At 60.4% G+C, this 57,671-nt stretch carries 44 protein-coding genes (1 of these 44 running past the window's edge); 31 read left to right on the plus strand and 13 right to left on the minus strand.

The features are described from left to right. Nucleotides 1-306 precede the first annotated feature (306 nt). Genes recC through recD form a run of 3 tightly spaced genes read left to right on the plus strand, consistent with a single transcriptional unit; the run spans nt 307 to nt 9,535 of the window. Nucleotides 307-3,756, plus strand: a complete 3,450-nt coding sequence (recC, locus tag KW839_RS21805) for an exodeoxyribonuclease V subunit gamma (protein WP_218425457.1) — start codon at nt 307-309, stop codon at nt 3,754-3,756. Beyond that, a complete protein-coding gene (gene recB / locus KW839_RS21810; RefSeq protein ID WP_218425458.1) occupies nt 3,756-7,445 on the plus strand; it encodes an exodeoxyribonuclease V subunit beta in 3,690 nt (1,229 codons plus the stop codon). The genes recC and recB overlap by 1 nt, the downstream gene beginning before the upstream one ends. Next, a complete protein-coding gene (gene recD / locus KW839_RS21815; RefSeq protein ID WP_218425459.1) occupies nt 7,442-9,535 on the plus strand; it encodes an exodeoxyribonuclease V subunit alpha in 2,094 nt (697 codons plus the stop codon). Before recB ends, recD begins: the two co-directional genes overlap by 4 nt. A 107-nt stretch (nt 9,536-9,642) precedes the next feature. Here the strand turns inward: recD and KW839_RS21820 are convergent, their stop codons facing one another. Then, a complete protein-coding gene (locus KW839_RS21820; protein ID WP_218425460.1) occupies nt 9,643-12,291 on the minus strand; it encodes an EAL domain-containing protein in 2,649 nt (882 codons plus the stop codon). Nucleotides 12,292-12,473: 182 nt separating this feature from the next. Continuing rightward, a complete protein-coding gene (locus tag KW839_RS21825) occupies nt 12,474-13,421 on the minus strand; it encodes a LysR family transcriptional regulator (RefSeq protein ID WP_218425461.1) in 948 nt (315 codons plus the stop codon). Between the two features lie 150 nt (nt 13,422-13,571). On the opposite strand from KW839_RS21825, the gene KW839_RS21830 reads away from it, so the two are divergent. Both KW839_RS21830 and mmsB read left to right on the plus strand, forming a co-directional pair. Further along, nucleotides 13,572-15,098, plus strand: a complete 1,527-nt coding sequence (locus KW839_RS21830) for a CoA-acylating methylmalonate-semialdehyde dehydrogenase (RefSeq protein WP_218425462.1) — start codon at nt 13,572-13,574, stop codon at nt 15,096-15,098. 10 nt (nt 15,099-15,108) lie between these two features. Continuing rightward, a complete protein-coding gene (gene mmsB / locus KW839_RS21835; protein ID WP_218425463.1) occupies nt 15,109-15,996 on the plus strand; it encodes a 3-hydroxyisobutyrate dehydrogenase in 888 nt (295 codons plus the stop codon). Between the two features lie 170 nt (nt 15,997-16,166). On the opposite strand, the gene KW839_RS21840 is transcribed toward mmsB, so the two are convergent. After that, on the minus strand, nt 16,167-16,511 hold the full coding sequence (locus KW839_RS21840; RefSeq protein WP_060541953.1) for a cupin domain-containing protein: 345 nt from the start codon (nt 16,509-16,511) through the stop codon (nt 16,167-16,169). A 275-nt stretch (nt 16,512-16,786) separates the two neighbouring features. Here KW839_RS21840 and kynB point away from each other — a divergent pair, with 275 nt between their 5' ends. Both kynB and kynA read left to right on the plus strand, forming a co-directional pair. After that, on the plus strand, nt 16,787-17,452 hold the full coding sequence (gene kynB, locus KW839_RS21845) for an arylformamidase (protein WP_060541954.1): 666 nt from the start codon (nt 16,787-16,789) through the stop codon (nt 17,450-17,452). Beyond that, complete coding sequence (gene kynA, locus KW839_RS21850) at nt 17,449-18,303, plus strand: tryptophan 2,3-dioxygenase (RefSeq protein WP_218425464.1); 855 nt, start codon at nt 17,449-17,451, stop codon at nt 18,301-18,303. The genes kynB and kynA overlap by 4 nt, the downstream gene beginning before the upstream one ends. Before the next feature lie 219 nt (nt 18,304-18,522). Here the strand turns inward: kynA and KW839_RS21855 are convergent, their stop codons facing one another. From KW839_RS21855 to antA, 4 genes are read right to left on the minus strand one after another with little or no spacing between them, the layout of a single operon-like run. After that, a complete protein-coding gene (locus KW839_RS21855; protein WP_060541141.1) occupies nt 18,523-19,926 on the minus strand; it encodes an amino acid permease in 1,404 nt (467 codons plus the stop codon). Nucleotides 19,927-19,969: 43 nt separating this feature from the next. After that, the gene (gene antC, locus KW839_RS21860; RefSeq protein WP_218425465.1) at nt 19,970-20,989 is read right to left on the minus strand and encodes an anthranilate 1,2-dioxygenase electron transfer component AntC; all 1,020 of its coding nucleotides are present in this window, start codon (nt 20,987-20,989) and stop codon (nt 19,970-19,972) included. An 18-nt stretch (nt 20,990-21,007) separates the two neighbouring features. Continuing rightward, nucleotides 21,008-21,499 (minus strand): anthranilate 1,2-dioxygenase small subunit, encoded by a 492-nt coding sequence (gene antB / locus KW839_RS21865; RefSeq protein ID WP_060541143.1) that lies wholly within the window; start codon nt 21,497-21,499, stop codon nt 21,008-21,010. Beyond that, nucleotides 21,499-22,890 (minus strand): anthranilate 1,2-dioxygenase large subunit, encoded by a 1,392-nt coding sequence (antA, locus tag KW839_RS21870; protein ID WP_218425466.1) that lies wholly within the window; start codon nt 22,888-22,890, stop codon nt 21,499-21,501. Before antA ends, antB begins: the two co-directional genes overlap by 1 nt. Nucleotides 22,891-23,268: 378 nt before the next feature. Between antA and KW839_RS21875 the strand changes: the two genes are divergently transcribed. Continuing rightward, a complete protein-coding gene (locus KW839_RS21875) occupies nt 23,269-24,282 on the plus strand; it encodes a helix-turn-helix domain-containing protein (RefSeq protein ID WP_060541145.1) in 1,014 nt (337 codons plus the stop codon). A gap of 120 nt (nt 24,283-24,402) precedes the next feature. Here the strand turns inward: KW839_RS21875 and KW839_RS21880 are convergent, their stop codons facing one another. Beyond that, nucleotides 24,403-24,876: an Lrp/AsnC family transcriptional regulator gene (locus KW839_RS21880; protein WP_060541146.1), complete on the minus strand. Its 474-nt coding sequence runs from the start codon at nt 24,874-24,876 to the stop codon at nt 24,403-24,405. Between the two features lie 174 nt (nt 24,877-25,050). On the opposite strand from KW839_RS21880, the gene kynU reads away from it, so the two are divergent. The 3 genes from kynU (at nt 25,051) to KW839_RS21895 (ending at nt 29,244) form a co-directional block, all read left to right on the plus strand. Then, complete coding sequence (gene kynU, locus KW839_RS21885; protein ID WP_218425467.1) at nt 25,051-26,301, plus strand: kynureninase; 1,251 nt, start codon at nt 25,051-25,053, stop codon at nt 26,299-26,301. Nucleotides 26,302-26,405: 104 nt separating this feature from the next. Continuing rightward, a complete protein-coding gene (locus tag KW839_RS21890; RefSeq protein ID WP_218425468.1) occupies nt 26,406-27,719 on the plus strand; it encodes an OprD family porin in 1,314 nt (437 codons plus the stop codon). A gap of 85 nt (nt 27,720-27,804) precedes the next feature. Continuing rightward, a complete protein-coding gene (locus KW839_RS21895; protein WP_218425469.1) occupies nt 27,805-29,244 on the plus strand; it encodes an amino acid permease in 1,440 nt (479 codons plus the stop codon). Here the strand turns inward: KW839_RS21895 and KW839_RS21900 are convergent. Beyond that, on the minus strand, nt 29,185-30,069 hold the full coding sequence (locus tag KW839_RS21900; protein WP_218425470.1) for a LysR substrate-binding domain-containing protein: 885 nt from the start codon (nt 30,067-30,069) through the stop codon (nt 29,185-29,187). The genes KW839_RS21895 and KW839_RS21900 overlap by 60 nt on opposite strands. Before the next feature lie 217 nt (nt 30,070-30,286). Between KW839_RS21900 and KW839_RS21905 the strand changes: the two genes are divergently transcribed. Beyond that, nucleotides 30,287-31,051, plus strand: coding sequence for a sulfite exporter TauE/SafE family protein (locus KW839_RS21905; RefSeq protein ID WP_218425471.1), 765 nt, complete (start codon nt 30,287-30,289; stop codon nt 31,049-31,051). On the opposite strand, the gene KW839_RS21910 is transcribed toward KW839_RS21905, so the two are convergent. Beyond that, entirely contained in the window at nt 31,041-31,355 is a 315-nt protein-coding gene (locus KW839_RS21910; protein ID WP_218425472.1) for a putative quinol monooxygenase, read from the minus strand. The two genes, KW839_RS21905 and KW839_RS21910, sit on opposite strands and share 11 nt — an antisense overlap. 161 nt (nt 31,356-31,516) lie before the next feature. Here KW839_RS21910 and KW839_RS21915 point away from each other — a divergent pair, with 161 nt between their 5' ends. From KW839_RS21915 to KW839_RS21935, 5 genes are all read left to right on the plus strand, one after another. Next, nucleotides 31,517-32,107, plus strand: coding sequence for an NAD(P)H-dependent oxidoreductase (locus KW839_RS21915; protein WP_060541153.1), 591 nt, complete (start codon nt 31,517-31,519; stop codon nt 32,105-32,107). A gap of 220 nt (nt 32,108-32,327) precedes the next feature. Next, entirely contained in the window at nt 32,328-33,245 is a 918-nt protein-coding gene (locus tag KW839_RS21920) for a LysR family transcriptional regulator (protein ID WP_218425473.1), read from the plus strand. 207 nt (nt 33,246-33,452) lie between these two features. Further along, a complete protein-coding gene (locus KW839_RS21925) occupies nt 33,453-34,898 on the plus strand; it encodes a SulP family inorganic anion transporter (protein WP_218425474.1) in 1,446 nt (481 codons plus the stop codon). 44 nt (nt 34,899-34,942) lie between these two features. Continuing rightward, nucleotides 34,943-36,400: an amidohydrolase family protein gene (locus KW839_RS21930; protein ID WP_218425475.1), complete on the plus strand. Its 1,458-nt coding sequence runs from the start codon at nt 34,943-34,945 to the stop codon at nt 36,398-36,400. A 119-nt stretch (nt 36,401-36,519) separates the two neighbouring features. Then, nucleotides 36,520-36,888, plus strand: coding sequence for a glyoxalase superfamily protein (locus KW839_RS21935; RefSeq protein WP_218425476.1), 369 nt, complete (start codon nt 36,520-36,522; stop codon nt 36,886-36,888). A 430-nt stretch (nt 36,889-37,318) separates the two neighbouring features. On the opposite strand, the gene KW839_RS21940 is transcribed toward KW839_RS21935, so the two are convergent. Beyond that, the gene (locus KW839_RS21940; RefSeq protein ID WP_218425477.1) at nt 37,319-38,353 is read right to left on the minus strand and encodes an AraC family transcriptional regulator; all 1,035 of its coding nucleotides are present in this window, start codon (nt 38,351-38,353) and stop codon (nt 37,319-37,321) included. A gap of 212 nt (nt 38,354-38,565) precedes the next feature. Between KW839_RS21940 and KW839_RS21945 the strand changes: the two genes are divergently transcribed. The 8 genes from KW839_RS21945 to KW839_RS21980 all read left to right on the plus strand — a co-directional run bounded on the left by KW839_RS21945 (nt 38,566) and on the right by KW839_RS21980 (nt 50,454). After that, nucleotides 38,566-40,161 (plus strand): FAD-binding oxidoreductase, encoded by a 1,596-nt coding sequence (locus KW839_RS21945; protein ID WP_218425478.1) that lies wholly within the window; start codon nt 38,566-38,568, stop codon nt 40,159-40,161. A gap of 5 nt (nt 40,162-40,166) precedes the next feature. Beyond that, nucleotides 40,167-41,756: a glycerol-3-phosphate dehydrogenase/oxidase gene (locus tag KW839_RS21950; protein ID WP_218425479.1), complete on the plus strand. Its 1,590-nt coding sequence runs from the start codon at nt 40,167-40,169 to the stop codon at nt 41,754-41,756. A gap of 20 nt (nt 41,757-41,776) precedes the next feature. Beyond that, nucleotides 41,777-43,345, plus strand: coding sequence for an FGGY-family carbohydrate kinase (locus tag KW839_RS21955; RefSeq protein ID WP_218425480.1), 1,569 nt, complete (start codon nt 41,777-41,779; stop codon nt 43,343-43,345). Nucleotides 43,346-43,601: 256 nt separating this feature from the next. Beyond that, complete coding sequence (locus KW839_RS21960; RefSeq protein WP_218425481.1) at nt 43,602-44,891, plus strand: phospholipase; 1,290 nt, start codon at nt 43,602-43,604, stop codon at nt 44,889-44,891. 60 nt (nt 44,892-44,951) lie between these two features. Next, on the plus strand, nt 44,952-46,907 hold the full coding sequence (locus tag KW839_RS21965; protein WP_218425482.1) for a DUF1302 domain-containing protein: 1,956 nt from the start codon (nt 44,952-44,954) through the stop codon (nt 46,905-46,907). Between the two features lie 152 nt (nt 46,908-47,059). Beyond that, nucleotides 47,060-48,433, plus strand: a complete 1,374-nt coding sequence (locus KW839_RS21970) for a DUF1329 domain-containing protein (RefSeq protein ID WP_218425483.1) — start codon at nt 47,060-47,062, stop codon at nt 48,431-48,433. A 465-nt stretch (nt 48,434-48,898) separates the two neighbouring features. Further along, nucleotides 48,899-49,570, plus strand: a complete 672-nt coding sequence (locus tag KW839_RS21975) for a histidine phosphatase family protein (protein WP_218425484.1) — start codon at nt 48,899-48,901, stop codon at nt 49,568-49,570. 26 nt (nt 49,571-49,596) lie between these two features. Beyond that, entirely contained in the window at nt 49,597-50,454 is an 858-nt protein-coding gene (locus KW839_RS21980) for a phosphatase PAP2 family protein (RefSeq protein WP_218425485.1), read from the plus strand. Nucleotides 50,455-50,546: 92 nt separating this feature from the next. Here KW839_RS21980 and KW839_RS21985 read toward each other — a convergent pair whose 3' ends face one another. Continuing rightward, nucleotides 50,547-51,953 (minus strand): DUF2252 domain-containing protein, encoded by a 1,407-nt coding sequence (locus KW839_RS21985; protein WP_218425486.1) that lies wholly within the window; start codon nt 51,951-51,953, stop codon nt 50,547-50,549. Nucleotides 51,954-52,124: 171 nt separating this feature from the next. Here KW839_RS21985 and KW839_RS21990 point away from each other — a divergent pair, with 171 nt between their 5' ends. Continuing rightward, a complete protein-coding gene (locus tag KW839_RS21990; protein WP_060541167.1) occupies nt 52,125-52,412 on the plus strand; it encodes a hypothetical protein in 288 nt (95 codons plus the stop codon). Between the two features lie 108 nt (nt 52,413-52,520). On the opposite strand, the gene KW839_RS21995 is transcribed toward KW839_RS21990, so the two are convergent. Continuing rightward, a complete protein-coding gene (locus KW839_RS21995; RefSeq protein WP_218425487.1) occupies nt 52,521-53,528 on the minus strand; it encodes an AraC family transcriptional regulator in 1,008 nt (335 codons plus the stop codon). Nucleotides 53,529-53,672: 144 nt separating this feature from the next. Between KW839_RS21995 and KW839_RS22000 the strand changes: the two genes are divergently transcribed. From KW839_RS22000 to KW839_RS22020, 5 genes are all read left to right on the plus strand, one after another. After that, a complete protein-coding gene (locus tag KW839_RS22000; RefSeq protein ID WP_371318098.1) occupies nt 53,673-54,659 on the plus strand; it encodes a quinone oxidoreductase in 987 nt (328 codons plus the stop codon). A gap of 14 nt (nt 54,660-54,673) precedes the next feature. Continuing rightward, nucleotides 54,674-55,522 carry a TauD/TfdA family dioxygenase gene (locus KW839_RS22005; protein WP_218425489.1) on the plus strand — a complete coding sequence of 283 codons (849 nt, stop codon included), beginning with the start codon at nt 54,674-54,676 and terminating at the stop codon, nt 55,520-55,522. An 85-nt stretch (nt 55,523-55,607) separates the two neighbouring features. Next, complete coding sequence (locus KW839_RS22010; RefSeq protein ID WP_060541171.1) at nt 55,608-56,339, plus strand: SDR family NAD(P)-dependent oxidoreductase; 732 nt, start codon at nt 55,608-55,610, stop codon at nt 56,337-56,339. A 132-nt stretch (nt 56,340-56,471) separates the two neighbouring features. Further along, nucleotides 56,472-57,266: an SDR family NAD(P)-dependent oxidoreductase gene (locus tag KW839_RS22015; protein ID WP_371318099.1), complete on the plus strand. Its 795-nt coding sequence runs from the start codon at nt 56,472-56,474 to the stop codon at nt 57,264-57,266. Between the two features lie 63 nt (nt 57,267-57,329). Beyond that, nucleotides 57,330-57,671: the 5' portion of an HD domain-containing protein gene (locus KW839_RS22020; protein ID WP_256352788.1), read on the plus strand. The gene runs 252 nt beyond the window's last position; the window shows 342 of its 594 coding nt (coding positions 1-342); its start codon is at nt 57,330-57,332; the stop codon falls past the right edge of the window.

Raw genomic sequence — 57,671 nt, forward strand, 5'->3', positions numbered from 1 at the left:
GAACTCAGCAGTGAAACGATGCATCGCCGATGGTAGTGTGGGGTTTCCCCATGTGAGAGTAGGTCATCGTCAAGATTAAATTCCGAAACCCCTATCTGCGTATGCAGGTAGGGGTTTTGTTTTTGTGGCGCTTTTCCCTGTAGGAGCGAGCACGCTCGCGAAAAACGCCAGGACACCACGGGGACCCAGACAGCCCGCGTAATCGTTGACGTTCTTCGCGAGCATGCTCGCTCCTACATACACATGAAGCAAGGCGCCTTCAATGCTAAAGTCGTCCATCGATTGTGCATTTTCCAGGAAGCCTTTATGCCGGATGCGACACCCCTCAGTGCTGGATTCATGGTGGTCCACGGCAACCGCCTGGACGAATTGCGCAGCCTGGTGGTCAGCTGGATGCGCCGCTACCCGCTGGCTCCCCTGGAAAACGAAATCGCCCTGGTGCAGAGCAACGGGATTGCCCAATGGCTGAAACTGGCCTTGGCGGAAGATGCCGAAGAGGACGACATGGGTGGCTGCGGAATCGCTGCGGCCATTGATGTTCAACTCCCCGGCAGTTTCATGTGGCAGCTCTATCGCATGGTCCTTGGGCGTGACGAAATCCCGGCCAAATCCCTGCTCGATAAGGCTCCGCTGACCTGGCGCCTGATGCGCCTGCTTCCACAATTGATCAACCAGCCACACTTCGAGCCCCTGCAGCGCTTCCTGACCCACGATGCCGACTTGCGCAAACGCTATCAGTTGGCCGAGCGTCTCGCGGACCTGTTCGACCAATATCAGGTGTACCGGGCGGACTGGCTCGAAGACTGGGCAGAAGGTCGCCATCAATTGCGCAACGGTCGCGGCGAAGCCAAAGCCCTTACTCCGGCCAACTGCTGGCAGGCAGAGTTGTGGCGCGCCCTGTTGCTGGATGTGGGGGCAGAAGGCATGGCGCAGAGCCGCGCCGGCGTCCACCAACGGTTTGTCGAACGGATCAACAGCCTCGACGTGGCACCCCATGGATTGCCCTCACGAGTGATCGTTTTCGGCATTTCCTCCCTGCCGGCCCAAGCCCTGGAAGCCCTCGCCGGACTGGCACGATTCAGCCAGGTCCTGCTGTGCGTGCATAACCCATGTCGTCACCATTGGGCGGACATCGTCGCCGATAAAGACCTGTTGCGGCATCAATACAAGCGCCAGGCACGCAAGAGCGGTATGCCGGTGGTGATCGATCCGCAGACCCTTCATCAGCATGCCCATCCGTTGCTGGCAGCATGGGGCAAGCAGGGGCGCGATTACATCAGTCTGCTCGACAGCTATGACGATCCCAACAGCTATCGCTCGGCATTTCGTGACGGGCGCATCGATCTGTTCAGCGACAGCCAGCCACTGAGCGTGCTCAACCAGTTGCAGGATGACATCCTCGAGTTGCGGCCGCTCAACGAGACCCGGGAGCGCTGGCCGGCCGTCGATCTGCAGCAGGACCCGTCGATCCGTTTTCACATTGCCCATAGCCCTCAGCGCGAAGTCGAGATTCTCCACGACCAACTGCTCGCGCGCTTCAGTGCCGATCCACACTTGCGTCCTCGGGATGTGATCGTGATGGTCCCGGACATCGACAGCTATGCACCGCATATACGTGCGGTGTTTGGCCAGCTCGACCGCCATGACCCGCGTTTCATTCCGTTTACCCTGGCAGACCAGGGCCAGCGAGGTCGCGATCCATTGCTGATTGCGGTCGAGCACCTGCTCAAGTTGCCGGACAGCCGATTCCCGGTCAGCGAGATTCTCGATTTGCTCGACGTGCCAGCATTACGGTCGCGTTTCGGCGTCGAGGAGCGCGACCTGGCGACACTGCACCGCTGGATCGAAGGCGCGGGCATTCGCTGGGGCATGAATGCCGAGCAACGTGCCGGGCTGGGATTGCCCCACGAGCTGGAGCAGAACAGCTGGCGTTTCGGCCTGCGCCGGATGTTGCTCGGCTATGCCGTCGGCAGCGGCGAAGCCTGCGAAGGAATCGAACCCTACGATGAAATCGGTGGTCTGGATGCAGCACTGATCGGCCCCTTGGTGGCCCTGCTGGATGCGCTGGAAGTCGCTCACCAGGAACTCTCCCAGCCGGCACCGCCCAAGCAATGGGGCATGCGCTTGCAGGCATTGATGCAACTGTTCTTCCAGGCCAGCAGTGAGCACGACGACTACTTGCTGGCCCAACTTGAAGAGTTGCGCGAAACCTGGCTCGACACCTGTGAATCAGTCGGCTTGCACGACCCGTTGCCATTGACCGTCGTGCGTGAAGCCTGGCTTGCCGGTCTTGACCAGGGCCGCTTGTCCCAGCGCTTTCTCGCCGGCGCAGTCAACTTCTGCACCTTGATGCCCATGCGCGCCATCCCGTTCAAACTGGTTTGCCTGCTGGGCATGAACGACGGCGATTATCCGCGCGCGCAACCACCGCTGGACTTCGACCTGATGGGCAGTGATTACCGCCCCGGCGATCGCTCCCGCCGTGAAGACGACCGTTACCTGCTGTTGGAGGCGGTATTGTCGGCGCGTGATCAGCTCTATATCAGTTGGGTTGGTCGCAGCATCCGTGATAACAGCGAGCGTCCCGCATCGGTACTGATCGGCCAGTTGCGTGACCACCTGGCCAGCGGCTGGCGAATGCCTGATAGCGAAGAAGACTTGCTTGAGGCGATGACCCAGGAGCATCCGCTGCAACCCTTCAGCGCCCGATACTTTCATGAGGGTGATGAGCTGTTCAGCTACGCCAGCGAGTGGCAAGTCCTGCATCAGGCTACGCAGCAACCGGTGCAGATCGAAGTGCTTGAGCCCCATGTTCAGGATGAGCCGCTCAGCCTTGGTCAGCTTCAGGATTTCCTGCGCAATCCGGTGCGGCATTTTTTCAGCCAGCGCCTGAAGGTGTTTTTCGAAGCGGCTGAAGTGCCTTTGGCCGACGAAGAGCCATTTGTCCTCGACGCCTTGCAGCGCTATGGCCTCAGCGCCAGTTTGCTCGACGCAGCCTTGGGCAATATGCAGCAAACCGATCAGGCACTGAAGGCGCAGGCCAAGCGTCTGCAAAATAGCGGACTGCTGCCCATGGCCGGGTTTGGCGAGTGTCTGCAACAGGAATTGATCGAACCATTACCCGACCTGCTGCAGCGCTATGAACAGCTGCTGACCCTATGGCCAACAGCGCTCACCAGTGCCTTGCCGGTCAGTCTCGAGCTGCAAGGCTTACGCCTTGAGGGCTGGCTCAGCGGTCTGCATCAACGCGATGATGGTGGTTTGCTGTCCATTACTACCATCCCCAACAGTATCGGTTCGATCAAGTCGCGCAAATGGCATCGCCTCACCCGGCCATGGGTCAATCATCTGGCGGCTTGCGCCAGCGGCATGGTGATGACCACGGCCCTGGTGGCCAGTGATGACAGCCTGCTGCTCGGCCCGCTCGAAGAGAGTTCGGCGCGGCGGATTCTCGGTGACCTGCTGCTGGCCTGGCAATCGGGGATGCGCCAGCCGCTGCCGATCGCCGTCAAGACAGCCTTCGCCTGGCTCGGTCAAACCGATCCGCTCAAAGCCGAGGCCGCTGCGCGCAAGGCCTATGAAGGTGACGGGCTGACGACTGACGGAGAGCGTCGCGAAAGTCCGGCACTGCTGCGTCAGTTCACCGATTACGCTGCCTTGACCGCCGATGAGACGTTCTCCGGCTGGTGTGATGCGCTGTACCGCCCGCTGCTTGAAGCCCCATGGCGTTCATTGACCGGCGAGGAGCCGCGCTGATGACTACGAAGACACCTCTGGCGCTGGCATTCCCGCTGCGTGGCAGCCAACTGATCGAGGCCAGTGCCGGTACTGGCAAGACCTTCACCATTTCCGCCTTGTATCTGCGCCTGGTCCTTGGCCATGGCGGCGAGCCCACGGGTTTCGGCCGCGAGTTGTTGCCACCGCAAATCCTCGTCGTGACGTTCACCGACGCCGCCACCAAGGAGTTGCGCGAGCGTATTCGTACGCGGCTGGCTGAGGCTGCGCGATTCTTTCGCGAGGAGACACCGGCACCTGACAGCCTGATCACCGAGTTGCGCGAGCAGTACCTTCCCGAGCAGTGGGCCGGGTGCGCCAATCGGCTGGACATCGCGGCCCAATGGATGGACGAAGCTGCTGTATCAACCATCCACGGTTGGTGCCAGCGTATGTTGCGCGAACACGCATTCGACAGTGGCAGCCTGTTTACCCAGACCCTGGAAACCGACCACAGCGATCTGCTCGGCGAAGTCCTGCGCGATTACTGGCGACTGTTCTGCTACCCGATGCAGGGCGATGCCTTGAACTGGGTGCGCAACAACTGGGGTGGCCCTGCGGCATTGCTGCCACGGATCCGCGCGCTGTTTGCCAGCGAGCGTGACACCCTCCAGGGAAAAGAACCTGCGGAGCTGATCACCGAGTGTTTGCAGGATCGCCGCGCCGCGTTGATTGAACTGAAAATGCCCTGGCGACAATGGGCTGACGAGTTGCTTGCCATTTGTCATCAGGGCGTCGCCAGCAAGAGCGTCGACGGCCGCAAGATGCAGGCACGTTATTTCGAGCCCTGGTTCGAAAAGCTCAAGGCCTGGGCCGAAGACGAAGCCCTTGAGCAACTGGATATAGGTACCGGCTTCACGCGCCTGACACCCGATGGCATGGCCGAAGCCTGGAAAGGCGAAGCCCCTCGCCATCCGGGTCTGGATGCGATGGCTGCACTCAAGGCCTGTCTCGATGGACTGCCGACCCCCGACGCCGCCGTACTGCAGCATGCCGCCCGATGGGTCAGCGGTCGATTCGAGGAGGAGAAACGCCGCCGCGCGGAAATGGGCTTTGACGACATGTTGCTGCGCCTGGACGCAGCCTTGCAGTCCGACGGCGGTGAGCGCCTGGCAACCCTGATTCGCGAACAGTTTCCGGTTGCGCTGATCGATGAATTCCAGGACACCGACCCGGTGCAGTACCGGATCTTCGAGAGCATCTACCGGATTGAAGACAACAGTCCGGAATGCGGGCTGTTCCTGATCGGCGACCCGAAACAGGCGATCTACGCCTTCCGTGGCGCCGACATCCATACCTATCTGCGCGCCCGCCAGGCGACCACCGGCCGCCTGCACACCCTGGGCACCAACTTCCGTTCCAGTCATGGCATGGTCAAGGCGGTGAACCATGTGTTCGAGCGTGCTGAAGTTCGTGATCTGGGACGCGGGGCTTTCCTGTTTCGCGAGCGCGATGGCGAGAACCCGGTCCCGTTCACCCCGGTTCAATCCCAGGGCCGCAAAGAAGTCCTGCAAATAAACGATCAAGCAGTACCGGCCCTGAACGTCTGGCACCTGTCGGCCGAGCAACCGTTGTCAGGTGCGGTGTACCGACAACAACTGGCTGCAGCCTGCGCCAGTGAAATCACCGCATTGCTTAACGGCGGTCAGCAGGGGCAAGTGGGCTTCGCCCAGGACGGCAAGTTTTTTCGGGGCCTGCGCCCGGCGGATATCGCGATCCTGGTGCGCGACGGCAACGAAGCCCAGGCCGTGCGTGCCGAACTCTCCACCCGAGGTGTGCGCAGCGTCTACCTTTCGGACAAGGATTCGGTGTTCGCCGCCCAGGAGGCTCACGACCTGCTGACCTGGCTCAAGGCCTGCGCCGAGCCGGACGTGGAGCGGCCACTGCGGGCTGCGCTGGCCAGCGTCACCTTGAACCTGTCGTTGTCCGAACTGGAACAGTTGAACCAGGACGAACTGGCCTGGGAGTCGCGGGTCATGCAGTTCCGCGGCTATCGCGAGCTGTGGCGCAAACAGGGCGTGTTGCCGATGCTGCGCCGCTTGCTGCATGACTTCTGTCTGCCTCAGGCGCTGATCGCCCGCCATGACGGCGAGCGGGTGCTGACGAACCTGCTGCACCTGTCCGAACTGCTGCAGCAGGCCGCCGCCGAGCTGGATGGCGAGCAGGCCCTGATCCGCCATCTGTCCGAACATCTGGCACTGTCCGGGCAGGCAGGCGAAGAACAGATCCTGCGTCTGGAAAGCGACGAACAACTGGTCAAGGTCGTGACCATCCACAAGTCCAAAGGGCTTGAGTACCCCCTGGTATTCCTGCCGTTCATTTGCTCGGCGAAACCGGTGGACGGCAGCCGGCTGCCGTTGCATTACCACGATGCCGACGGCAAGGCCCAGGTGACGTTGAAGCCGACGGCGGAGTTGATTGCCCTGGCCGATGAAGAGCGACTGGCCGAAGATCTGCGCCTGCTGTATGTCGCCCTGACCCGGGCGCAACATGCCTGTTGGTTAGGCGTGACCGACCTCAAGCGTGGCAATAACAATGGCTCGGTGCTGCACCTCTCGGCACTGGGTTATCTGCTCGGTGGCGGCGCACCATTGGCCGAATCCACAGGCTTGCGGCGCTGGCTGCAAGACCTGCAACAAGACTGTCCGGCAGTGGCTTGCAGCGAGATGCCCGAAGCGACGGGCGCGCAGTACCAGCCACCGCAAAACGCTGCTGCATTGCTGGCTGCGCGGGTGCCAAAACGCAAGGCCAGCGAAAACTGGTGGATTGCCTCGTACAGCGCTTTGCGCATCGGCGACACCCTTGGCGTCGGCAGTGACGAAGCGCCCGAGAGCCCCCGGGCGCAGAAGCTGTTCGATGATGAACGCCTCGACCCGCAGGCGCGCAACGAAGTACTCGCCGGCGGTGCGGATATCCATCGATTCCCTCGTGGCCCAAACCCCGGGACCTTTCTCCATGGCTTGCTCGAGTGGGCCGGGGGCGAGGGGTTCAACGCCACGCCGCAAGAGGTGGAAGACGCTATCGCCCGGCGTTGTAACCGTCGTGGCTGGGAGGGCTGGATCAGCACGCTGAGCGAGTGGCTGCAGCATCTGCTCAAGTCGCCGTTGCATGTCGGTGGTGGTCAGCCAGCCGTGACGCTGGCGCAATTGAGCCAGTACCAGGTGGAGATGGAATTCTGGTTCGCCAGCCACAAGGTCGATGTGCTCAAGCTCGACGCGCTGGTGTGCCAATACACCCATGGTGGCGTCGCCCGGGTGGCCGCTGAACCGGTGTTGCTCAACGGCATGTTCAAGGGTTTTATCGACCTGACGTTCGAGCACGACGGCCGCTATTACGTGGCTGACTACAAATCCAACTGGCTCGGTGTCGATGATGCCGCCTATACCGCACAGGCCATGGAACAGTCGATCCTCGACAACCGATATGACCTGCAATACGTGTTGTACCTGTTGGCCCTGCATCGCCAGCTCAAGGCGCGTCTGGCCGATTACGACTACGACAGGCATGTCGGCGGTGCGTTGTACCTGTTCCTGCGGGGTACGCGCGCACCGGGCCAGGGCGTGTATTTTGCCCGCCCGCCAAGAGAACTGATCGAGCACCTGGACCGGCTGTTCCAGGGCAAGCCGCAACCCAAGGCGGAACCTGCCTGGGAACAGGGAGTACTGCTATGAGTCGCTCATTCGCCGATTTGCTGCCGACGTCGCTGGCAGACGAAAGCCTGGCCGACCTCGCGCCCTTGAGCCGCGCCGACGACCTGCTGCTGTTGCTCACCCGTTGGGTTGAACGTGGCTGGTTGCGTGCACTGGACAAAGCCTTCGTGGCCTTCCTGCATGAACTGGCGCCGGAGGATGATCCGCTGGTGCTGCTGGCCGCTGCGCTGACCAGTCATCAGTTGGGTCATGGGCATGTCTGCCTGGACCTGTTCGAGACGCTCAAAGAGCCGGACTTCGCCCTGTCGCTGCCACCGGAGGGCGACCTGCAAGGCGGTGCGATGCTGTTGCCTTCGCAATTGCTCGAAACCCTGGACGGCGCCCATTGGTGCAAGGTCCTGGCGGCCAGTGACCTGGTCGCTTTGGCGGCAGACAGTCGGGACGCCGTGCAGCAACGGCCATTGGTGTTGTCGGGAAAACGTTTGTACCTGCGGCGCTATTGGGCGTATGAGCGACGGATCGATGTCTCGCTGCGCGAACGCCTGAGCGGGCACGAAGAGACGCCGAACGACTTGCCCCAACGCCTTGCGGGCCTGTTCGGCCCGGCCCGGCCAGGTGAGGTAATCGATTGGCAGAAACTCGCCTGCGCCCTCGCCACCCGCAGCGCCTTCAGCATCGTCACCGGCGGCCCGGGAACCGGCAAGACCACGACAGTGGTGCGCTTGCTGGCACTGCTTCAGGCGCCGGCGGTGGAGGCCGGCAAGCCCTTGCGCATTCGTCTCGCCGCGCCCACCGGCAAGGCGGCGGCGCGGCTGACGGAGTCCATCAGTCAGCAAGTCCAGAGCTTGAAAGTCACCGAAGAAATACGCGAAAAAATCCCGTCGGACGTCACCACGGTCCACCGCCTGCTCGGCAGTCGACCGGGTACTCGACACTTCCGCCATCACGCGGGCAATCGTTTGCCACTGGATGTACTGGTGGTGGACGAGGCCTCGATGATCGACCTGGAAATGATGGCCAACCTGCTCGATGCCTTGCCGGCCCATGCGCGCCTGGTGCTGCTGGGTGACAAGGATCAACTGGCATCGGTGGAGGCGGGTGCGGTGCTGGGAGATCTGTGTCGCGACGCCGAGGCCGGTTGGTACAGCCCGCAGACTCGTCAGTGGCTGGAGGTTGTCAGCGGTGAAAGCCTGCAAGCCAGTGGTTTGCAGGAGGACACTCAAGGCACTCATCCATTGGCCCAGCAGGTGGTCATGTTGCGTCATTCGCGGCGCTTCGGCGAGGGCAGCGGTATCGGTCAACTGGCCCGCTGGGTCAACCAGCAGCAGCCCGAAGAAGCCCGCAAGTTGCTCGCTGCGCGCAGCCACGACGACGTGTATTCGTTACCCCTCAAGGGCGAACAGGATCGGGCGCTGGAGCGCCTGTTGCTCGAAGGCCATGGTGAAGGGCCGCAAGGTTATCGGCACTATCTGAGCCTGCTGCGCAATCAGCGCCCGGCGCTCGACAGCCCGCTGGAAGACGCGCGCTGGACCGACTGGGCTCGGCGGGTATTGCAAGCCTTCGACAGCTTCCAGTTGCTCTGTGCCGTGCGCAAGGGACCCTGGGGCGTCGAGGGGCTGAACCAGCGAGTCACCGGCGCATTGCTCAAGGCGCGATTGATCGACAGTGACCAGCAATGGTACGAAGGCCGCCCGGTTCTGATGACCCGCAACGACTACGGCCTGGGCTTGATGAACGGGGATATCGGAATCGCCCTCAAACTTCCGGAGCGTGAGGGCCCCGAGGCCGGCAAGCTGGTCCTGCGAGTTGCCTTCCCGCGCAATGACGGCCAGGGCGGGGTGCGCTTTGTCCTGCCGAGCCGGCTCAATGATGTCGAAACCGTGTACGCCATGACCGTGCACAAATCCCAGGGCTCGGAATTTGCCCACACCGCGTTGATCCTCCCCGATGCCCTGAACCCGGTGCTGACCAAGGAGCTGATCTACACCGGAATCACCCGGGCCAAGAACTGGTTCACCTTGATCGAACCGCGCACAGGGGTGTTCGAAGAGGCGGTGAGGCGCAAGGTCAAGCGCTTGAGCGGGTTGATGCTGGAGCTGGGCGCCGACTGATCGGCGAACAGCATCTCCCGGTCGCCATTGACTCCAAAGGGTGGATTGCGAGCGATAGAGAGCGGCCTGTGTAGCCGCTCCAGACTTGATGAAGGACTATGGGAGCCTCACAGGCTCCGATTTCCCGAATGGTCCAGGAGGGCAAGGCCAACTCCACCTTCGATGTAATCCTCTAATGCATCTATGCCCATGGGGCGACCAAAAAAATACCCCTGATAGTTACGGCAACCCAAAGCCGCCAGCATGTCACGCTGCTCTTGCGTTTCAACACCCTCAGCGATGACCGACAAGTTCATGCTTTTTGCCAATGCGACCACCGTTTTGGCGATTGCCGCATCGTTGGGGTCCACCAGGATATCGCGAACAAATCCCTGATCGATCTTGAGCTGGTCCAGCGGTAGTCGCTTCAAATACGACAGGGAAGAATAACCGGTGCCAAAGTCGTCCAGCGAAAAGCCAACGCCGATGGTTTTCAACGCATTCATCTTGGCAATCACATCCTCCACGTTGGAGGCCAGCATGCTTTCAGTAATTTCCAGTTTGAGGCGATGAGGATTGGCACTGTAGCGCTTGAGTACAGACCGTACTTCTTCGACAAAGCCATCCTGATTGAACTGCCGGGTACTGACGTTGACGGCGATGCTCAGGTGCGAGAACCCGGTTCGATTCGCCCATACGGCCAACTGGTGACAGGCCATTTCCAATACCTGCTGTCCTAGCGGAAAAATCAAGCCAGACGCCTCTGCCAGTTGAATGAACTCTGCGGGAAAGATCAGGCCACCGCGCGGGTCTTTCCAGCGCACTAACGCTTCCACGCCTGTAACGCGACCTTCTTCCGTGACCTGCGGCTGATAGTGCAAAACGATTCGGCGTTGCTTGATGGCCTCGCGCAAACCTTCCTCCATTGCGATTCGAGCGCTGACGTCCGCCTGCATCTGGGGGTCGAAAAAGCGTATGACGTTGCGTCCGCAGGCTTTGGCCTGGTACATGGCCAACTCGGCGCGTTTCAAGGGCTCGCTTGCATCCTCAGTCTGCTCGCCAAACAGGGTAATGCCTATGCTGCAGGTTCGATGCAGGGTGGACGAATACAGTTCATAAGGCTGCGCGAGTTCGCGCAGGGTTTTTTCGCCAACGGTTTCAGCATGGCTCGCTGCCTCTTGGGGATTGGTGCTCAGGCTTTCCAGAATGAGAGCGAATTTGTCGCCTCCCAAGCGAGCGACGGTGTCACCCTCCTGCACACACCGCCTCAATCGCTGAGCGATTTCACTCAGAAACAGGTCACCTCGGCCGTGCCCCAGGGTTTCGTTGATGGATTTGAAGTCATCGAGGTCGACAAACATCAATGCCCCCACCCATTGATGGCGAGCACTCGAAATCAGTGCCTGCTCCAGCCGATTCGTAAAAAGTCTGCGATTGGGCAACCCCGTGAGCTGGTCTGAGAACGACAGTCTCTGGATCTGCTGCTCGTCAGCCTTTCGGTCGCTAATGTCCCGGACGATCGCCTGAATGCACAAAGTGTCATTCAGGGTAATCACGTGCGCCGAAACCAGACCGGGCCACGTTCGGCCGTCCTTGCTTACAAACTCAGCTTCACGATCAATGAAGTATCCGTTTTGCTGCAAGATACGAACCGATGTACGACGCTCTTCCGGATAGCGCCAGATGTCGATATCAATAACCGTTTTGCCAACAGTATCTTCCCGTGTCCAGCCAAATACGGGCGTAAATCCGTCATTGACCTCAAGAAGTCGCCCATCCTCAAGACGGGTGATGATCTGGCTGTCCGGGCTGGTGCGGAACACGGTACGAAATAGCTCCATTTTTTTCGCCTTGCGCGATTCAGTCTCACGCCTGTAGCTGGTGCGCGTGTAAACAAGAATCGCCAAGGTAAAAATGACCACCAGTAAAAGTGTTCTGAAAACTTCCTTTCGCCAGGGAGCAAGAAAGTCGTGGGTGCTTTTTGCGACGAAGATATAGAGAGGGTAATTGGCAATTTTTCGATAGCTGTAGATTCGCTCGATGCCGTCCACTGGAGCAACGGCGGTGTAGCTCCCTGAATTTGGGAACGCTCGAAGCATTTCTGTGGCTTTGGCTGAAACCAGTCTGGCGCCAACGGCCCCGCTTTCATTCTCTGCTTTTGGATGCCGGACTATGAGTGCCATCTGATCATCGCGAAGAGCAATGATCCCTTGTTTTCCAACATCAAAAGAGGAAAACATGGCGGTGAAATACTCCATCATGCGCAACGAGCCCAGCGCTACACCTGCAAAGGAGCCATCAGGGTGGTTGATGCGTCTGGACAGGAGGACCGACCAGGCTTTTGTACTGCGGCCGATCACCGGCTTGGATACGACCATTCCGAGCTGCGAGTTCTCTTGCAGGCGCTGGAAATACTCTCTATCGGTTATGTTCGTTATTTTGCCGGGGGTCATTACTGTGCCCCAGGGGATATCACCTTTCTCATCCGACACCCACAGTCCTTCGCAATCGCGAATCTGCGCCTGTTGCTGTGTCAAATACCCGTCCAGCAACGCACCATTAACCCCTCCCGCAGCCATTTGCTGTTCTACTTCGCTGGCGACAGCAAGCAGGCCGATATCAACTTTATCAAGGATGCCGGAGACGTTGATCGCCAGGGATCGCGCCAGGTTCTCCGTTGTGATGACCGCTTGAAGCTCATGCTGTTGTTTGCTCTGGTAGAGCGCCAGCCCTGCCAGCGCATAGACAAACAAAATGATGGCAACAATGCCTGCCATAAGGCGGACCGCCAAGGAATGTGATCGCCACTGCATGAGGGAGTCTCGACAAATCAATTGAGGGGCGTAGCGGGGCAAGTCATAGGTTAGCCGGTCAGAAAAAACGTGCCTTAGAAAATTTAACTATCTAGATAATTTGTGTGGTGGCGCGCAAAACTGATGTTTTCCCTCATGAAATTCCGTCAGTCGGCAAACAGCATATCCCGGCTCTCACCCATCAACAGGCCCTGGTTCTGCTCAGTGACCGCGCGGATGTAGTCCCACAACAGGGTGATCCGCTTGAGCTTTCTCAGGTCCTCGCGGCAGTACATCCAGAACTGCCGTGTGATGTTGACGTCCTGTGGCAGTACCGGCAGCAAACGCGGGTCCTGAGCCGCCAGGAAGCACGGCAGAATCGCCAGCGAGCGCCCCTGCTGGGCCGCGATGAACTGCGCGATCACGCTGGTGCTGCGCAGGTTGGCGCTGGCGCCGGGCAATACGTTGGCCAGGTACAGCAGCTCCGAGCTGAACGCGAGGTCGTCGACATAACTGATGAACGAATGCTTGGCCAGATCTGCCGGGCGGCGGATCGTCGGGTGTTTGTCGAGGTATTCCTGGGTCGCGTACAGCTGCAACCGGTAGTCGCAGAGTTTGCAGCACACGTATGGACCATGCTCCGGGCGTTCCAGGGCAATGACGATGTCGGCTTCGCGCTTGGACAGGCTGATGAAGTGCGGCAGCGGCAGGATATCCACCGAGATCGCCGGGTAGGTGTCGACGAAGTGGCTCAGCTGCGGGGTGATGAAAAAGCTGCCGAAGCCTTCGGTGCAGCCCATGCGCACATGACCGGACAGCGCCACACCGGACCCTGACACCTGCTCGCACGCCATGTGCAAGGTGCTTTCAATCGACTCGGCATAACCCATCAGGCGCTGGCCTTCTGCGGTCAGAACGAAGCCGCTGGTCCGGGATTTCTCGAACAGCAAAGTGCCCAGTGCCGCTTCCAGGGAACTGATGCGCCGCGACACGGTGGTGTAATCCACCGCCAGGCGCTTGGCCGCGGTGCTGGCCTTGCGGGTGCGGGCGACTTCGAGGAAAAACTTGAGGTCGTCCCAGTTCAGTGAGCCTAACGAGGTGATGTTTTTTTGCATGTTGGACCGGTTTTTATGTGCGTTCTTATTAGAAGTTTGCACATCTATACTCCAAAAACAGCCCGACAACCAATTCGCGGCACACGCCTCATCGCAGGGCGACCTTTTCGCCCTGGCTCCTGAAACAAGAACAAGCATCCGGAGACCCACATGAACGCATCGCTCACGCCCAACGACACCACCGTACACAAGGTCAAACTGCTGATCGACGGTGAGTGGGTCGAATCCCAAAGCACTGAATGGCACGACATCGTCAACCCGGCGACCCAGCAAGTGCTGGCAAAAGTACCGTTCGCGACCGCAGAAGAAGTCGACGCCGCCATCAGCGCCGCCCACCGCGCCTTCCAGACCTGGAAGCTGACGCCGATCGGCGCGCGGATGCGCATCATGCTCAAGCTCCAGGCGTTGATTCGCGAACACTCCAAGCGTATCGCCGTGGTCCTGAGCGCCGAGCAGGGCAAAACCATTGCCGACGCTGAAGGTGACATTTTCCGTGGCCTGGAAGTGGTCGAGCACGCCTGCTCCATCGGCAGCCTGCAAATGGGCGAGTTCGCCGAGAACGTCGCTGGCGGCGTCGACACTTACACCCTGCGCCAGCCGATCGGTGTGTGTGCCGGCATTACTCCGTTCAACTTCCCGGCGATGATTCCGCTGTGGATGTTCCCGATGGCCATCGCCTGCGGCAACACCTTCGTGCTCAAGCCGTCCGAACAGGACCCGATGTCGACCATGCTCCTGGTGGAACTGGCGATTGAAGCCGGTGTTCCGGCCGGTGTGTTGAACGTCGTGCATGGCGGCAAGGATGTGGTGGACGCACTCTGCACCCACAAAGACATCAAGGCTGTTTCTTTCGTCGGTTCGACCGCGGTCGGTACCCACGTCTACGACCTGGCCGGCAAGCACGGCAAGCGTGTGCAATCGATGATGGGCGCCAAGAACCACGCCGTGGTGCTGGCGGATGCCAATCGCGAACAAGCGCTGAACGCGCTGGTGGGTGCCGGTTTCGGCGCAGCGGGTCAGCGCTGCATGGCGACCTCCGTGGTGGTGTTGGTCGGCGCGGCCAAGCAATGGCTGCCAGACCTCAAGGCGCTGGCGCAAAAACTCACGGTGAATGCCGGCAGCGAGCCGGGCACCGATGTCGGGCCGGTCATTTCGAAGAAAGCCAAACAGCGGATTCTCGATCTGATCGAAAGTGGCATCAAGGAAGGCGCGAAACTGGAGCTGGACGGGCGCGGCATCACGGTGCCAGGTTACGAGAAAGGCAACTTTGTCGGCCCGACCCTGTTCTCCGGCGTGACCACCGACATGCAGATCTACACCCAGGAAATCTTCGGCCCTGTGCTGGTGGTGCTGGAGGTCGATACCCTCGACCAGGCCATTGCCCTGGTCAACGCCAACCCGTTCGGCAACGGCACCGGTTTGTTCACCCAGAGCGGCGCGGCGGCGCGCAAGTTCCAGAGCGAAATCGATGTCGGCCAGGTCGGCATCAACATCCCGATTCCGGTGCCGGTGCCGTTCTTCAGCTTCACCGGTTCCCGTGGTTCCAAGCTCGGCGACCTCGGCCCGTATGGCAAGCAAGTGGTGCAGTTCTACACTCAGACCAAGACCGTCACCAGCCGCTGGTTCGATGACGACAGCGTCAATGACGGTGTGAACACCACCATCAACCTGCGATAAGGAGCCGGACATGAAAATCGCATTTATCGGTCTCGGCAACATGGGCGCGCCGATGGCGCGCAACCTGATTAAGGCCGGTCATTCGTTGAATCTGGTCGACCTGAACAAAACCGTGCTGGCGGAACTTGAGCAACTGGGTGGCCGCATCAGCGCATCGGCCCGGGAAGCGGCCGAGGGCGCGGAACTGGTGATCACCATGTTGCCCGCTGCCGTGCATGTGCGCAGCGTCTGGCTCGGCGAAGACGGCGTACTGGCCGGTATTGGCAAAGGCGTACCGGCGGTTGATTGCAGCACCATCGATCCGCAGACTGCCCGTGATGTGGCGGCTGCGGCTGCCAAACAGGGCGTGGCCATGGCCGATGCGCCGGTCTCCGGTGGCACTGGCGGTGCAGCTGCCGGCACCCTGACCTTCATGGTCGGCGCCACCGCAGAACTGTTCGCCACCCTGCAACCGGTACTGGTGCAGATGGGCCGCAACATCGTGCACTGCGGCGAAGTCGGCACCGGGCAAATCGCCAAGATCTGCAACAACCTGCTGCTGGGTATTTCCATGGTCGGCGTCAGCGAAGCCATGGCATTGGGTGATGCGCTGGGCATCGACACCAAGGTGCTGGCCGGGATCATCAACAGCTCCACCGGACGTTGCTGGAGTTCCGAGATGTACAACCCGTGGCCGGGCATCGTCGAAACGGCACCAGCCTCGCGCGGCTACACCGGCGGCTTCGGTGCCGAACTGATGCTCAAAGACCTGGGGCTGGCCACCGAAGCGGCACGCCAGGCGCACCAGCCGGTGGTACTCGGCGCGGTGGCTCAGCAGTTGTATCAGGCGATGAGTTTGCGTGGGGAAGGGGGGGATGACTTCTCGGCGATCATCAACAGCTATCGCAAACCGCAATAATCGCGCGGAAAACCTGTGGGAGCGAGCCTGCTCGCGATAGCGGTAGGTCAGTCACCGTTGATGTTGAATGTGCTGGCCTCATCGCGAGCAGGCTCGCTCCCGCAGGGGGGTAGCATGTACCCACAGATATTTACCGGGAAATCACATGAAGTGATCTCCCGGTTTTTTTGTCAGGCAAACACGAAATACTTACGCACGGTTTCCACCACTTCCCAAGTGCCTTTCATCCCAGGTTCAACGACGAAAATATCGCCGGCGCGCAGATGAATCGGCGCCATCCCTTGCGGGGTGATGATGCAGTAGCCTTCCTGGAAATGGCAGTACTCCCACTTCACGTATTCCACGTACCACTTGCCCGGCGTGCAAATCCAGGTGCCCATGATCTTGCTGCCGTCTTCGCTGGTGTAGGCGTTGAGGTTGACGGTGTGCGGGTCGCCTTCGAGTCTTTCCCACTTGCAGGCGTCGAGAACGGGCAGCGGGTGGGTGTCGCGAAGAACGGTGATGGGTGCGGACATGATGACTCCGGGCGTCAGGGAGAACCGAAGTTGCACCCTATAGGGCCTGTGGCGGCATCAGTTGTCTGTATTCGACATCGGGGTATCCAGAAACGCAGCCGCCATCACTCGCTCGATGCCGGGTACCGGCTGTGGCCTCATTGAAATTTCCACTCGATAAACCGCCGGTATCTGGCAGTTCGTGCGAAAGCTCCGGGCTTTTCCGAGCGTTTTTGCAAGAACATGCACAGGTATCGCTCGTATCATTCACATCGGAAAAGGCCGAGAGCTGTGCAATGAAAAAAACAATGTCGTGGTGGGACATCAGCCCGCCCTTGAGTACCGCAACACCCACCTGGCCGGGAGATACACCGTTTCAGGAAGAACGCGTCTGGACGCTGGGGCCTGAATGCCCGGTGAATGTCGGGCGCATCACGCTGTCGCCGCACACTGGCGCCCATGTCGACGCACCGTTGCACTACAGCGCAGACGGCGCGGCCATTGGCGAAGTGTCGCTCGATGTCTATATCGGGCCTTGCCGGGTGCTGCATTGCCTGGACAGCGATGGGCTGGTGCAACCCGGGCAACTGCAAGGTCGCTTGGCCAACCTGCCCGAACGCGTGCTGCTACGTACCTATCAACAGGCGCCGCTGACCGCCTGGGACCCCGAATTCACAGCGGTCGGCAAAGACACCGTCGACCTGCTCGCCAGTCTCGGCGTGCGCCTGATCGGTATCGACACGCCGTCGCTGGACCCGCAGCAATCCAAGACCATGGATGCGCACAACGCCGTGGCGCGGCACGGCATGGCCATTCTCGAAGGCATCGTGCTCGATGACGTCCCGGAAGGGGACTACGAGTTGATCGCGCTGCCGCTGCGCTTTGCCAACCTCGACGCCAGCCCGGTCAGGGCTATCTTGCGTCCACTGAATTCATCGCCACATGAGGAGCCTGCTCAATGAGCCAATGTCCGTATTCGCCTGGCAATCAAACAGCGGAGTGGCATAACGCCGAGCTGAATTTTGCCGACTCCATGAGCTACGGCGACTATCTGGACCTGGGGCGTATTCTCAGTGCCCAGCACCCGTTGTCGCCGGACCACAACGAGATGCTGTTCATCATCCAGCACCAGACCTCCGAACTGTGGATGAAGCTGATGCTGCACGAGCTCAAGGCCGCCCGCGAACACGTTCGGCTGGGTGAGTTGGCGCCGGCGTTCAAGATGCTGGCGCGGGTTTCGCGGATCTTCGACCAGCTGGTGCATGCGTGGACGGTGCTGGCCACCATGACGCCCACCGAGTATCACTCGATCAGGCCTTTCCTGGGGCAATCGTCGGGCTTCCAGTCGTTCCAGTACCGGGAAATCGAGTTCATCCTCGGCAACAAGAGCGCTACGCTGTTGCGCCCCCACGCCCATCGGCCGGAGCTGTTGCAGGAACTGGAAAAAGCCATCGCCACCCCTTCGCTGTATGACGAAGCCATACGCTTGATGGCCAACGCCGGACTGGCGATCGACTCGCAGCGTTTCGAGCGTGATCCGAGCGCCCCGACGCAGCATGACGCCTCGGTCGAGGCGGCCTGGCGCGTGGTCTACAAGGATCCGACGCGTTATTGGGATCTCTACCAACTGGCCGAGAAGTTCATCGATCTCGAAGACTCGTTCCGCCAGTGGCGCTTCCGCCACGTCACCACGGTCGAGCGGATCATCGGCTTCCAGCCTGGCACTGGCGGCACTGAAGGGGTGGGTTATCTGCGCAAGATGCTCGATACCGTACTGTTCCCGGAACTCTGGCGAGTGCGTTCGACCCTTTGATCTGACAGGGAAACACAGAAACAAGAATGCCGATCCCTTGAGACCGTTTATATCCCTGTAGGAGCGAGCATGCTCGCGATGGAGGCCAACGATAACGCGGGAAACCTGACACCCCGCGGCGCTCTCAGGTTCATCGCGAGCATGCTCGCTCCTACAGGGCAAGCGCATGAAAAAGCCCCGGTATTCCATGAATGCCGGGGCTTTTTGTTGCGCGTTGGATTATTCAGCGACGGGCAAGCCGCGATCGCGCGCCACACGTATCCGGTAGAACAGGTAGATGATCACCACCCACACCGGGATGGCGATGACCGAGGCGCGAATGCCCGGAATCATCCACATCACGCAGATGATCATGGCCATGAACGCCAGGCACAGGTAGTTGCTGTAGGGAAACCAGAACGACTTGAAGCCCGGAACGATGCCTTGCTGGCCCATGCTTTTGCGAAACTTCAGGTGGGTCAGGCTGATCAGCGTCCAGTTGATCATCAACGAGGCGACCACCAGGGCGAACAACAACTCCAGCGCTTCATGGGGCGCCAGGTAGTTGACCAGCACCGACAGCATGGTGATCAGCGCCGAGATGCCCAGCGCCCGCAGTGGCACGCCCTGTTTGTTCAGTTTCATCAGCGACTTTGGTGCGTCGCCCTGTTCGGCCAGGCCGTAGAGCATGCGGCTGTTGCAGTAGACGCCGCTGTTGTAGACCGAAAGCGCCGCGGTGAGCACCACGAAGTTGAGGATGTGCGCGGCGGTGTCGCTGCCGATCAGCGAGAAGATCTGTACGAACGGGCTGCCACCGTAGGCATCGCCGGACGCGCCGAGGGTCTGCAGCAGTTGATCCCAGGGGTACAGCGACAGCAGCACGGTGAGTGCGCCGACGTAGAAGATCAACACGCGATACACCACCTGGTTGATCGCCTTGGGAATCACCTTCCTCGGTTCGCTGGCCTCTGCGGCCGTGATGCCGACCAGTTCCAGGCCGCCGAAGGAGAACATGATGAACGCCATCGACATCAGCAAACCGGTAGTACCGTTGGGGAAGAACCCGCCGTGGCTCCACAGGTTGCTGATCGACGCCTGCGGCCCGCCGGTGCCGCTGAACAGCATGTAGCAGCCCAGGACGATCATGCCGATGATTGCCACGACCTTGATGATCGCGAACCAGAACTCCATCTCGCCGAAGACTTTGACGTTCATCGTGTTGATCAGATTGACCAGCACGAAGAACACCGCGGCGCTGACCCAGGTCGGGATCTCGGGCCACCAGAACTGCACGTACTTGCCCACGGCCGTCAGCTCGGCCATGCCCACCAGCACGTACAGCACCCAGTAATTCCAGCCGGAGAGGAAGCCGGCATAACCGCTCCAGTACTTGTGGGCGAAGTGACTGAAGGAACCGGCCACCGGCTCTTCGACAATCATCTCGCCCAACTGGCGCATGATCAGGAAGGCGATGAACCCGGCAATCGCATAACCGAGGATCATCGACGGCCCGGCCGACTTGAGTACGCCCGCAGAGCCGAGGAACAGCCCGGTGCCAATCGCCCCGCCCAGGGCGATCAGTTGAATATGCCGATTCTTCAACCCCCGCTTGAGCGTTCCCTGTTGCAAGATTTCATCCGCCATCTCGATCCCTTCTGGTTATTGTTGTCAGGCCTGATTTGAAAGATCAGATATTACTCTCGGTGAACTTTTCGTAATACAGGTGAACGCTGTCCAGTGCCTGGGTCTGCAACCAGTCCTTGATCGACTCGACCATCGGCGGTGGCCCGCAGACGTACATGTCGACCGGCGCGTCGCGCAATTCGCTGAGGTCGAAATGCTCGGCAATGTAGCCGCGCTTGCCCTTCCACTGCGGCGAAGGGTCGCTGACCACTTCGGTGTAGCGAAACCCCGGAAGGCGTTCGGCGTAGGCCTCGATGCGTGCGCGTTCGCACAGGTCGGCAGCGTCGCGCACGCCGTAGTACAGGTGCACCGGCTGCGCGCAAGCGCGTTCGGCGAGGTCGTCGAGCATGCCCAGCAGTGCCGACAGTCCGGTTCCGCCCGCCACCAGGATCAGCGGTTTGGCCACATGCCGCAGATAGAAGGCACCCAGAGGGGCCTCCAGCATGATTTCGTCGCCCACCTGACAGCGTTCACGGATGTAGTTGCTCATGACGCCGTCGGGCAACAGGCGAATCAGAAATTGCAGTTGATTGTGTTCACTCGGCCGATTGGCAAACGAATAGGAACGCTTGCTGTCGGTCCCGGGAATCGACAAACGGGCGTACTGCCCCGGCAGAAAATCCAGCGGGGTGGTCGTACCGAGGTCCAGGTGCAGGATCGCGGTGCTGGCAGAAATCTGCCTGACGTCGGTCACCTTCGCGCTCAGTTGTGCCGGACCCGAGGCGTTGCACAGGCTGGAAGCGAAGTCGAAATAGAACGCCGCATCGGATTTGACCCGGGTCTGGCAGGTGAGCATCTTGCGCTGCTGCAGGTCCAGGCTCGAGAGCGCCTCCTCGTCGACGTAATCCTGGCTGTAGTCACCCGATTCACAGCGCCCCTGACAGGTGCCGCAGACGCCTTCGCGGCAATCCAGGGGAATGTTGATGCCGTTGCGCAGGGCGGCGTCGAGCAGGATTTCGTTGGGTTGTACGGGAAAGAACAGGGTTTTTCCGTCGGCAAAGCTGAACGCTACTTTATGATTCATGCCTCGGTCTCCTGGGGCTCAGAGGTGGTAGAAGTCGAGTACCGAGTTGATGGTGTCGTTAAGCAGCAGCACATGCTTGCGGCTGATCAGCCAGCTGTCGGCGTGAGGCTTGAGCCGGTAGGTCGCGCGGCCATAGAACTGCTCGGAGGTAGCCAGGCGATAGAACAACGTGTGCCAGTTCAGGCGCACCTCCAGTTCACCGCCCTCGAGTTCGCTGATCCGCACGTTGTTGATCAAATGCAGGGTGCGCGGCATCGGCGTCGAGGACGCGGACTTGCCGGTGCGCAGGCGGAACACGCGATCTTCCAGGCCGGAACGGTTGGGGTAGTAGATCAGCGACATTTCGCGTTTGGGGTCGCGGGTGTAGACGTGTTCCGAGTCCCATTGCGGCAGGTGGAATTCACTCTGCTCGTCGAACAGCTTGATGTAGGCGTCCCAGTCCTGGGCGTCGCACAATTCGGATTTGCGGTAGAAAAACTGTTCGATCTGGTACTGCAATTGCGCATTCATCATTGCACCTCACGGAGTTTCAGGGATTTCGCGTCCAGGCCGTCGAGCAGGAATTTCTGCCAGTTGCCGTGCTGGTTGACGTAAAGCCCTTCGTGGGTGAATTCGGTGCCGGTCATGGCCGGGGCAATGCCGATCGCCTTGCTGTTGGGCGTGGCGCCGGTGGCCCATTGATGATTGCCACGGGAAATGTCGCTCCAGCGCTCCAGGCGCGCCTGGAAACCGCGCTGGGCTTCACGGAATTCCACCAGGTCGTCCGGAGTGCCCAGGCCCGACACGTTGAAGAAATCCTCGAACTGGCGAATGCGGTTTTCGCGGTCGGCGTCCGACTCGTTTTTAACCCCGATGCACTGGCTGATGATCTCGGTCTTGTTCCAGGCCACCGGGCGAATGATGCGCAGTTGCGAGCTGATCTGGTCGAGGAAAAACAGGCTCGGATAGATGTTCAGGTTGCGCAGGCGATGCATCATCCATTCGGCCTTTTCCTGGCCGTGTTCTTCGACCAGTCGCGGCATGATGGTGGCATAGCCCGAGCGTACCGTCGGGTTCGGCATGTCACTGAACAACACACTGTGTCCGTTGTTGAAGGCGAACCAGCCGTCATCGGTATTGGCATCGCCGGCACCGAGCTTGCTGTAGTCCAGGGTACTGCCGTTGCCGGTGCCGTTCTCGCTGTTGACCTGCTGGCGATGCTGCACCGTGGCCACATAGTTGTAGTGCACGGTGCTGACGTGATAGCCGTCGAGACCGTTTTCGTTCTGCAGTTTCCAGTTGCCATCGTAGGTGTAGGCCGACTTGCCGGGCAGCACTTCCAGCTCACCGGTGGGCGATTGGGCGACCATCATGTCGAAGAACACCTTGGCGTCGCCGAGGAAGTCTTCCAGGCTGTTGTCGGCGTGCACATCGAGGCTGATGAACACGAAACCCTTATAGCTCTGGATGCGGGCTTTTTTCAGGCCGCGTGTCGCCTTGTCGAAGCCTTCCGGATATTCGCCAGGCGCCTTGACCTTCACCAGGCGCCCGTCGCTCTTGTAGCACCATGCATGGAACGGGCAGGTGAATGTCGACTGGTTGCCCTTGCCGACGCGGGTCAGGGTTGTGCCCCGATGCTGGCAGGCGTTGATCAGTGCGTTGAGCTGACCCTCGCCGTCGCGGGTGATGATCATCGGCTGACGGCCGGCGCGCATGGTGACAAAGTCGTGGTTATTGGCCAGCTCGCTTTCATGGCAGGCGTAGATCCAGTTCTTCTCGAAGATCAGTTCCATCTCCAGGTCGAACAACTGCGGCTCGGTGAACATGTCACGGGCAATGCGGAACACACCATCTACCGGACGGAAGTCCAGGCAGCCTTCAATAAACGCTTTCCACTGCTCGACGTTTTTTTCGCCACTCATGGGGGTGTACCTGTTTTTGTATTGGGGCTAATCGGTGTGCGCATTAGAGGGAGTGGGGCGGGTGGGGGTCTATCCGGTTTGTCGGCGAAGGCAGTCCGTATAATTTGTGGGGTAACACGCGCGGGGTATCAAGCTGTGCAGCGACTACCCAAACCGCGCATCAAACGATGAACGGCTGCCCCTGTTTGCAACAATGAGGTACTGTTTCGCACAACCTCGAGTGCCTGTTGGGGGGCGTTCATCGGCTGTTTTATCCGCATAGTCGAGGATTGCTATCCACTTGGTTGGCGCCGGGGTTTCATGGCTTGGAACTTGCCTTCTCCACGCCTGAGACGCGCCGTCAGAGCGCGCTGAAAAATAGCCTGTGGGTGCACCGTGATGAACAGCAAAACCGATCCGCAGTGTCGCGACATTCGTGTCGACAGCGATGATCTTGAGGCCGCGAGAAACTGGATGTCCGGTATTTGCGGGCCGCATCGACTCGTGAGCACGACGCCCGAGCGGATCCGCTTCCATCACAGCGCCAACATGTTCAAGTCGATGGCCACGACCTTGGGCACCATCGAGTACGGCACCGATGTCACCATCGATATCGAAGACGCCGAGCACTTCAGCAGTTACAGCCTGAGCTTGCCCCTGGTGGGCGAGCAGGAGTTGAGCAAGAACGGCAGTGTGCTGAGATCTGACCGCGACCAAGGCGTGATTATTTCCCCGAATGAAAACCAGCTGCTGGCGATCTCCGGCGACTGCCGCAAGGTCCAGGTGGTGATCACCCGCGTCGCCATGAGCGAGTCCCTGCAAGGCCTGCTGCAGCGGCCGCTGGACGCGCCGCTGCGCTTCGAGCCGGTGATGGATGCGGTCGATGGTGCGTCGGCCTCGTGGTGGCGTATGGCGCGTTATTTCATCACCGAGCTGGAACGCAGCAGCGAGCTGTACGAGCAAGTGGCGTTCACCCGGGATATTGAGAGCTCGCTCATCAAAGGCCTGATCCTCGCTCAGCCGAATAATTATTCAGAGGAGTTGCGGGAGGTGCTGGGCGTGAAGTTGCCCCATTACCTGATCCGGGCTCGGCAATACATTCACGACAATGCTCGCGAGGCTTTGCATCTGGAGGACATCGAGCTCGCTGCCGGGGTTTCGCGCTTCAAGCTGTTCGAGGCGTTCAAGAAGTACTTCGCTCTGTCGCCAATGGTCTACCTGAAAAAATACCGCTTGAACGGCGTGCGCCAGGAGATCCTCGAGCACGGCTCGGTGCGCAATATTTCCGAAATCGCCATGGGCTGGGGCTTCACCCATCTGGGGCGTTTTTCCGCCGAGTACCGCAAGCTGTTCGACGAATCCCCAAGTATGACCTTGCAGCGCAATGAAGCCCGGCGCATGCGGGGCTTCTGAGCGAACCCTGTGGGAGCGGGCTTGCTCGCGAATGCGCAGGTCCAGTGAACATTGGTGTCAACTGACACTCCCTCTTCGCGAGCAAGCCCGCTCCCACAGGTTTGGCAGTGCGTTGCTCCCTTACTTGCGCACCACCAGGTCCAGCAACTCGTCGCGCTCCTTGATTTTCTGCAGGACTATTTCCGAGCGGATATCAGTGACCCCCGCCGTGCGGTTCAAGTGATTGACGATGAAATCGGAGAAGTGTTTGAGGTTGCGCGCCTGGACCCGCAACACATAGTTGCTCGCGCCCGTAATCACGTACGCGGTGACCACTTCCGGCCACGACTGGACCTTCTTGATAAAGGTCTCGTGCCAGTCCTCGATGTCCTGTCGCAATGACACATGGACGATGGCTTCCAGCTCGATTCCCAGCCGCTCGGCATTCAGCACGGCGCGATAGCCACAGATGATTCCCTCGCTTTCCAGCAGGCGCAATCGGCGTAGACAGGCCGACGGCGACAGGGCGACTTTCTCTGCCAGTTCCTGGTTGCTGATACGGCCATCCTGTTGCAGTTGATGGAGGATTCGCAGGTCTGTCGAGTCGAGATTCATGGCTGGTGTAAATCCGCGTTTATAGGAGTTGTATTCGAATTTTATGCGAAACAACTACCCTATGGCCGCTTACTTTGCACGAAAATTCTGCAAGTCATCGTTCATTATCTCTCCACGGAAAAGGGCCGGAAACGCCCGTAAAAACGCTACGACCTTCAAAGAACAGGACACCCGATGACAACAAGAAACGATTGCCTGGAGCTTGATGCCCAGGACACTCTCGCGCCGCTACGCCAGCAGTTTGCGCTACCCGACGGTGTGATTTATCTCGATGGCAATTCGCTGGGCGCACGCCCCGTCGCGGCGTTGGCGCGTGCTCAGGAGGTGATCGCCCAGGAGTGGGGCAATGGCCTGATCCGCAGCTGGAACAGTGCCGGTTGGCGCGATCTTTCCGAGCGTCTGGGTAACCGATTGGCCGGGCTTATTGGTGCCCGCGACGGCGAAGTGGTGGTGACCGATACCACCTCGATCAACCTGTTCAAAGTGCTCAGCGCTGCGTTGCGCGTGCAGGCCACACGTTCGCCAACTCGACGGGTGATCGTGACCGAAGCCAGTAACTTCCCCACAGACCTGTACATCGCCGAAGGTCTGGCCGACATGCTGCAGCAGGGCTACACATTGCGCCTGGTCGACAGCCCGCAAGAGTTGCCGCAAGCGATTGACCAGGACACGGCGGTGGTGATGCTCACCCACGTCAATTACAAGACGGGCTACATGCACGACATGCAGGCCCTCACGGCTCTGACCCACGAGTGTGGGGCGCTGGCCATCTGGGACCTGGCGCATTCCGCTGGCGCGGTGCCTGTCGACCTGCATCAGGCGGGCGCCGACTACGCCATCGGCTGCACCTACAAGTACCTCAATGGCGGTCCGGGTTCCCAGGCGTTTGTCTGGGTGTCGCCAAAATTGTGCGATCTGGTGCCGCAGCCGCTGTCGGGCTGGTTCGGCCATTCGCGGCAGTTTGCAATGGAGTCTCGCTACGAGCCGAGCAGCGGCATTGCCCGTTATCTGTGCGGCACCCAGCCGATTACCTCATTGGCAATGGTCGAGTGCGGGCTGGACGTGTTCGCCCAGACTGACATGGCCAGCCTGCGCCGCAAATCCCTGGCCTTGACCGACCTGTTTATCGAGTTGGTAGAACAGCGTTGCGCAGCTCACGAATTGAAGCTGATCACTCCGCGCGAGCACGCCAAGCGTGGCAGCCACGTCAGCTTCGAACACCCTGAAGGTTATGCGGTGATCCAGGCCCTGATCGAGCGGGGTGTGATTGGTGACTACCGCGAGCCGCGGATCATGCGTTTCGGCTTTACCCCGCTATACACGACCTTCACCGAGGTTTGGGATGCGGTGCAGATCCTTGGCGAGATTCTCGATGAGAAAACCTGGGCGCAAACGCGATTCCAGGTCCGCCACAGCGTCACCTGATACTTGCGATGTCGACGTCCGGCTGCCGTTTTTTGCGCGCAGCAGGGCTTCGGCCGCCGTCCAACAAGAGTTCTGTGCAATCACAATAATAAGGAGCACGCAGAATGAGACTCTCCCTCTGGCCCGCCTTGCCGTTGGCCATCAGCAGTTGCCTCGGGCAAATGGCCTATGCCGACGCAGGCAACGGCTTCGTCGAAGACAGCAGCCTGACCCTGACCAACCGTAACTTCTATTTTTATCGCAACAACCTCAACAACCTTGGCGGGCAGAATTATCGGGATGAATGGGCTCACGGGATCATGCTCGATTACCGCTCCGGGTACACCCAGGGAACCGTAGGGTTCGGGGTCGATGCCTACGCGCAATTGGGCATCAAGCTCGACAGTGGCAAGGGACGCACGGGCACGGGCTTGCTGCCCGTCGATTCCGATGGTAACCCCGAGGACGAGTATTCCGAAGCGGGTGGCGCGGTGAAGGCGCGGATATCCCGGACCGAACTCAAGTACGGCAACCTGACCCCACTCAACCCTGTGTTCGGTACTGGTAATGCACGACTGTTCACCAGCGTGGCCACCGGTTTTCAGCTGACCAGCAATGAACTCAAGGCCTTGCATCTGGACATCGGTCATTTCACCGCCGGCAACGACAGCAATTCGACCAACGCCGATGGCGCACTCAAAGCGCTGTACGCTGGCGTGGAAACCCGCAGCGTCGATTATCTGGGCGGCAGTTACGCCCTGAACGATCAACTGAGCGTCAGCCTGTACGGTTCGCAGTTCACCGATATCTGGCGGCAGTACTACGCCAACAGCAATTACACCTTTATCCTCAGCGAAGGCCAGTCGCTGAACCTGGATTTCAATATTTACCGCACCCTCGACGATGGCCAGCGCCATGCCGGCAAGATCGACAACACCACCTGGTCGCTGGCCGGCGCGTACAAGTTCGGCGCCCATCGATTGACCCTGGCGTATCAACAGGTCGATGGCAATGAACCGTTCGATTACCTGGGTTTCGACCAGCAGCCGGGCACGTCGATTTTCCTCGCCAACTCGGTTCAGGTGCTCGACTTCAACGCCCCCAACGAACGCTCATGGCAACTGCGTTATGACCTGGACATGGCGCCGTTCGGCGTGCCGGGCCTGAGCTTCATGTCGCGCTACGTCAGCGGTGACCATATCGACGACAGCCATTACGACGGCGGTCCCAACGGCGCCTATGGGCGCTACGGCGATGACGGCAAGCGCTGGGAACGTGACATCGAAGCGCGCTACGTCGTGCAGTCGGGCAAGGCCAGGGACCTCTCGGTGCGGGTACGCCAGGCCAGTGTGCGTTCGACCGCCCAAGTGGCCCGGGCTGATACCACGGACAACAACGAAGTGCGCGTCATCATCGAGTATCCACTGAGTATTTTCTGATCCGTGTGCTGCTGTGCGTGGCTGATCCCCACCGTAAAAACCAAGACGTGCTCTTCAAGAAAGACAATATTCAGAGGACATAAAAATGACCGATAACGCCGGTTTTGAAACGATATCCAACCGTGAACAGGGTCTGCGGCGTCAGCTGACGTCCGGGCAGATGAGCATGATCGCCATTGGCGGTGCGATTGGCACCGGACTGTTCATGGGCAGTGCCTACGCGATTGGCTATGCCGGGCCGAGCGTGCTGCTCAGCTACGCCATCGGCGCGATCATCACCTTGCTGCTGATGGGTTGCCTGGCGGAAATGACCGTGGCCCATTCGACCTCCGGTTCGTTCGGTGCCTACGCCGAATTTTATGTCAGCCCCCTGGCCGGGTTCCTGGTGCGTTATGCCTATTGGGCAGCGATCGTGCTGGCGGTCGGTACGGAAGTGACGGCGGTGGCGATGTACATGAAGTACTGGTTTGCCAACGTGCCGGAGTGGGTGTGGATCATCTCGTTCTCCAGTGTGCTGATTGTGCTCAATGCCATCAGTGTGAAGACGTTTGGCACTTTCGAATACTGGTTCTCGACCATCAAGATCGGCGCGATTGCCGGCTTCATCATTCTCGCGGTGTATGTGGTGTTCGGTTCCGGCAACCCGGAATATGGTGTGCACAACTACACCAGTCACGGCGGCTTTTTTCCCAATGGCCTGCAAGGCATGTGGATCGCGGTCATCGTGTCGATCTTCAGCTACCTGAGCGTGGAGATGATCGCGGTGGCCGCCGGTGAGGCGCAGGACCCGGAACAAGCGGTGAAGAAAGCCTTTCGCGCGACCATCGTGCGGCTGGTGGTGTTCTACCTGTTGACCCTGGCCCTGATGCTGGCGATCGTGCCGTGGGTGCAGGCCGGTCACGCGCAGAGCCCTTTTGTCACCGTCATGCAGGCCATCGGCATTCCCGGCGCCACCGGGGTGATGAATTTCGTGATCCTGATCGCCGCGCTGTCGGCGATGAACAGCCAGTTGTACATCACCACGCGCATGATGTTCAGCCTGTCCCGTGGCGGTTACGCACCCAAGTCCATGGGCAAGTTGAGCAAGACCGGGATTCCGCTCAATGCCCTGTTGTTGTCGAGCTCGGGCATTGCCCTGGCGACGTTGCTCAACATCCTGTACCCGGAAAGTTCGTTCACCCTGATGATGGCGATCTCCATGTTCGGCGCCATCTTCACCTGGTTCATGATCTTCCTGACCCACTACTGTTTCCGCCGTTATCACCAGCGCCACGGCGAACGTAAACTGTCGTTCCGCATGCGCCTGTTTCCTTACACGACATTGCTGGGGTTGGTGCTGATGGGTGCGGTGATGATCACCACCTACTTCACCGAGGCCTTCAAGATGACCCTGGTGTTCGGCGTGCCGTTCCTGGTTCTGCTGACGGTGGTCTATGGTCTGTTTTTCAGAAAGCCAAAGCCGGCCTCACTCAGTGCGCAAGGCTTCGAGCAGCGCTCTGGCATAGCCGGGCAGACCAGTGAATGAACGGGCGCACAGCAGTAATTTTCGCTGTGCCCAGTCCTCCTTCAACGGGAAGCTTTTGAGCGGTTGATCCAGTACCCGGCGCTGGATCGCCGCCCGCGGCACGATGGCCAGCCCGGCACCGCGAGCGACCATGCGAATCACCCCGTCGAAGCCTTCCGCACGGATGCGGATCTGCATGCGCATACCTGCGTGCAACGCCTGTTCTTCGAGGTACACCGCCAGTGCGCTATTGGCGGCCAGTCCCACGTAATCGTGCTGCAAGGTATCGCTGAAACCCGGCGGTTTGCCGGCGGCCAGGGGATGCCCGGGCGGCATGATCAGCACCAGCGGATCGTCGCGAAAGGGCAAGGTCTGGAGGCTCTGGGCGTCCACCGCATCGGAGACGATACCGAGGTCTGCTGCACCCTGGCGCAAGGCGTGGGTGATGCGCGTGCTGGGCAATTCCTGCAGGTCGATGTCGAGGTTGGGGTGCTCGCGCAGGAAATCGCCGAGCAATTCCGGCAGGTATTCGGTGATCGCCGTAGTGTTGCACAGCAACCGTACCTGGCCTTTGACGCCTTTTGCATATTCGGCGAGGTCCTGCTGCATGTTTTCGGCTTGTTGCAGCAGGCCCCGGGCGTGCTGTGCCAGGGCTTTGCCGGCAGGCGTCGGCGTTACCCCGCGACGGCCGCGTTGCAGGAAATCAGTGCCAAGTGACGCTTCCATCGCGCGGATTCGCGCACTCGCCGCTGCCAGTGATAGATGACTGCGCGCGGCGCCGGCGGTGATGTTGCCGGTGTCGAGGATGTGCAGGTAGAGGCGCAGGTCGGTCAGGTCGAAGTGCATTGGTACAGCCTCAAGAGGTGTGTTGTCTGCACGGACGCCTTCGCGAGCAAGCCCGCTCCCACAGTGGATCTGTGAACGACACAAATCCCATGTGGGAGCGGGCTTGCTCGCGAAGGGGCCAGCAGCAACACCAAATATGCAAGCCTCTGTATAAACAAGAGGCAGCCTAAGTATATGGCAGATTTTCAATCAATCCCCGCGGGCTCACCATAGCCCCATGAATACACTCTCGGCGTTTTATCAGAATCTCGGATTGGCCCTTTCGCTGTTGGTTATCGGCACCTTTGTACTGGCCGGCATGATCAAGGGCGTGATCGGTCTCGGCCTGCCGACCATCGCCATGGGGCTGCTCGGTCTGGCTATGGCTCCATCGCAGGCTGCCGCCTTGTTGATCATTCCGGCGACCCTGACCAACGTCTGGCAACTGGCCTTCGGCGGGCATCTGCGCGGGCTGGTCAAGCGACTGTGGCCGATGCTGCTGGCGATTTTCATTGGCACGGGGGCGGGGACACTTTGGATCGGCATGGCGGGCGGGCACTGGGTGGTGCGGGGATTGGGGGCAGCGCTGCTGCTCTATGCGCTGAGCGGTTTGTTCCTGCCGACCCTGCGTGTCGACGCTCGCCATGAGCGCTGGCTCGGGCCTGTGTGCGGTGTGGTGACGGGCGTCATCACCTCGGCCACCGGCGTGTTCGTGATTCCGGCGGTGCCCTATCTGCAAGCACTGGGGTTGAGCAAGGACGAACTGGTGCAGGCGCTGGGCCTGTCGTTCACCGTCTCGACACTCGCCCTGGCCGCCGGGCTGTTATGGCGTGGCGCCCTCGGTGGCGGCGAGTTGAGTGCGTCGCTGCTGGCGCTGATTCCGGCGGTGCTCGGGATGTGGCTGGGGCAATGGCTGCGCCAGCGGATCAGCGCCGTGCTGTTCAAACGGGTGTTCTTCATTGGCCTGGGCTTGCTCGGCGGCCATTTGTTGATCAGCGGCTAGCGGACGACGGGCTGATCATCTCGATGGCACGAATGTCGAAATCCCGTTCCAGGTATTGATCACGCTGTTCGAGGAACTGCTTCATGTGCGGCAGGTTGGAGTGCACATCCAGGTGCGCCTGGGATTGCCAGATCTCATAGAAGATAAACAGCGTCGGGTCCTGCTTGTCGCGCAGCATGTGGTACTCAATGCAACCGGGCTCGGCGCGGCTCGCTTCCACGTGTCCGCTGAAAAACGCTTCGAAGGCGTCGGATTTTTCCGGGCGGGTCTTGGCGTGCAGGATGAAGCCTTGGATTTCACTCATCAAAATGTCCTCAACGTCTGAATTGGAGGCGATTGTATTGCAACAATCGCCGGTCGATTCGTGCGTTTTGGTCAAATGATATTTGCTCGTCCCTGCCTTATTCCGCGCGAGTCGGATCGATACTCTGCCGCCATCGAATTCCAGACCTTGTGAGACCTTCCATGAAAAAAGTCCTGTTGCTCAATGGTGGCAAGAAATTCGCCCATTCCGATGGTCGCTACAACGCTACCCTGCATGAAGCCGCGCTGAGCGTGCTGGACCGCGGTGGTATGGACGTTAAAACCACCTTTATCGACGAGGGTTACGACGTCGCCGAAGAAGTGGCCAAATTCCTCTGGGCCGACGTGATCATTTATCAGATGCCGGGCTGGTGGATGGGCGCGCCGTGGACCGTGAAGAAGTATGTGGACGAAGTCTTCACCGAAGGCCATGGCAGCCTGTATGCCAGCGATGGCCGCACCCGTTCCGACGCATCGCAGAAGTACGGCAGCGGCGGCTTGATCCAGGGCAAGCAGTACATGCTGTCGTTGACCTGGAACGCACCGCAGCAAGCCTTCGACGATCCGACCGACTTCTTCGAAGCCAAGGGCGTGGACGCGGTGTACTTCCCGTTCCACAAGGCCAACGAGTTCCTTGGCATGAGCGGTTTGCCGACGTTCCTGTGTGTCGATGTGATGAAACGCCCGAACATCGAAGCGGATGTGGCGCGGTATGAGCAGCATTTGACCGAGGTGTTTGGCCTGTCCGCCTAAGCGTTTCAGGCTACTATCGACTTCTATTGCTCCTGTCGCATGGGGCGTTTTGTGGCGAGGGGGCTTGTCGGACCGCCGCACCGCCCCGTTCGGCGGTGAAGCCGTCGTAGATTCGGTGAACGCGGTTCATATGAAACACCGCTTTTAACGGTTTTGGGTCCGCTTCGCGCACCAACGGGGGCAAGCCCCCTCGCCACAGGGCTATCGATAAGGGACACACGTGAAAGCCAGATCCGATGAGTTGCAGATATTCGTCTGCGTGATTGAATGCGGGTCGATTTCTGCGGCGGCCGAGCAGGTCGGGCAAACGCCTTCGGCGATCAGCCGCACGCTGTCGCGGCTGGAAGCCAAGCTCGAAACCACGTTGATCAACCGCACCACGCGGCGCATGGACCTGACCGAGGAGGGCAGGTATTTCTTCGAACACGCCAAGCTGATTCTCGATCAGATGGATGAACTCGAAGAACGCCTGTCCTCCCGCCAGCAAACACCGTCCGGCCGTCTGCGGATCAACGCCGCTTCCCCCTTCATGCTGCATGCCATCGTGCCCTACATCGATGAGTTCCGCAGGCTCTACCCGGACATCCAGCTCGAACTCAACAGCAACGACCTGATTATCGATCTGCTGGAACAGAGCACCGACATCGCCATCCGTATCGGCACCCTGACCGACTCCACCCTGCATGCCCGCTCCCTGGGGTGCAGCCCGCTGCATATCGTTGCCAGCCCGGCTTACCTGAAGGCCCACGGTACGCCGACTGCCGTGGCCGATCTTGCCAACCATACGCTGCTCGGGTTCACTCAGAACGAAGGCCTCAACCAATGGCCCCTGCGTTATGTTCATGGTGACCGCTGGCCGATCCAGGCTTCGATCAGCGCCTCCAGCGGCGAGACCATTCGCCATCTGGCGCTGGAAGGCCAGGGCATCGCCAGTCTGTCGCACTACATGACCATTGGAGACATTCGTGCCGGGCGTCTGAAAGTGCTGCTGGGCGGGTTCAACAGTGGTTATCGCCAGCCAATCAACGCGGTGTACTACCGCAACTCGCAACTGGCCCTGCGCATTCAGTGCTTCCTGGACTTTATCCAGGGCAAGTTGGCGGAATATGCCAACGCCGATTTCCAGGGCGTGCTTTGAGTTCGCTTTAGACCGCGTCATTGTTCATCGCGAGCAGGCTCGCTCCCACAATTGATCATCGCAGGCCACATATTTTGTGTACGACGAAAACCCACTGTGGGCTTGCTCGCGATGGCATTTGTGCAGGCGCTTGAACTGGCCGGGCCATCCGCAATTCCGTAACATCCGCACAATCTTTTCTCGCTACTCCTGCGTGCGGTTCCCCACATGAAAGCAAAACGTCTACGCGCCGATGTACTGGCCGGACTCACCACTTCGTTCGCCCTGCTGCCCGAATGCATCGCGTTTGCCCTGGTGGCTCACCTCAATCCGCTGATGGGGCTCTACGGCGCATTCATCATTTGCACCCTCACCGCGCTGTTCGGCGGGCGGCCGGGCATGATTTCCGGGGCGGCCGGGTCGATGGCGGTGGTGATCGTCGCGCTGGTGGTGCAGCACGGCGTGCAATATTTGCTGGCCACGGTGTTGCTGGGCGGCTTGATCATGATGGCGTTCGGGCTGCTCAAGCTTGGCAAACTGGTGCGCATGGTCCCGCATCCGGTGATGCTCGGCTTCGTCAACGGCCTGGCGATCATCATTGCGCTGGCGCAACTGGAACACTTCAAGAGCGGTGAAGCCTGGTTGAGCGGCACGCCGTTGTACATGATGATCGGCCTGGTCGCGGTGACCATGGCTGTTGTCTACGTGCTGCCGCGCCTGACCCGCAGCGTTCCGCCGGCACTGGTGGCGATTCTCGGCGTCGGCCTGGCGGTTTATCTGCTCGGCCTGCCAACCCGCACCTTGGGCGATATGGCGCACATTGCCGGCGGCTTGCCGACCCTGGCCCTGCCGGACATCCCGTGGAACCTGGAAACCCTGCGCATCGTCGCGCCGTACGCGATTCTGATGGCGCTGGTCGGCCTGCTGGAAACCCTGCTGACCCTGAACCTCACCGACGAAATCACCGAGAGCCGGGGCTACCCGGATCGCGAGTGCGTGGCGCTGGGGGCGGCGAACCTGGTGTCCGGGGCGTTCGGTGGCATGGGCGGTTGTGCAATGATCGGCCAGACCGTGATCAACCTCAGTTCCGGGGGGCGCGGGCGCTTGTCCGGCGTAATCGCGGGGGTGTCGATTCTGCTGTTCATCCTGTTCCTGTCGCCGCTGATCGAGCGTATCCCGTTGGCCGCGCTGGTCGGGGTGATGTTCGTGGTGTCGCAGCAGACGTTCGCCTGGGCCTCGCTGCGGGTGCTGAACAAGGTGCCGCTCAATGATGTGCTGGTGATCATCGCGGTCACGGTGGTCACGGTATTCACCGATCTGGCCACGGCGGTGCTGTGCGGCATCATCATTGCGGCGCTGAATTTTGCCTGGCAGCAGGCCCGCCAGCTCTACGCCGACAGTCATCTGGAGAGCGACGGCAGCAAGCTGTACCGGGTGCACGGCACGCTTTTCTTCGCCTCCACCACGCCGTTCCTCAATCATTTCGATCCGGCCAACGACCCGGCGCAGGTGACCCTGGATTGTCAGCACCTGAGCTTTGTCGACTATTCGGCCATCGCCGCGCTGGACACCCTTCGCGAGCGCTACACCAGGGCCGGCAAGCACCTGCGAGTGCTGCATTTGTCCGAGCGCTGCAAGAAGCTGCTCAAGCGTGCCCGGGTGCATCACGACTGAGTAACCGTATGAGGGCGACAATCACTTGCCGCCGGGAGACTGACATGCAGTACGACACGCTGATTCGCAATGCTCTGGTCATCGATGGCAGCAACAGCCCTGGCTATCGTGCCGACGTGGCGATCCTGAACGGCCGCATTCAACGCATTGGCGACTTGCACGATGCACGCGCCAGCGAGGAAATCGACGCCACCGGCCAGGTGCTGGCACCCGGCTTCATCGACGTGCACACCCACGATGACACAGTGGTCATCCGTCAGCCGCAGATGCTGCCCAAGCTCAGCCAGGGTGTGACCACGGTCGTCGTCGGCAACTGCGGGATCAGCGCCTCGCCGGTGACTTTGCGCGGCGATCCCCCCGACCCGATGAACCTGCTCGGCAGCGCCGCCGCGTTTGTTTATCCGACCTTCAGCGACTACCGCGCGGCGGTTGAAGCGGCGAACACCACGTTGAACGTCGCGGCCCTGGTTGGCCACACAGCGCTGCGCAGCAATCACCTGGGCGACCTGTTTCGCACCGCCACCGCGCAAGAAATCGCGGCCATGCGCGGTCAGTTGCGCGAGAGTCTGGAGGCCGGCGCGCTGGGCTTGTCCACAGGCCTGGCGTACGCCAGCGCCTTTTCGGCGTCGACCGATGAGGTGATGCAACTGACGGAAGAATTGACGGCATTCGGGGCGGTCTACACCACCCACCTGCGCAGCGAATTCGAACCCGTGCTGGAGGCCATGGACGAAGCGTTCCGCATTGGCCGTCACGCGCAAGCCCCGGTCATCATTTCCCACCTCAAATGTGCCGGTGCCGGTAACTGGGGGCGCAGTCCACAGCTGTTGGCGTCGCTGGAAGAGGCGGCGAAAAACCACCCGGTGGGTTGCGACTGTTATCCCTACGCCGCGAGTTCTTCGACCCTGGACCTCAAGCAGGTCACCGATGCCCATCGCATTACCATCACCTGGTCGACGCCCCACCAGGAAATGGGCGGCCGCGACCTGATGGACATCGCTGCCGAGTGGACTGTGCCATTGCTCGATGCCGCTCGCCGGCTGCAACCAGCGGGCGCTGTGTATTACGGGATGGACGAGGCGGACGTACGCCGCATCCTTGCGCATCCGCTGTCGATGGTCGGCTCTGACGGTTTGCCGGAAGACCCGTTTCCCCACCCACGTTTGTGGGGCGCGTTTCCACGGGTGCTCGGACATTTCAGCCGCGACGTGGGACTGTTTCCATTGCACACCGCCGTACACAAAATGACCGGTCTGTCGGCGGCACGCTTCGGCTTGAAGGGCCGGGGTGAAATCCGTGAAGGTCATTGGGCTGATCTGGTGTTGTTCGATCCGGTGACTGTTCGTGACGTTGCCGATTTCAGCGATCCGCAGCGGGCGGCGCAGGGTATCGAAGGGGTATGGGTTAACGGCATATTGAGTTACCGCGACGGCCAGGCCAACGGGAGCAGGGCAGGGCGGTTCCTGGCGCGGGAGGGAGATTTGCGCGGCGGTTTTCAGTGATGATTCGAGTGTTGCGTCACAATGATGGCATTTTGCAACTAAAGAATGGCGCTTTTAAGCCGACTCGCTGACATCAAGCCCGGCTACACTGCGGGCTTTCATTGTCTGGGAGCAACCCGATGAGCTTCGGTAAAACCACTCCAATCCTGCGCATTTTCGATGAAGCCAAGGCAGTGGAGTTCTACGTCGACTTCCTGGGGTTCAAGATCGACTGGCAACATCGATTCGAAGCGAATTTCCCGCTGTACCTGCAAATCTCCCGTGGCGAATGTGTGCTGCACTTGTCCGAACACCATGGCGACAGCACACCGGGTTCTGCGCTGCGGATCGAGACGGATGAGCTGGAGAAGTTTCAGCAGCTGCTGCTGGCCAAGGAGTACAGGTTTGCCCATCCACAGATTCAGGCCATGCCGTGGGGCAGCCAGGACATGACCATTGCCGACCCGTTTGGCAATCGGTTGGTGTTCACTAACGCGATCAGTCTCTGAGCCTGAAAGCCCCTCACCCTAGCCCTCTCCCAGAGGGAGAGGGGACCGACCGAGGTGTCTTGCGTCATACATCGACCTGGAATACCGAGTCGATTATGGATTCACAGCGGGATTTTCAGATCGATGTACATCCCGAATACCTCACCGTCGGGCTCCTCTCCCTGACGGAGGGACTGGGCGACCCGCAGCATCGAGTCGATTATGGATTCACAACGGGATTGTCAGAACGATGTTCATCCCGAGTGTCTGACGGTCGATCTCCTCTCCCTGAGGGAGGTACTGACCGACCTGCAGCATCAAGTCGATTCTGGATTCACAGCCAAATTTTCAGGTCGATGTACATCCAGAGCATCTCACGGTCGGCTCCCTCTCCCTCCGGGAGAGGGCTGGGGTGAGGGGGGGCGGGCACCCTGGTGACAACATGGATCACTCAGTCGCTACCACATCCCTGCACCCGATGGCTCTGCCGAAACTCCCCGGGCGGTACCCCGCGTCGGCTCTTGAACGTGCGGTGAAACGAGCGGGGTTCGGTGAAACCCAGGTACTGGGCGATGTCCTGAATCGGCAGGTTGCTGTTGAGCAGGTAATGTTCGGCCAGCTCCTGGCGCAGGTCGTCGAGGATCTGCTGGTAAGAAGTACCGGCCAGGTGCAGCTGGCGTTGCAGCGTGCGCACCGACACGGCGAGATGCTCGGCCACCTGCTCCTTGCGTGGCAGACCTTCCTTGAGCAATTTTCGCAGGATGCTTTTCACCCGCTGTTGCAGCGAGGCATCCTCCAGGGTCGCCATCAAGCCCATGGCATGTTCTTCCAGGGTGCGCAGCAATTGCGCATCGGCCTGGCGCAAGGGCAACTGCAAATACGGCAACGGCACAATCAGCGCCGAATAAGGCTGGTCGAACAGCACCGGACAGTCGAAGAACTGCTCGTACTGCGCCAGCGTCGTGTCGGCCGGCCGTGCATGCTCCAGCCAGACGGCGGCCGGCGACATTTGCGTGTCGGCGATCCAGCGCGCGTATTGCAGCCAGGACCCGAGCACGTTTTCCACCAGGTGCCGGCGAATTCGCGGGCGTTGATGGCGGCATGTCCAGATCAGGTGCACCTCGCTGCCTTGTACCTCGGCGCGGCTGACGCCCATGTCTCCCACCAACTTCTCGAACGGCATGATGCGGCTCATGGCGTCGCCCAGTGTCGCGCAGTTCATGGTGATGTAACCCAGCACGCTCCAGGAGTTGGGCAGCACAAAATGCGCGGCGTTGAGACCGAACAACGGATCACCCGAGTGTTCGCATAAATAATCGAGCAAGCGTTCATGGGCTTCACCCGGCAACCGCAGGCTGTTGTCACTCAACTGCTGTGCCTGTAACCCGGCCGCCGCCAACGCAGGCTCGATGGCCATGCCCAGTTGTTCGGCATGACGCAGGTACTTGAGCAGCGGCGGAACTGAGGTGAAGCCCAGGGATTGCATGATCGTATTCCTTTGATCAAGGCCCGCGTGCGCGGATGAATGCCCTGAAAGGTAATTTGAAACCACGGCTAAAGTAAATGGCTGACGCCTGCTCGACGTTTGACTCAATTGGCTACTCGAACTGGCCGGATGCGACCGTGACACTTTCGGACGGCTCACTAGTATGGGGGCCTGAAAAATATCACTGACAAGAACCGTAAAAGGACACACGCATGCGACGCTGGAACGGCTGGGGAGATGCAACTACGGTGGTCGAACTGCCGGCCCAGGGCGCGAGCTTTCTCGCCCAGCGACTAGGTGAAGGTCGAGCGCTGCCCGATGCAACGCTCGAGGCGGCAATGGCCCGCGTACCGGAGTCGCGGCTGCAGGAACACCCCTTGTACAGCGTCGATGCCCATGATCGTCTGCTGCATGCCCGGGGCCAGAGCCTGCCGGACTGGCTGGCATTGCGTGAAGGCGCGCTGGGCAATTATCCCGACGCCGTGGCCTTTCCCGAAAGCGCCGAACAGATTCGCCAATTGCTGACGCTCGCCCATGAGCAGGACCTGTGCCTGATCCCTTATGGCGGCGGCACCTCGGTGGCCGGGCACATCAATCCACCGAGCTCCGCGCGGCCGGTGGTCACGATTTCGCTGGCGCGCATGAATCGCCTGCTGGACCTCGACGAACAGAGCCTGCTGGCCACTTTCGGCCCCGGCGCCAGTGGGCCGCAAGTAGAAAGTCAGTTGCGCGCCCGTGGCTACACCCTGGGCCATTTTCCGCAGTCATGGGAGCTCTCGACTCTGGGCGGTTGGGTCGCCAGTCGTTCCAGTGGTCAGCAGTCATTGCGTTACGGGCGCATCGAGCAACTGTTCGCCGGCGGCACGCTGGAAACCTTTGCCGGGCCGCTGGAAATTCCCACCTTCCCGGCCTCGGCGGCCGGTCCTGATCTGCGCGAGGTAGTGTTGGGCTGTGAGGGCCGGTTCGGGGTCATTTCCCAGGTCAAGGTGCGGGTCAGCGCACTGCCTGCCGACGAACGCTTCTACGGGGTGTTTTTGCCCGATTGGACCAAGGCACTGCAAGCCATCCGCCAGTTGGCCCAGGCGCGCGTGCCGCTGTCGATGCTGCGCTTGTCCAACGCCGTGGAAACCGAAACCCAGCTGGCGCTGGCCGGTCACCCGCAGCAGATCGCCTGGCTGGAAAAGTATCTGGCCCTGCGCGGTGCCGGTGAAGGCAAGTGCCTGCTGACGTTCGGCGTGACCGGTAATCGCCGACAAAACGCGCTGTCCCTGAGTCAGGCTCGCAAGCACCTCAAGTCGTTCGGCGGGGTGTTTACCGGCACCTTGCTTGGAAAGAAGTGGGCACAGAACCGTTTTCGCTTTCCCTACCTGCGCGAAAACCTGTGGAACGCAGGTTACGTGGTGGACACCCTGGAAACGGCCACCGACTGGAGCAACGTCGATAATCTCCTCACACTGATCGAAAACAGCCTGCGCGACGCCTTGGCGGCCGAAGGCGAGCGGGTGCATGTCTTCACCCACCTGTCCCATGTCTACGGTGAAGGGTCGAGCATCTACACCACCTATGTGTTTCGCCCGGCGGCGGACTATCCCGCCACCCTGGCGCGCTGGCAGGCACTCAAGCAGGCGGCCAGCCAGACCATCGTCGACAACCACGGCACCATCAGCCACCAGCATGGCGTGGGCAAGGACCACGCGCCGTACCTGCTACGCGAGAAAGGTGTGCTGGCGATGGACACTTTGCAGGCGCTGAGTCGGCACTTTGATCCGGCCGGGCGACTGAACCCTGGCACGTTGTTGCAGGAGTGACGGCCATGAGCCTGGACTGGAACACCGCCTGGCGCCAACAGGTATTGCCGACGCTTGCGGATGAAACCTGGGACCTGATCGTCATCGGCGGCGGCATCAGCGGCGCCGGTATCCTGCGCGAAGCCGCGCGCCGTGGCTGGCGCTGCCTGTTGCTGGAACAGCGCGATTTTGCCTGGGGCACCTCCAGTCGCTCCTCGAAAATGGTCCATGGCGGCTTGCGTTACATCGCCAAGGGCCAGTGGCGCCTGACCCGCGATTCGGTCCGCGAACGTCAGCGCTTGCTCGACGAAGCACCGGGGCTGGTTGAGCCGATGAGTTTCATGATGGCGCATTACCGTGGCGGCTTTCCCGGACCACGGGTGCTGGGTGGCTTGCTGTCGATCTATGACGCATTGGCCGGGCGGCGCAGCCATCGCTTCCATGACGCGCAACATCTGCGTTATCTGGCGCCGGGAGTGAAGGAAGATGACCTGCTGGGCGGCACCTGTTTTGTCGATGCGCTGACTGATGATGCCCGTCTGGTGATGCGCGTATTGGGTGAGGCCCGGGCCGACGGCGCCGTGGTGCTCAACGGCGTGCGCGTACAACAATTGCTGCGTGAAGCGGGGCGGGTTTGCGGGGTTCAGGTCGAGGATTGCGAGGGCGGCGGGTTACTGACATTGCGTTGTGGTGTGCTGGCCGTGGCCACCGGTGCGTGGGCCGAGCGCTTGCGCCTGCCCGACACTCCTCGCCAGTTACGGCCGTTGCGTGGCAGCCATTTGTTGTTGCCGGGCTGGCGCCTGCCCGTGGCGCAAGCCTTCACTTTTCTGCACGAGCGCGACCGTCGTCCGGTGTTCGTTTTCCCTTGGGAGGGCGCCACGGTGGTCGGCACCACGGACCTTGATCATCATGAGGATCTGGACCAGAGCGCGAGCATTAGTTCCGACGAGCTCGACTATCTGCTGGCTGCCTGCAACCAGCAATTCCCCCAGGTAGAGGTGGGCGCGACCGATGTGCTGTCGACCTGGTCGGGGGTGCGTCCGGTGGTGGGCAGCGCTGCGGGTGAACTCGAACCGTCGAATGAAACCCGTGAGCATGTGCTGTGGCAGGAACCAGGATGCGTGACCCTGGCCGGCGGCAAGCTGACCACTTTCCGCCCGCAGGCCATCGAAGTACTCAAGGCCTGCGCGGCCATGCTCAAGCGTCCGTTCAATGAAGATGCCGCGCCGGTGTTTGCTGTCGTGCCACCGCTGGTGATACCGGGGCTCAGCGCCAGCCAGTGGCGCCGCCTGGCCGGGCGGCATGGCCGTGATCTGCCGAGACTGGCGATGCTGATCGCAGAGTTGGGCCATGACAGTGTCGGTGCCACCGACACCTTGTGGGCGGAACTGGCCTTTGCCTGTGATGCGGAAATGGTCCTGCACCTGGATGACCTGCTGCTGCGCCGAACCCGCCTGGGTCTGTTATTGCCTCGCGGCGCCGAGGATCACTTTGATGCCATCCGCCGACTCTGCCAGCCGCGACTGGGCTGGGACGATGAGCATTGGCTGCGCGAGCAGCAGCGTTATCGGGCGTTGTGGCAACGCCATCACGGTTTGCCGAATGCCACGCATTGATGCCCATTGAAGAGAGCTCCATGGATAACCACCCGAACAAGCGTTACCTGCTGGCCATCGACAATGGCACCCAGAGCGTGCGCGCACTGCTCTTCGACCTGCAGGGCAATCTGCTGGGCAAAGGCAAGGTCGAGTTGCAGGCCTATTACTCGACCCAACCTGGCTGGGCCGAACAAGACCCGGAATATTACTGGGCGAAACTGGGTGAGGCTTGCCAGCTGTTGTGGCAGCAGACCGGCATCGATCGTTCACAGATTGCCGGCGTGTCCCTGACCACCCAGCGCGGCACCGTGATCAACGTCGATGCCCAAGGCAAGCCGTTGCGACCGGCAATCCTGTGGCTCGATCAACGCCAGAGTGAAGTCGAAGGCGGCATCAAGGGACCGTGGGGCTGGCTGTTCAAACTGGTCGGTGCGCAGGCCACCGTGGACCACTTTCGCGCCCAGGCCGAGGCCAACTGGATCGCCCGCCACCAGCCTGAAGTCTGGGCGGCGACGGACAAGTTTTTGCTGCTCTCGGGGTTTCTCACCCATCGTCTGTGTGGACGTTTTGTCGACTCCGTAGGTTGTTGCGTCGGTTACCTGCCGTTCGACTTCAAGCGCTTGCGCTGGGCCGCGCCCTCCGACTGGAAATGGCAGGCGCTGGCGGTGCGCCCCGAGCAACTGCCGAGCCTGCACAAGCCCGGTGAAACCCTGGGCTACATCAGTGCCCAGGCCAGCCGCCACACCGGCATTCCTGAGGGGCTGCCGCTGATCGCCGCGGGTGCCGACAAGGCTTGCGAAGTGGTGGGTTCCGGCGTCGTCGACCCAGGCACTGTGTGCCTTTCCTACGGCACCACGGCGACCATCACCAGCACCCGGTCGCGCTATCTTGAAATCGTCCCGTTGATTCCGCCTTACCCGTCTGCGGTACCGGACCAGTACAACTGCGAGGTGATGATTTATCGCGGCTACTGGATGGTCAGTTGGTTCAAGAACGAGTTCGGTCTGCGGGAAATGCAGCAGGCCAAAGCCCAGGGCGTTGAGCCCGAGCAACTCTTCGATGCACTGGTCGACGCCGTACCGCCCGGGTCCATGGGGTTGATGTTGCAACCTTACTGGTCGCCCGGCATCCGCGAACCGGGCGTTGAAGCCAAGGGCGCGATGATTGGCTTCGGTGACGTGCACACCCGTGCGCACATTTACCGGGCGATCCTCGAAGGTCTGGCGTATGCCTTGCGCCAGGGCATGGAGAAAATCGAGAAACGTTCGAGGATCTCCGTCACGCGCTTGCGCGTGGCCGGTGGTGGCTCCCAGAGCGATGCCGCGATGCAACTCACGGCGAACATTTTCGGCCTGCCGGCCGAGCGTCCGCACGTCTACGAAGCGTCCGGCCTTGGGGCGGCGATTTGCTGCTCGGTGGGGCTGGGGCTGCACGCGGATTTCCCCACGGCGATGACGGCCATGACCCGGGTTGGAGCGGTATTCATGCCGCAGCCCGAAGCGCAGCAGATCTATGAGCGACTGTACAGGGAGGTCTACCTGCGCATGTACCGACAGCTCAAGCCGCTGTACCAGAGCATCCGCAAAATCACCGGTTACCCCGCCTGAAACAACACCGTAGATCCCCCTGTGGGAGCGGGCTTGCTCGCGAAGGCGATGTGTCTGTGACATCAATGTCGACTGACACTCCGACTTCGCGAGCAAGTCGGATCGCCGCACCGCCGCTCCCACAATGAACTGTGGTGTTTCTGCTACCGTGCATGTGGCGCTATCGGAGAGTTTTTCTGGTGAGATTGGACAGTGTCAGGGGCAGGGGCGGTTGTTAGGCTCAACCGTACTGCACATCCAATAAGAACCAAAAGCAATGAAGCTGACATTCCTCCTGTTGCTGCTTTGTGGAACGGCGCCGATGGCCTGGGGCTGGTCGAACCATACGGTCGGCAGTTACCTGGCGTTGCAGGACTTGCCGACCTTGCGTGATGCGCCACAGGTCGAAGTCGAGCCGCTGGAACAGTTTCTTTCGCAGCAATACCAAGCCGTGAGCGCGTTGCTCGACGAGCAGGAGCGCTTCGCCCGCGAGCACTTCGCCCCATATCCGCCGCGCCCCGACAACCTGCGATTGCCCGCCGTGCCTGGGGACAATCTGCGCCACGACTTCCTCACCGCACTGCGCATCAACCCCGGGATTCATCTGGCGATGGTCATCCAGCCGATGCCGGGCAAGGATCTGCCCGAGCGTGAACACCTCAAGGCCGAACAGGTCATGGTGCCGCAGACGCTCTCGCCGTGGAATCGACAGCGCTTCATCGTTGTTGCTGACCACGAACAAGTAGCGCCCCTGGCCGTGTTGGCCAGCGCCGCGGACGAGCCGGATTACGGCCACGACATCAACCTGTTCAGCGACAACCCGGGCGAGGTTGGCGCGTTGTACGGCTTCGGCCCACAGCCTTTCGGCGACGCCCGGTTTCAGTACAGCTCCCAGGCACCGTTCCATATGGGGTTCTTCCAGGAAAACCCGGTGGTCTATGCCGCAGCCGGATTTCTTCGGCACAGCTGGCCGCACTGGCGCGCCTACCAGTACATGGGCCTGGCGCGACTGGCATTTGCCACTGGCCACTCTTACTGGGGCTATCGATTTCTCGGTTGGGGCCTGCATCACGTTCAGGACCTGACCCAGCCGTATCACGCCAAGCCGCTGCCCGGTGTCGGTCTTGCGAGCTTGCTGCTGCTGGAAGGCAAGGCCCTGGCCGGCTTCGATGGCGACAAGCATGCAGCCATCGAGCGCGTCGCCACCCGGCACATGGAAGTGGAGAAATATCAGTCGACCTGGCTGCGTCGCCTGCTGCGCGCCGGGCAGGCACACCCGATGCTCGACGTTTATGCCGATTTTGCCCAGGACGCCCGTTATCCGCCGTACTCGGTGGACTATCTGCGCGAAGTGGTGAGTGCCGAGTCCGTCGACGAATCCGCAGCCTTCGATGAAGCCATCGGCCAGTGGCTGGACGCGGCACCGATTACCAGCGATTTCAGCCGCGGCAACCAGCTGCTGCGCGAAGGCTTCGACCATCCGGCACTTAACCAGCAGCTGTTCAAACTGCTGGGGCATTTCGGCGCCCATAGCCGCATTTACGCCCGTGCGGGATTGGCGCCATAGCCATCGCGACAACGATGTCAGAAGACAAAAACAATAAAACCAGGGAAAGAGGAACGGATCATGAACACTCGATTTCGCCTGTCTGGCGCGGCGCTTCCCGGCGTGGGCCTGGCAGGGCTGTTGCAACTGTGCGCGGTCGACGGCGTGCAGGCCGGGGAATTCAGCGTACTGGATAACCAGATCACCGGTTCATTCGACAGCACCTTGTCCTATGGCCGCTTGTGGCGGGTCCAGGGTCGGGACAAGAACAACGATGACGTCAACACCAACGACGGCAATCGCAACTTCGACACCGGGCTGGTTTCGGAGGTGTACAAGATCACCTCGGAGCTGGAGGCCAACTATCAGAACTACGGGATGTTCGTGCGCGGCACCGCGTTCTATGACACCCAGCTGATGGACAAGCGCAACGATTACTACCGCAACAACAACCCGTCGCAACCCAGCCAGAGTTACCCGCAGGACGACCACTTCACCAGCCAGACCCGCGATATCGCCGGTAGCCGGGTGGAGATGCTCGACGCCTACCTCTATGGCAACTGGGACGTCGCGCAGATGCCGGTCACGGCTCGCGTCGGGCGCCAGGTGTTCAACTGGGGCGAAGGGATTTTCTACCGTGGCGGGGTCAATACCACCAACCCGGTGGACGCCGCCAAGTACCGTTTGCCCGGGGCCGAAGTCAAGGAAGTGCTGGTACCGGTGGAAGCGCTCAGCTTCAACATCGGCCTGACCGACACCCTGACCATGGAAAGCTTCTACCAGACGAACTGGAAGGAAACCCGAATCGACCCGGTCGGTACTTTCTACTCGCAGACGGACCTGTTCGCCGACGGCGGCAACACCGCCTACAACAACTTCAGCGGTACCGCGCTGGACACCCCGGTGCCTGGCTTCGGCAACGTGATCGATCTGTACAGCGCGCTGGGCAACAACCCGCTGCTCAACCAGGCCCTGAGCACCACGGGCCTCTATGCCAACGGGGTAACCCCGGCCTTTGGCAACACGGTCAAAGTGGCCTCGGTCGGCAAGGATTTCAACGCACGCAACGACGGCCAGTTCGGCTTCGCCTTTCGCTACATCGCCGAAGAACTCAACAGCACCGAGTTCGGGCTGTACATGGTCAATTACCACGCCAAGGAACCGACCATTTCCGCCGACCTGGGAGGCTACCAAGGCATCGACATGACTGCCCTGACCAACCTGTTGGCTGGTGTCGCCGGCAGTCAGGCGGGACAACTGGCCAACGGCCTGGCGACCATGGATGTGCTGGGCAATATTCAGGCGCATCGGCGTTACGCCGAAGACATCCGCATGTACGGTTTCAGTTTCAACACCACCCTGGGTCAGGCGTCGGTGTTTGGCGAAGTGGCTTATCGGCCGAACCTGCCCATCGGGGTTGCCGCCACCAACGACCTGATCGGCGACCTGGCCAATGGCGCTGCCGCTGCGGCATCCGGCCAGACCATCAACATTGGCGGCCAGCAGGTCACCCTCGACAGCCAGATCAATAACGCCGAGCGGGTGGAAACGTTCAACACGTCCCTGGGCACGATTTACAACTTTGGTCCGAGCCTGTCGTTCGACTCGATGTTCGGCGTGTTCGAGCTGGCGTCCGAGCACCTGCGCGGCAGCAATCTGCAGTACACAGCCTATGACGGCAGCAACCGTTACTACGCAGGCACCGGCAATTTTTCCTACGTGTCCGGCGGCGAGCGCGGCGACCAGGTCAACCGCAATTCCTACAGCTACACCGCAATGCTCAATGGCACCTGGAACGACGTGTATGCCGGGGTCAACGTCTCGCCCTACGTCGTCTACAAGGATGACTTCGAGGGCAACAGCTATCAGGCAGGCAACATCATTGAGGGCCGCAAGGCCTACACCCTGGGGATCAAGGCCAACTACCAGAACAAGCTCGAGGCCGAGCTGCAATACACCGAGTTCTATGGCGGCGGGCAGAACAACGGCCTGCGTGACCGCGACAACGTCGGCTTCAACCTCAAGTACTTCCTTTGATAGCCACACGCAGCCCCATTGTGGGAGCGGGCTTGCTCGCGAAGGCGGTGTGTCAGGCGACATCTGTGTCGGATGCGTCGCCCTCTTCGCGAGCAAGCCCGCTCCCACAGTGGCTGGGTGCAATGCACCTGCCTTTATTTCGGAGAACGATCATGTTTCACACTTCACGACTGACCAAAATCTCGCTGGCGCTCATCTTGAGCCTGGCCGCCAGCACTGCCCTGGCCGCGATCACGCCCCAGCAGGCCGAGCAATTGAAAACCACACTGACACCGCTGGGTGCCGAGCGTGCCGGCAACGCCGCCGGAACCATCCCGGCCTGGAACGGCGGTATCACCCAGGCGCCGGCGGGCTACAAGCCGGGCCAGCACCACCTGGACCCGTATGCGACGGACAAGCCGCTGTTCACCATCACCAAGGCCAACCTTGAACAGTACAAGGCCCATCTCAGCCCGGGGCAGGTCGCACTGTTCAACAGCTACCCCGACACCTTCCAGATGCCGATCTATCCGTCTCGTCGTTCGGGCTCGGCGCCGCAGTGGCTGTATGACAACACCTTCAAGAATGCGACTTCGGCCAAGTTGCTCGATGGCGGCACCGGTTTTGCCGATGCCTATGGCGGTGTGCCGTTTCCGGTGCCCAAGGACGGGGTTGAGGTGCTGTGGAACCACATCACCCGTTATCGCGGCATTTATGTGGTCCGGCGTGCCTCCGAAGCGCCGGTACAGCGCAACGGCAGCTTCGCGCTGGTGACCTCGCAGCAGGAGGGGCTCTTCAACTATTACCGTCCGGGCGGGCAGTTTGCCGACCTGAAAAACATCCTGTTTTACTACCTGGCATTCGTGAAGAGCCCGGCCCGGCTGGCGGGCGGTGCGGCGTTGGTTCACGAAACCCTTGATCAGCTCAAGGACCCGCGTCAGGCCTGGGTCTACGACGCCGGCCAGCGCCGCGTGCGCCGGGCGCCGAACCTCGCCTATGACACCCCGATCGCCTCGTCCGACGGCCTGCGCACGGCGGACGATACTGACATGTTCAACGGCTCACCGGACCGCTACGACTGGAAGCTCAAGGGCAAGCAAGAGGTCTACATTCCCTACAACAATTACAAAGTCGGTAGCCCCGATGTGAAATATGCACAGTTGCTCACACCGGGCCACCTCAACCCGCAATTCACCCGTTACGAGCTGCATCGGGTCTGGGTGGTCGAAGGCACCCTCAAGCCGGGCTCGCGGCATATCTATTCCAAGCGCGTGCTGTTTCTCGACGAGGACAGTTGGGGCGCTGCACTGGTGGATCAATACGACGGGCGAGGGGAGTTGTGGCGGGTGTCGATGGCCTACCTGAAAAACTTCTACGACCTGCCTACCACCTGGAGTGCGCTGGACGTGTTCCATGACTTGCAGGCGCGTCGTTACTACGTGCAGAACCTGGACAACGAAGAGCCGGCCACCGTGGACTTCGCCCAACCGGTGCCGGAAGACGCGTACTTCATGCCGTCGGCATTGCGTCAGCGCGGGACGCGGTAAGACCTGCGTGCAAGCGCAAACAAAAGCTTGAAGTCCTTGTCATGGCCATGGTCATGTTCGACGAGGACTTTGCCGGACGTATTTTGCCTTGATGAAAAACCAAAGCGAATACAAGCCAAATTCCATGCTTGGGGGTTCCCCCAAACATAGAATCTCCCACAGGGTGTTGGGTCGTTCACAGAGTCTGTGTTCGACGCCTTGCCTGTGGGAGCGGCGGTGCGACCTGCTCGAAAATGGTTCATTCATTCACCGCAAGCCCGTGCTTCTCTATCGTCGGTTGGCTGGAAGATTGTTCTTTTTGGAAGTCGCCAAAGTGTGTAAGCAGGGGGTGTCGGCAGCAATCCCGAGACAGGGTAATACACTGGTTTAAGGTTTTTTTCACAAAGCTTTCACCGGCAGCCAACGCCAGCCTCACTAACCTTGCGCCACCAAATGAGCTGGTGCGTGCTGGCGAGGCGGCTTGATGTGGAATTGAAACTGAGCCTGTTCGGGATAAAACGCTCGATCGACTTGAGCCGTTTTGCCCGCTTTCGCAATACGGCGGTGGTCCTGGCCTCGGCGCTACTGGTGATCCCGTTGACGATATTGCTGCTGCAGCCCGCCGCCGTACCGGACCTGGCCAACGGCAATGTGGCCGGTGCCCGGGCATTGATGGCGGGGTGGGCCAAGGGCGATGTGATCGTGTTGGTGCGGCACGTCGAACGATGCGACCACTCCAAGGCTGCCTGCCTGAGCGGTAACGACGGGATTACCGATCGCTCCCGTGGCGTTGCAGTGAGTGTCGGGGACCACTTCGAACAGCTGGGGCTGGAGCGCGCCGATATCTACAACAGCCCGATCCTGCGCACGGTGCAGACCGCTGGCTATATGTTCAACAAGGCCGGTGTGGGCGAAGACTGGTTGATCAGTTGCAAGGGCACCATGCTGCGCGACGCGCTGGCGCACAAGGTTGCCGGGCGAAACCTGATTCTGGTGACCCACAGCGAATGCATGGTGCAGATGGAAAAGGACCTCAAGTTTCCGGCATCGACGCCGGACTATGGCACTGCACTGTTTATCAATGCCGAAACATTGAATGCGCCACGCATGCTTGGCTTCATCGAGGCTTCTGACTGGCATTCCGTGGCTACCGAATGAATGCCCTGCCTGGATCGACACACACCATGCAGACCACTTCGCGCTCGCGCTTCTACTGGATGAATTTCGGTATCCCACTGGCCTGTGCGGTGGTGGTGTTCCTGATGTTCGACCTGACCAAAATCGATATCGCCTTCAACGACCTGTTTTACGACCCGGTCACCCAAACGTTCCCGCTGGACCATGTGCACTGGTTCGAAAAAATCACCCACAAATGGGCGCGGATCATTCCGAACTGGACCGGCGAGATAGCGGTCATCGGTGCCTTGTTGTCGTTCCTGTGGCCACGCCTGAAAGCGCAGAAACATCCGAAGATCATCGCGTTTCTGGAAAAAACCAAAGTGGCGCCAGTGCTGCGCTTTACCCACAAACACCGTCGGGACTTTCTCTACGTGGTGTTCGCGTTTTCCATCAGCACGGGCCTGATCCATTACCTCAAGGGCCACACCAGCGTGTACTGCCCGGTTGAAACCACGCAATACGCCGGCAAAATCGAGCACAAGGAGTGGTATGAGAATTTCGACTTGCTCAAGGTTGCCGGTGACGGTCGCTGCTGGCCGGGCGGCCATGCTTCGGGCGGCTTTACCATGCTTGCGTTGTACTTTGTGGCCCGCCGTTATCGCTGGCGTTATTCGAAGGCGCTGATGTATGGCTCGTTGGCCCTGGGTTTTGTTTACGGTACGACTCGGGTGCTGCAAGGCTGGCACTACATGTCCCACACCTTCTGGGCCGGGATCTTCGTGTGGCTGGCCTGTTTGCTGACGGCGCTGGCGTTTTATGGGCGAGCGCAGCTGGAAATGCCGGTGCTCGATGAGGCGGAAAAAACCGTACCCGGTGAAGCAAAAAAAAGCCCGCGGGAGGGCGGGCAAACTGTAGTTTCTTGAAAGAGCGAGCTAAATGTACAGGCTGGTGTACGACGCCGGGGTGAAGAAATATTCATCTCGATGAAGGCCGCGGAGCAGAGGCCTTGCCATGCTCAAGGCAAGTAATCGGCGGCAAAGTCGGCCTCGGATCGAGCGCGCAAACTTCCCCTGCGACACGCCTGCTGGAATCGCTCGAAATCGCGCTCGTTCTGTTTGGTATAGCCTTGGGAATATTGGTAGAGCGCATCGGCTAGCGCCTCGCTCTTGCCAATATAGCCGCTGATCAGCGCTGCCTGTCCCGAAGACTTGGCATGGGCACGGGCCAGGGCTCGACCGCAGACCCGGCCGTAGGCCGTGAAGGTTTCACCGTCAAAGGTTTCCAATTCCGCCGAGACTTTCATGTCGCGCAATTGCCGCACATAGAAATGGCGCCCGCTCGGGCCGGTGGTCCAGCCGAGGAACAGGTCACTGGCCGATTGCATGTGCCGCTGGCCGTCGACCACACGCTGCCCTTCATGGCGTACCCGCGACCTGGTCTTGACGTAGCTGGCCAGGACTGAGCGTCGCGCCTCCTTGAATTGCAGGAATAATGGAGACTCCTGATCGTCCGTCAGCAAGGCGACCAGGCAACGGGTACCGACACTGCCGACACCCACCACCTTGAACGCCATGTCGTGCACATGAAAACGTGACAACAGGTCCCGACGATCTGCTTGCAGTGTGCCACGGTAGTCGCGCATGAACGCGTCATACAGCGGTCGCCAGTCCGAGAGACGCAGCCAGTCGTCATCGGGGTCCAGCAGCGTGGTGATATTGTGCAGGTGGAAAATTTCCGGGAGGTCGTCGCGAATCACCAGGTGACCTTCAGCGTGACGCTCACTGATTTTCGGCAGCAGTTCGGCATGGGTGCGACGCCCGGCTTTTTCGATGGCGTATTGCACATGTTCCAGCGCGCTTTTGCGCGCCTTCGCCAGCATGTCGTTATAGGTGATCGACTCGTACCAGGTTTCCAGTGCGCTTTGCTCCGCGCACTCGAGCATCGTCTCCAGGTAGGCGCCCACGACTTCATGGCACAGCGTTTCTTCAACCGATTGCCCATGACGCAGGTCGCGTGCGGCGACCATGCAACTGGCCACCAGGCGTTTCAAATCCCACTCCCATGGCCCGGGATGGGTTTCGTCGAAGTCGTTGACGCTGAACAGCAGATTGCGCTCCGGCGTTGCGAAGCCACCGAAATTCATCAAGTGACAGTCACCGCAGATCGGCGAAACAAGGCCCATGTTCGGGGTGCCGGCCAGGTCGTGAGCCTGCAGCAGCGCGTTGCCGCGATAAAAGGTGAATGGCGACACCAGCATGCGCCCATAGCGCAACTCCACCAGCGACCTGATCCGCCCCGAGCTGGACGCCTTGATCAGCGGCAGGGGGTCGCGCTCAATGTTTCCCAAGGTCGCTTGCGAACTGCGGGGGCAGGTTTTGCGGGCATCCTTACCTTGCTTGAAACGGTCAGTGAGCGTGCTCATGGGGGGCTCTTTCGACGGGTGTCGTAGAACGTGTGCCATTGAGTGTAGAAGAGGTGCGGGACTTCTTCGCAGAGAATGAAGGCGGATCGTTGAGCGAGGCCTGCTATAGTCAGTCGGAGCGGCTCAAGGCAATGGCTGCTGGCAAAACAACATCTATCCTGGAGCTTGGTTATGCGAATCGTAACGACGCTTGTGTGCACATTTCTGCTCTCCCTGGCTTTACCCTCGCTGTCCTTTGCCGGTTCCGATTGCGATGACGCAGGCAGCGCCAGTGACGTCCGAAACTGTTTGAAAAACAACAGCGATCAAAAGGGCAAGGGCAATTGCAACGACAATGGCAATTGCAACAAGTCCAAGGACAAGGGGAAAAACAAAGACAATGACGATTACGCGGTCAGTTGCATGGAGATCAACAACCTTGTCCTGCGCCGTGAGTGTCTTGATAAACGCAGGGATTGAAGGGTGGATGCCGGGTGAGTGTTGAGCCTTTCCACTGCTGGTTTCATGCATGAAAAAGACGTCTACAGACGTCTTTTTTTATTTGAATGGTGCTGGTTTGATGGTTGTTCAAACCCGTTGGTGTTTTTCGCGGCGCCACGCCGAAACACTGCACCCGAATCGGTCCGAGAACCATCGAGAAAAGGCACTCAAGGACGAATAGCCCAGTAGCGTCGCCACATCGGACAGCGGCCGCTCTCTGTTTTCGACATATTGAATCACCAGGTCGAGCCGAACTGCGTCGACGATGGATGAGTAATTATGGCCGTGACTGGCCAGATGCCGGTGCATGGTCTTGCGGTCCATGCCCAGTTGCCCGGCCACGCGCTCGGCCACGCATTCTCCTTTCGGCAGCAGGGCCAGTACCAGCTTTCTGACCTTGTCAGGCATGGTCAAATCGGACTGGGCCAGTTTCGCATTGAGGAAATCCCGGGCATGCCACGCCAGAATGGGGTCATACGAAGGGATCGTTGTATCGAAATCGGCTTGGGTCAACACGATGCCGTCGAAGTCCTGATTGAACAGGATTGAGGTGCCAAATACGCGTCGGTGCGTGGTCAGGCTGGCAGGCGCCTTGTGCTCGAAGCAGACGCTTATGGGTTTCCAGTTGGCCCCCAGGAACAGCTTGAGTATGCGGTACAACGTGCAGATGACGATCTCGATCGACTGGCGCAGAGACGCGCGCGCGCCGTGTATCACTTGCAGCCTGAGAAGCGCCACGCCGTTCACTTCCTCGATGCACAAATCCATCGACTCGTTGTACAGCACAAGATGGCGCGCAACCGACCCCAAGGCTTCGCGCAGTGTGGCTTCCTCGCGCAGGGCAATCGCCAATGGCCCCAGGTTCTCCAGTTGGCGCATTTCGCCCATGCGCAGGCCGAAGTCTTCGACGCCTGAGTCACGAGCCGATTCCTCCAGCAGGCGCAACACCGACTTTGCCGGGATCTTGATGTCCGGATCCAGTAGCGCTGAGGCACTGACGCCGGCTTTGCGCAACTGCCGATAAGGGTCCAGGCCCGCTGCGCGGGCAACCTCGATAAAATTTGTCAGGCTTGAGCTTCTGATTAAGGTCGGCATCGAGACTCCTCTAGTGCCCCAAAATGTAAAGTCTGCGCCCCAAAATATCAAATCCGCACACAGCCATTCACCGATACTTTTCCTGCACAGCGATGACATTGCGATGAAGTGAAGTCAGCGCGCCGAAGGTTTTGAATCAGGAGAATGAATGTGCCCCACGCCATACGCATGCATGAAACAGGCGGCCCCGATGTCTTGCGCCTGGAGAAAGTGGAAGTCGGCGATCCCGGCCCTGGTCAGGTTCGGCTGCGCCACGAAGCGGTCGGTTTGAACTTCGCCGACACCTATTTCCGCAGTGGCCTGTATCCGATGCCACTGCCTGCCGGCATGGGGGTCGAGGCCGCCGGCGTTGTCGAGGCCGTCGGCGAAGGCGTGACCAATGTCTGTGAAGGGGATCGCGTCACCTACACCGGCTTTTTGAACACCCTGGGAGCCTACAGTACCGAGCGCTTGATACCGGCTGCGCCCTTGATCAAGTTACCCGAGGCGATCAGCTGTGAAACCGCCGCCGCCATGACCATGCGCGGCCTGACCTCGTCGTATCTGATGCGCCGCATCTACGACTTCAAACCCGGCGACACCATTCTGTTGCATGCTGCCGCCGGCGGTGTCGGCCTGATCGTTGCACAATGGGCCAAGCTGTTGGGCCTGACGGTCATCGGCACCGTTTCTACCGAAGAAAAAGCGGCCATCGCACGGGCCCACGGTTGCGATCACGCCATCAATTACAGCCATGAAGATGTGGCCAAGCGTGTGCGCGAAATGACCGATGGTGTCGGCGTGAACGTGGTCATCGACAGTGTTGGCAAGAGCACCTTCAATGCCTCGCTCGACTCCGTCAAGCGGCGCGGCCTAGTGATCTGCCTGGGCTTCACCTCCGGAACCCTCTCCAATTTCGATCCGCAAATCCTCGCCACCAAGGGCTCTCCTTATCTGGCGCGACCGGCATTGGCCGATTACATCGCCGACCCGGCCGAAAAGGCGGATCTGGCCGCCGAACTGTTTGGTCACGTCGGCGCAGGCCGCATCAAGATCGAGATCAACCAGCGCTATACGCTGGAAGATGCAGCCCAGGCGCACCGCGACCTGGAGGCGCGCAAGACCACCGGCTCCTCAATCTTCGTCAGCTAAGGAGGGCGGCGCGAATGAGAGTCGAACAATTGACCTGTGCAATCGGTGCCGAACTGATCGGTATCAACTTACGCGATGCGGTGCATGACGATGCTTTGTTCGCCGCTATCCGTGAGGCCTTGATCAAGCATCGGGTGCTGTTCCTGCGCGACCAGGACATCACCAGCACCGAGCATGCGGCTTTTGCGCGCCGCTTCGGCGACCTTGAAGATCACCCGGTGGCGCCCACACATGAGGATGCGCCGGGCCTGGTGAAAATCTACAAGACCCCGGACCACCCCGTCGACCGCTACGAAAATTGCTGGCATACCGACGCGACCTGGCGCGAAGCCCCGCCCTTTGGCGCCGTACTGCGCTGCGTGGAATGCCCGCCAGTCGGTGGCGACACTATGTGGGCCAACATGGTGCTGGCCTACGAGAAGCTGCCGGAGGACGTCAAGGCGAGGATTGCCGACCTGGTTGCCAGCCATAGCATCGAGTCCAGCTTCGGTGCCGCCATGCCCAGGGATAAGCGTCTCGCGCTGAAGAGCCAGTTTCCAGATGCCCAACACCCGGTGGTGCGCACGCATCCGCAAACCGCGGAAAAGATCCTGTTCGTCAATGCGTTCACAACGCACTTCGTCAATTACCACACCCGGGAGCGGGTGCGTTACGGCCAGGACTACAACAAGAGCGGCAGTGAGCTTCTGCAGTACCTGATCAGCCAGGCCTACATCCCCGAGTACCAGGTGCGCTGGCGCTGGAAAAAAAACAGCGTGGCGATCTGGGATAACCGTTCGACCCAGCATTACGCCGTGATGGATTACCCGCCCTGCCATCGCAAGATGGACCGCGCCACCATCATCGGCGATCAGCCTTATTGAACACGCGAGCACCATCGGCCCCAGCTGATCTTTCGTCCCCGTTGTACAGACGCTCTTTCATCCTAACGGCAATAAGGGAACAGACATGATCCAAACCAATCCCACCCCGCTCGAGGGTAAGGTCGCCATCATTACTGGCGCCGGTCGTGGCATCGGCCGCAGTGTGGCCATCGCCTATGCCAGGGCTGGCGCTGCCGTGGTATGCAGTGCCCGCAGCGCCGGGCAAATCGCTGAAACGGCCGCTTTGATCAAGACGGCGGGTGGCCAGGCGCTTGCGCATGTCGCTGACGTGGGTGACTACGCTTCGATGGTCTCTCTGTTTCAGCGCGCCAGCGATGAATATGGTGGCGTCGATATTGTGGTGGCCAACGCCGGTGTCGCCACCGAGCAACGCCGGATCGAAGACAGCGACCCCGAGTTGTGGCGCCAGACCATCGACATCAATCTGACCGGTGCCTACTACACGGCACATGCCGCCATCCCGCACCTGCGCAAGCGTGGCGCCGGCAAGATCATCATGATCGGCTCCGGCCAACGCAATCGCCCTGCGCCAGGTTTTTCGGCCTATTCCTGTTCCAAGAGCGGCCTGTGGATGCTCACTCAATCGCTGGCGCTGGAGCTGCATGAGTACAACATCAGCGTCAACGAACTCATTCCTGGCCCGGTCAAGACCGACATGACCCGCGATGCGGCCATCCCCCCCGGGGAGTGGTTCAAGTCGCCCCAGGAGGTCACGCCAATGGCCTTGTTCATCGCGAGCATGCCCGACGTCGGCCCGACGGCCCAGAGCTACAGCCTCATGCGCCGACCTGCCTGAGCCATGCCTGCCTTTTCGCGCTGAAAAACTGATCGTATCCGAACCTGGGAGAACGCCATTCAGTCATCACAACGAACCGAACATGCAGCAAGCGACAGAACACACGGCAAGCTCGCTGGCCGCATAGCCCTGATCACTGGCGCAGGCCGCGGTCTTGGCGGCACCATCGCGGTAGACATGGCCCGGGCCGGCGCCGATATCGTTGTCTGCGATATCGACATGCCCGCCCTGGAAGAAACCCGGCAAAGAGTGGAGGAGACGGGCGCAGCCTGCCTGGCCCTGCGCTGCGACATCACTTCAAGCCGAGAGGTAGCAGAGATGTTTGCCTGCGCCGCCGAGCGTTTTGGCACAGTGCATATTCTGGTGAACAACGCAGCGCTCGCGCCCACCGGCAAAGCCGACGCGGAGCGCCGCAACAAGCACTACGCCTACATGACCACACCAGTGCCCCGTCAATCCCTGGGCTTCACCAGCCAGATCACCGATGAGGACTGGCTGCGCTACTGGGATGTCAACGTGCATGGCACCTTCTACTGCACACGCGAAGCCCTCAAGCTGATGGAGGCGCAGCACTACGGCAGGATCATCAACCTGGCCTCGATCGCGGGCTTCTCCACCCTCAGCGTGCACAGCCCCCACTACTGCGCCACCAAGGGGGCCGTTATTGCCTTCACCAAGTCGGTCGCGGCCGAAGTGGCCGGCTCCAATATCCTCGTCAACGCGCTGGCGCCGGGAGGCGTGTCGACACCGTTCTTCGAGGAGTATCTCGACTCCATCGGCGAAGAAGCCAGGAACAGATTCTGGCAAGTGATCCCCGCAGGGCGTTTTGGCCAGATGGAGGAGTATGCGTCCATGGCGACGTACCTGGCCGGAGACCATTACTTTGTGGGGCAGGTAATCAGTCCCAACGGTGGGGCCGTGATTTAAATGAAGTGAACCGTAAGCCATCTGTCACGCATGCAGATGGCATCCCCACACGGCACATCAGACATGAAGGTTCCCCTGATGAAACTGGCGACATTCAAGCGCATGCAGGACAGCACTCAGCAAGACTGGGACATCATCAAACCCCAGGCCGCGAAGTTTTTCAGCGCACTGCCCGAGCGCGTGCTGGCGCACCTGCAACTACTCAAAGGCGACTTCAGCGGCTTCCCCATCGACCGCTACAGCCACTGCCTGCAGAGCGCCACACTGGCCTTGAAGGACGGGCGCGACGAAGAATATGTGGTGTGCACCCTGCTGCACGATATTGGCGATACCCTGGGCTCATACAACCACCCCGAAGTCGCAGCGGCGATCCTCAAACCGTTCGTATCCGAAGCCAACCTGTGG

It is taken from the genome of Pseudomonas sp. PDM31 (assembly GCF_019218965.1).
GTDB lineage: Bacteria > Pseudomonadota > Gammaproteobacteria > Pseudomonadales > Pseudomonadaceae > Aquipseudomonas.

Coding starts and splice junctions, on each gene's coding strand:
- mmsB (WP_218425463.1), top strand. CDS start 15,109: ATGAAAATCGCATTTATCGGTCTCGGCAACATGGGCGCGCCGATGGCG.
- KW839_RS22010 (WP_060541171.1), top strand. CDS start 55,608: ATGATCCAAACCAATCCCACCCCGCTCGAGGGTAAGGTCGCCATCATT.
- KW839_RS21875 (WP_060541145.1), top strand. CDS start 23,269: ATGAACAGCAAAACCGATCCGCAGTGTCGCGACATTCGTGTCGACAGC.
- KW839_RS21825 (WP_218425461.1), bottom strand. CDS start 13,421: ATGCAAAAAAACATCACCTCGTTAGGCTCACTGAACTGGGACGACCTC.
- recB (WP_218425458.1), top strand. CDS start 3,756: ATGACTACGAAGACACCTCTGGCGCTGGCATTCCCGCTGCGTGGCAGC.
- KW839_RS21890 (WP_218425468.1), top strand. CDS start 26,406: ATGAGACTCTCCCTCTGGCCCGCCTTGCCGTTGGCCATCAGCAGTTGC.
- KW839_RS21925 (WP_218425474.1), top strand. CDS start 33,453: ATGAAAGCAAAACGTCTACGCGCCGATGTACTGGCCGGACTCACCACT.
- KW839_RS21965 (WP_218425482.1), top strand. CDS start 44,952: ATGAACACTCGATTTCGCCTGTCTGGCGCGGCGCTTCCCGGCGTGGGC.
- KW839_RS21985 (WP_218425486.1), bottom strand. CDS start 51,953: ATGAGCACGCTCACTGACCGTTTCAAGCAAGGTAAGGATGCCCGCAAA.
- KW839_RS21905 (WP_218425471.1), top strand. CDS start 30,287: ATGAATACACTCTCGGCGTTTTATCAGAATCTCGGATTGGCCCTTTCG.
- KW839_RS21935 (WP_218425476.1), top strand. CDS start 36,520: ATGAGCTTCGGTAAAACCACTCCAATCCTGCGCATTTTCGATGAAGCC.
- KW839_RS21820 (WP_218425460.1), bottom strand. CDS start 12,291: ATGGCAGGCATTGTTGCCATCATTTTGTTTGTCTATGCGCTGGCAGGG.
- KW839_RS21980 (WP_218425485.1), top strand. CDS start 49,597: ATGCAGACCACTTCGCGCTCGCGCTTCTACTGGATGAATTTCGGTATC.
- antA (WP_218425466.1), bottom strand. CDS start 22,890: ATGAGTGGCGAAAAAAACGTCGAGCAGTGGAAAGCGTTTATTGAAGGC.
- KW839_RS21910 (WP_218425472.1), bottom strand. CDS start 31,355: ATGAGTGAAATCCAAGGCTTCATCCTGCACGCCAAGACCCGCCCGGAA.
- recD (WP_218425459.1), top strand. CDS start 7,442: ATGAGTCGCTCATTCGCCGATTTGCTGCCGACGTCGCTGGCAGACGAA.
- KW839_RS21995 (WP_218425487.1), bottom strand. CDS start 53,528: ATGCCGACCTTAATCAGAAGCTCAAGCCTGACAAATTTTATCGAGGTT.
- KW839_RS21955 (WP_218425480.1), top strand. CDS start 41,777: ATGGATAACCACCCGAACAAGCGTTACCTGCTGGCCATCGACAATGGC.
- KW839_RS21880 (WP_060541146.1), bottom strand. CDS start 24,876: ATGAATCTCGACTCGACAGACCTGCGAATCCTCCATCAACTGCAACAG.
- KW839_RS21940 (WP_218425477.1), bottom strand. CDS start 38,353: ATGCAATCCCTGGGCTTCACCTCAGTTCCGCCGCTGCTCAAGTACCTG.
- KW839_RS22000 (WP_371318098.1), top strand. CDS start 53,673: ATGAATGTGCCCCACGCCATACGCATGCATGAAACAGGCGGCCCCGAT.
- kynB (WP_060541954.1), top strand. CDS start 16,787: ATGAAAAAAACAATGTCGTGGTGGGACATCAGCCCGCCCTTGAGTACC.
- KW839_RS21950 (WP_218425479.1), top strand. CDS start 40,167: ATGAGCCTGGACTGGAACACCGCCTGGCGCCAACAGGTATTGCCGACG.
- antB (WP_060541143.1), bottom strand. CDS start 21,499: ATGAATGCGCAATTGCAGTACCAGATCGAACAGTTTTTCTACCGCAAA.
- KW839_RS21930 (WP_218425475.1), top strand. CDS start 34,943: ATGCAGTACGACACGCTGATTCGCAATGCTCTGGTCATCGATGGCAGC.
- KW839_RS21855 (WP_060541141.1), bottom strand. CDS start 19,926: ATGGCGGATGAAATCTTGCAACAGGGAACGCTCAAGCGGGGGTTGAAG.
- KW839_RS22005 (WP_218425489.1), top strand. CDS start 54,674: ATGAGAGTCGAACAATTGACCTGTGCAATCGGTGCCGAACTGATCGGT.
- antC (WP_218425465.1), bottom strand. CDS start 20,989: ATGAATCATAAAGTAGCGTTCAGCTTTGCCGACGGAAAAACCCTGTTC.
- kynA (WP_218425464.1), top strand. CDS start 17,449: ATGAGCCAATGTCCGTATTCGCCTGGCAATCAAACAGCGGAGTGGCAT.
- KW839_RS21990 (WP_060541167.1), top strand. CDS start 52,125: ATGCGAATCGTAACGACGCTTGTGTGCACATTTCTGCTCTCCCTGGCT.
- KW839_RS21895 (WP_218425469.1), top strand. CDS start 27,805: ATGACCGATAACGCCGGTTTTGAAACGATATCCAACCGTGAACAGGGT.
- KW839_RS21970 (WP_218425483.1), top strand. CDS start 47,060: ATGTTTCACACTTCACGACTGACCAAAATCTCGCTGGCGCTCATCTTG.
- KW839_RS21945 (WP_218425478.1), top strand. CDS start 38,566: ATGCGACGCTGGAACGGCTGGGGAGATGCAACTACGGTGGTCGAACTG.
- recC (WP_218425457.1), top strand. CDS start 307: ATGCCGGATGCGACACCCCTCAGTGCTGGATTCATGGTGGTCCACGGC.
- KW839_RS21960 (WP_218425481.1), top strand. CDS start 43,602: ATGAAGCTGACATTCCTCCTGTTGCTGCTTTGTGGAACGGCGCCGATG.
- KW839_RS21830 (WP_218425462.1), top strand. CDS start 13,572: ATGAACGCATCGCTCACGCCCAACGACACCACCGTACACAAGGTCAAA.
- KW839_RS21900 (WP_218425470.1), bottom strand. CDS start 30,069: ATGCACTTCGACCTGACCGACCTGCGCCTCTACCTGCACATCCTCGAC.
- KW839_RS21915 (WP_060541153.1), top strand. CDS start 31,517: ATGAAAAAAGTCCTGTTGCTCAATGGTGGCAAGAAATTCGCCCATTCC.
- KW839_RS21840 (WP_060541953.1), bottom strand. CDS start 16,511: ATGTCCGCACCCATCACCGTTCTTCGCGACACCCACCCGCTGCCCGTT.
- kynU (WP_218425467.1), top strand. CDS start 25,051: ATGACAACAAGAAACGATTGCCTGGAGCTTGATGCCCAGGACACTCTC.